Origin of the sequence: Helicobacter zhangjianzhongii (genome assembly GCF_030249855.1) — a bacterium.
Taxonomy (GTDB): domain Bacteria; phylum Campylobacterota; class Campylobacteria; order Campylobacterales; family Helicobacteraceae; genus Helicobacter_B; species Helicobacter_B zhangjianzhongii.
This window is the reverse complement of record NZ_JANURN010000001.1, coordinates 57,672-115,342: the sequence shown is the minus strand read 5'-3', so window position 1 is coordinate 115,342 and position 57,671 is coordinate 57,672. Positions and strand designations below refer to the sequence as shown.

Sequence of the window (57,671 nt, the reverse complement as noted above, 5' to 3'; positions counted from 1 at the left end):
CCCCACACAAAAGCTACTAAAAGCCACTGCCAAAGCCACCTTAGCCAAAGCTTCAAGCACACCAGCTAACCCCTCATCAAAGCCACAAGAGCCAAGCAGCAAAGCCCCAAGAGCCAAGCTAGAATCCATAAAGCTACTAAAAAGCGGGCTAAATGCACTGCCTAGCTTCCAATATAGCGGCACACAAGCTGGAATCAAATACAAAAAGCGCACCGATATGAGCCTGATTTTTAGCCCCTATCCGTGCGTGGGAGCAGGCGTTTTCACGACCAATAAAGTCCGCGCGGCGTGTATAGGGCATAATGAAGCGATACTAAAGCTCAAGCAGCCCCTACACGCTATCATCGCCAATGCCGGCAATGCCAATGCCTGCACAGGCGCACAAGGTGAAAAGGCGTGTAAAGAGAGTGCGATCACTGCTGGAGCGGTGCTAGGGGTAGAATCCACTAGCGTGCTGCTGGCTTCTACGGGCGTTATAGGCGTGCAGCTCCCACTTGATAGGATCAAAAAGGGCATAAATCTCCTAGCTCAAAGCAAGTCCAGCAGCAGAGCAAGTGCCAAAACCGCAGCACAAGGGATTATGACAACAGACTTGTTTGAAAAAGAAGCCGCAGTAGAGTTTATCGCCTCTAATGGCAGGCGCGTGCGGCTAGCGGGGATCGCCAAAGGTAGCGGTATGATCCATCCAAATATGGCGACAATGCTATGTTTTATCATCACAGATTGCGCTATCAGCCAAAAGCTCTTGCAAAAAGCTTTGCAAAAAGATGTCAAAGACTCTTTTAATATGATTAGTGTCGATGGTGATACTTCTACCAATGATATGACCCTAGTGCTTGCTAATGCAAGAGCGCACAACACGCCTATTATCACCCAAGATGATAGCGATTACGCGCTTTTTGTCAAAGCTCTCTCCCTGCTTACCACAACCCTTGCGAGAAAAATCGCGCGCGATGGCGAGGGTGCGACAAAGCTGCTTGTCTCCCACTGCCTAAATGCTGCAAGCAAAAAAGACGCACGCAAAATCGCAAAATCTGTGATCGCATCAAGCCTTGTAAAAGCAGCGATGTTTGGGAATGACGCAAATTGGGGGCGGATTTTATGCGCTATGGGGTATAGTGGGGGCAATTTTGATCCAAAAGTCGTTGATGTAAAGCTAGCAAGCAGTGCTGGGGAGATAGCGATTATGCGCAATGGCAATGCGCAGCCTATCGATGAGAAATTTGCCAAAAAGCTCTTACAAAAAGATGAGATACATATATTTATCGACTGCAAACGCGGCAAAAAAAGCGCGTGCGCGTATGGCTGTGATTTGAGCTATGACTATGTAAAAATTAACGCCGATTATCGCTCATAGCTCTTAGGAGCTAGACGCCCCCAAACGCGCTACACAATCCAAACTTTCACACCCTAGAATCCACTTTATCACCACTGGACTCCAAAACTTACGATAGAGCAAAAATATCTGTAATATCAATCTCAAAGGCTTTGGCGATTTTGTAGCAATGCTCTAGGTTGAAGTGCTTGCCATAGCGGCAGCTCTCACAATTGGAGTAGAACGCCACTGACTTAATGCCAATTTCAAGGGCTAGATCAAGCTGGGAGACTCCGCGCTTCTCACGCAAGATTCTAATATTAGCAGATACGCGTTTGTAAAACTCGCTAATCTCCTCTTGCGTGGCGTTGCCATAAAGCTTTTGTATCACTCAAAGTCCCTTGATAGCCGTGGCTAATATTTATCCTATAGGATTAAGTAGAAACTAAAATTTACAAAGATACAATCCGCTTTTATATATCCTATGGGATAAATTTTTAGAGAAAGGGGTTGAAAAATGATTTATGTAATAGCATTCTTTCTGCCATTTGTTTGTATGTTTGTAAAAGGTCTATGGATTCAAGCGTTTTTTAATCTTATTGTTTGGCTATGTGGATTTGTAACCTTTGGCGCGGGCACTGGATTTGCCATTATTTGGGCTTGGATTTCTATCGCCCAAAAAGTCAATAAAGAACGACACTCACAAATGATTGATACCGTGGCAGCGGGTAGCATAGGCGTGCAAAGAAGCTTTAGCGAGATGAAAAAGAGCATTTTACTCAATCAAACGATAGTGAAAACTAATTTTTAACAAAGGATAGAAAAATGAAAAAAGTAATCTTTGGCTTAGCGTTTTCTATAGTGTGTGCTTTTGGGCTTGGAAAAGAAAAAATGATAGTGGAGTTCTCAAATGGAATGATGCTTGGTGTGTGTCTGGCAAGAGAGCAAGCAATAGCGAATATGCGCATAAACAATGGTATGGATGCAAAAATAGCTGCAGAGCTTTCAGCAAAAGCTATCAAAGTATGCGGCGAAGCAATATCCCCATTGCAACCAACGAAAAAATCTTATAAAAACAAAAAAGAACTGCTGCGAGCTGCTGATGCCATCGTTGACGAAGGTATCAAGTTCGGTCAAGAAGAGACTACGAAAATTATTGGATATATTATGGATGGACTAGACCATATATCAAAATAACAAAAACAACTAAAGGAATCCCTATGTCTTACACTTATCTTCATCTAGCACAAGAAGTGCTACTAGATTCTGCTACACCTTTGCAGCTTGGGCAAATATGGAATCTAGCCAAGCAAAAAGGCTTAGACAAAAAGCTAGAGAGTGAAAATCCTAGAAAATCAGTCTTGGCGACTGCCTTGCACTCACCAACAAGGCGTGAAGCCTACAATATTTTTGCATTTTCAAAGTCTCCCACACTCTTTGGTATCATAGGCAAACACGAAGCTATAATCCCAGAAGCTGCAAACGACTCACAAGAAAATGAGAATGACAAAACAAGCAAAGAGCAGCTTGAACGCTCTCTCCACCCGCTATTTGTGAAATTTGCTAGAGATGAGCTTGGTCTCTTTTGTAAAACAATTTTCCACGAGAAAAGTCAAAAGCGTGAAAAGGGCATAAATGAGTGGATTCACCCTGATATTGTAGGAGTGAAATTTAATATCCAAGATTTTAAAGAAAGCAAATGCCAAAGGGAGATATTAGAGTTTATCCATACATTCAATTACCCAAAAATAGAGCTTTACTCATTTGAGCTAAAAGTAGAGATAAAATCCACTGATTTGAAAAAGATATATTTCCAAGCGGTGTCAAACTCTAGCTGGGCGAACTATGGCTATTTAGCGGTATTTAGACCCATAGAGCCTAGCATAAAAGATGAACTAAGGAAGCTTAATGCACGATTTGGCATTGGCGTTATTAACTTTGGCACAGACAATGAAGATTGGGAGATTATTTTTCAGGCTAAAAGGCGGGAAGATATTGATATTTCAATGCTTGATGAGCTAGGCAGGATAAATGATGATTTTAAAAAGCTACTAGATGATATTATAAAAGATACAAAAGGCAAGCGTGAAGAGCCTGTGCCACAGGATTATGATAAATACTTGAGTGATGAAGATAGGGAAGAATATGTCAAACAACACGATATGAAAACAAAACGCGACCAATAGGGATAACACACCTAGAATCCACTTTTAGCTCATACCACAAGCAGCCCCAAGTAAGAGCCACCCCTACTTATCAACGCCCTCTCATACCCCCTGTGCCAAGCTTATGCCAAATACTCCCTAACAAATGCCAAAAAATACCGCACGCCTAGCCGCGCCTTTATCTCGCTATTCATCGCGTGGATGGCGGATTGTATCGCCACTTTTTTTGCATACTCACTAGGATCTAGCTCGCATAAGCGCATAATGCGCGTGGCTTTCTCCACATACTCTGCCTCGCTAAACGCGCTAGTCTCTCTAGCAAATTCTAAGACACATTCCTTGTAGCTAGCAAAGTCGCTAAAAAAAGTGGATTCTAGCGCATTGTGTAATAGCATAGAATTTTCACCCCTAGAATCCACTTTTTCACCTGCTGGATCTACACGCCTGCAATCATCGATAATCGCTTCTATGATCCCCCTTGTCTCATCAAGCTGAGATACAAAAGTGGATTCTAGCTGCTTGGCTGACTCATAGTAGCGCAGACTAAGCCCACGCCCCTTTGCCACATACTCGATCCTGCTCTCGCCTTGCTCCATAGGAAAGCTATCTGCCCAAAAGTTCAAAATATGCCCATACACCGCGCTATCCACATAGCCACCAAAGAAAAAGCGCGGAAGAAGCTGTGGATTGATTTGTGAGATTTTTTGCTTGATCTCACCTTCATTACCAAGCCCACAAGCTAAAAACCTCCAATGTGGATTCTGCTCCAAAATCGCGCAAATACTGCGCAAATATGCGAGCGAGTCGATCTTCACCAATCGCCCAATCACGCCAAAAAGGCGCAAGGGCTGCTTCACACTAGAATCCACATAGCAAGCGCGCGTATCAGCAATGAGCTCTTGTGGGACTTTTGGATTATAAAAGCTTCTATCCATTTGCACCGGGATCCCATAGAAGCTAAAGCCATTGTGCGCGATAGACTTTTGATTATTACAAATATGCGTTAGGCGTGTATCAATCCCGCTAATATCATAGACAAAATTCCCGTGTGTCCAAAATACCTGCACCCTAGCACACCGACTTGCAAGCAGAAAATCACTAATCCCATAGCCATTATTGGGACTAATGAGCATAGCCACCTCATCTCTAAGCATAATCTCACGCAGTGCTAGGGCTTTTTGCAAGTGGGAATTGTAGAATCCAGCTTTATTAAAGCCAAGCCCTATATCGATGGTTTCTATACCAAGTTTCGCTAGTTTAGCGATGGCTTGTGGGTTGTTTTCGGACTTTTCTATAAGGCTCATACAATAGATTTTGATTTCGTAATGCTGTGTAAATTCTGGGCTTGCAAGGAGATTTTTTATCAAGCTGTATTCGACTTTGAAAGGCGAGTTTTCTACAATCCTATCACGCAATATGCCGATGATTTTGCGCTTGTTGGTGCTTGGGCTAGACTTAGGCAAATATGGCAAAAACTTTGCGGCAAACTCCCTATAAATAGGCACAGCATATTGAGAAATCTCGGTATTAAACTCCTGCCACTGCTCCTGCTTGCTAAAACTATTGCCACAAATATGATAGATAAAAAACTGCAAATATAGGGCTAGATCCAGCCACTGCGCGATGAGTGGCGGCACGCTTGATGAGCTTGTATCATCACGCAATGCTTGTGATACCTGCCTCAAGGCGGCATAAAATTCTTGCTTCCACACAGGATATAGACTAAGCCACTCGCGGTTGTTAAAGAGATTTTTTGCATTCCAGAGAATATGTAGCTGCCAATTACAAATATTGCGGACTAACAGTGGTGCTTGTGAGCTTAAATGGGCTTGCGTATAGGCTTGTATAATCGCTGGTCTAACACAGGACACCCCAATCTCTTGTATAGAAAAAAGCTCGAGCAAAAACTCCCCACAACGCCCAGCTGATATACCATCAATAGAAGCGCACATAATGCGCGAGAGAAAAAACATCACCCCATCATTGTCTAAATTATCTAGACTTTTTTCACATAAGTTGTCGTATTTATCGGTATTTGTATTAAAAAAACTTAGATTTTGCTGCGAGGGGTTTGCTAGAACTCTCGCAATTGCACCCAGCTCTATAAGCATAATATACTCTTCTTGGCTAGGTTGTGTTGCTAAAAGCTTTTGCACAGATTCTATAAAGGGCTTAAACCGCTCATCTGCCCCAAGAGACTTTGGCGCGATAAATGCGAGATACAAAAACCCACAATCAAGAATATCACCCTGCGTAAAAATCTGCAAAATCTTCGTGCGGAAGCTCTCAAATATTTTTTCATAAATAGCGAGATTGGCACTTAAGTTTGTGCTTATGTCTTGCGCGGAATAGGACTTTAGCAAATGCGCAACAATACTTAGTAAAAGCATACGCAAGTCTTGCTTTGTGTGAGCATTTTCCATCAAGCCTAGAAATCTAGAATGCTCTACCATCATTGACCCCTAAGGCGTTAGCAACGACTGCGGTGGTGCGCTTGCCTGCATAGAAAATGTCGTATCAATCAGCCACAAATACCCCAGCCTAGAACGCTGCGCATAGGGCTTTATCTCTGCAGAAATATAGCCAAAGTCGTGATTCACGCTTACTACTTCACCCACAGAAATCCCTTCAATGAAAATCCCATCAAGCCCACTTGTAACAACCTGATCACCAATATCAACCTTCCGCCACGAAGGGATAAAATCCGCGGTAATATATCGAGAATCCACTGCGCTAGAATGCACAATAGCAGGGATCTTCTCATCACCAATTAGGACACTATAGCTACTCTTTCGCTCGCCATTTAAAAGCCCCATTAACTTACCATCATAAATAACTGCGATACCCAAAGCTTTATTATCTTGCACAATCCCCAAAATATGGTCTTTAGCATAATTGCTCACATCAAAATCTATCCACACACGATTAGAATCCCCCATACTCACATACGAATATGCGCGAGCTGGGAAAAATCTCGCATCATTGACAAAGGCTTGCTGCGTATCAAAAACAGAGAGCGCATCAAGCTCATTGCGCGTATGCATTAGCTCTAGCTCTAACTTCTCGTAGTTTTTCAACTTTTCTTCATATAAGTGGATAGTTTTTGCTTGGGTAATGTATTTATTATAAGAAAGTGCTATGCTGTCTTTTACATCAAGGATAAAAATCTTGATACCATCCCCAACAAAGCTGATATGTCTTTGCAAAAAACTGCTAGAATCTATGGCGATAAACACTATCGCCATTATCACAACGACAATGCTTAGGGATTGATAGCGCATTATTCGTAACGACTAGTATTGTGCAATGTATCAAGCTCTTCTATAGCTTTTCCCGTGCCTTTTGCCACAGCCAAAAGTGGCTCATCACCTATAAATACAGGAAGTTTCACAGTATCAGACAAATACCTATCAAGCCCCCGTATAAGCGCACCACCACCCGTAAGCGTCAAGCCATTTTCTACCAAATCCCCTGCTAAATCCGCCGGAACTTCTTCAATAACACTTTTCACCGCACTGCTGATCTCACGCAACTGGTCTTTAATCGCTTCCCGTATGTCTTCGTTTGTTAGCTCGATAGTATTAAGCAGCCCACTCACTTGATCGCGTCCTTTAATCTGCATAGAAAGTGGTGTATCAAGAGGAGCTGCTGCACCGATTTTGATTTTTATTTCTTCGCCAGCACGCTCACCAATTAAAAGATTATAATGCTTGCGCACATGATTGACAATCGCCATATCAAGCTTATCGCCTGCCACGCGGATAGACTTTGAGATGACAAGCCCACCAAGCGAGATGACACCTATTTCTGTTGTCCCTCCACCAATATCCACAATAAGACTTCCTTGTGGCTCTTTGATAGGCAGTCCCGCACCAATAGCTGCTGCCATAGGCTCTTCTATAAGATACACTTCTCTAGCCCCAGCACTCATAGCGGACTCTTTCACAGCTTTGCGCTCCACACCTGTGAGTCCATAAGGCACACACACCATAATGCGCGGGCGGATAAGGGATTTGCGGTTATGGGCTTTTTCAATGAAATAGCGGATCATTTTTTCCGTTACATCAAAATCTGCGATTACGCCATCTTTCATCGGGCGGATAGCTTGGATACCGCTTGGGGTTTTGCCGACCATTTCCTTTGCTTCGTGTCCAACAGCTAGAATCTCTCCATCTCTATCATATCGATCCACGCGCACCGCGACAATGGAAGGCTCATTGATGATAATCCCCTGCCCTTTTAGCAAAACAATTGTGTTTGCTGTCCCTAAGTCAATCGCAATATCGTGCGAAAACATACCGATAAGCTTATTTAATAACACTTTACGCTCCTTGTGTTTTAGGTGATTCTTTTGATTTTTTCGGCTTAGTGATAATGGGTTTTTGCTTATGCTCTACGCAATCTTTGGTAATTGTAACCTTGCAATGGCGCATTGTAGGCAAATCAAACATAATATCCGTAGCAAAGCTCTCAATAATCGCACGCAAGCCTCGTGCGCCTGTTTTCCTAGCGATAGCAAGCTCGGCAATTTTTTCGATCGCATCTTGCTCAAATTCTAGCTGCACATCATCTAGCTCAAATAATTTGGTGTATTGCTTCACTAGCGAATTTTTGGGCTTGGTGAGAATATCTACCATAGCTTCTTTGGTGATGGGCTGTAATGTCGCGATAATGTGCAAACGCCCTATAAGCTCTGGTATAAGCCCATAACTCACCAAGTCATCAGGCTCTACAAGATGCAAAATATCATCTTGCTCGCTCTTAGTCTTTTGCACTTGTCCAAAGCCCAGCACATTGCTGCCCATTCTACGCTTGATAATCTCGCCTAATCCATCAAATGCCCCACCACAAATAAATAAAATATTTGTCGTATCAAGCTGTATGAACTCTTGATTTGGGTGCTTTCTGCCACCTTTTGGGGGGATATTAACCACACTACCTTCAATAATTTTTAGCAACGCCTGCTGCACACCCTCGCCAGATACATCGCGCGTGATGGAGCGATTTTCTGAAAGCCTAGAAATCTTATCAATCTCATCGATAAAGACAATCCCCATCTGTGCCTTTTTTTCATCATTTCCAGCGGCTTGGTAGAGCCTTGTAAGGATATTTTCTACATCTTCGCCCACATAGCCAGCTTCTGTAAGACTTGTTGCATCAGATATAGCGATTGGCACATCTAAAAATCGTGCTAAAGTCTGTGCCATAAGTGTTTTGCCACTACCAGTAGGTCCCACGAGCAAAATATTTGATTTTGTGATTTCCACATCACTTGTGTTTGTCATATTGCTCGCTATGCGTTTGTAGTGATTATACACCGCCACAGAAAACACCTTTTTAGCTTCTTCTTGCCCTACGACATATTCATCAAGCTTAGCTTTCATCTCCCTAGGCGTAGGAATATCAATAAAAGCTTGTGCATTATCAATCAAAGATTCTCTAGAAGTGCTTGGCATACCTGTGGTATCTACCATATCTATCCCTGATTGTCGTAGCGTTTTATATAACCCACCAATGCACGATGGACAAATTCTCCCAGATCTACTTCCTTCAAAGTATGTATTATGTATTTCTTTGCCACAAAAATCACAATATTTTTTCATTCTTTGCCTTTCCGGATAGGAATACCCCTTGATGAATCAAGCACAAATTGGCAAATATTTGCAATAGATTCTAGCTCCACACCAGAATCCAAAATCTGCTTAGCATAATCACGCATAGAAGTCGCAGCAAAAAGCTCTTTATAAAATGCACTAATAGCATCAATTTCTTCACTTGTGAATAATTTGCGCATTCTATGTTTATTGAGTCCGCGGATCACAGCTCGATTGCCCTCTGCCATACAAAATGGTGGGATATCTTGTGAAAGCGCACTTGCCCCAGCGACCATCGCCCCATCGCCAATCTTGACAAACTGATGCACAGGTGTCATACCACCGATATTGACATAATCCCCAATCACGATATGCCCACCAAGAGTAGCGTTATTGGCAAGGATACAATGATCGCCAATCACACAATCGTGAGCGATATGCACATACGCCATAAAGAGATTATTGTTTCCTATGATTGTCTTGCCTATGCCACCTTCTGTGCCGGGGTTAAACATACAATGTTCGCGGATAAGATTATCTTCACCGATGATAAGCTCCACTTTTTCCCCAGCATATTTTAAATCTTGTGGTATCGTGCCAAGCACCGCATAAGGGAAAATTGTCGTGCGTGCGCCAATGGTAGTATCCCCAAGGATAGTTACGCCATTATAGAGCTTGCAACCAGCAGCGATTTTTACAGATTCTCCAATGACACAAAAATCACCGATTTCCACATCATCGGCAATTTGCGCACCTTTATGAATAATGGCGGTTTTTGCGATATGTGCCATTCCTAGCCTTGCTCTTGATTATCTGCGACCATTGCCTTTAGCTCCGCTTCACACACAAGCTTACCATCGACAAATGCCTTACCATCAAGCGACCACACCGCGCCTTTGTGCTTCAAAACGCTTAGGTGATATTCTAAGCGATCGCCCGGTGTAACAGGCACGCGGAATTTCACCTTATCAATTGTCATAAAATATACGATTTTATTCTCCGCAGCCTTGAGATCATCGCCAAACATACTCACAAATGCCAGCACACCGCCAGCTTGTGCCATACCCTCAATAATCATAACACCGGGATACACAGGCTTGCTAGGAAAATGCCCTAAAAATATTTCTTCATTGATCGTAACATTTTTGTGTGCCTTGATGTAGCCATTAGGCGCAACATCATCGGTATTACAGACAAGCTCTGTAATCCTATCTACGAGCAACAAGGGATAACGATGTGGTAGAATCTTTTTGATTTGATTGACATCCATCATAAGCAAACCTCATAAAAGTAAAACTAAACTTGAAATAAGATCTTGGCAAACCTTGCAAAATCAACAAAAATCGCGCCGATTATACACAATATTTTCAAAAATTTTCTTTAATTTTTGATACCGATACGCGCCTAAACACTTGCTAACAGATTCAAGCAAATACCCCACACACCCTAGAATCTAGCAAGTATTTTCTCGCTCATTTTTCTCTGTGTTCAACACGATTAGCCGCCGCTAAAGAAGTGGATTTTGACTAAGCTACCAAACGACTTGACACATAAATAGCCCTCAAGCCAAAGTCCCGAGCTGATAAAATAATGCCTATTATACTCTCAAGAGTAAATTAAGATTTTATGATAAAGGTATCGGTGTAAAGAGCTTCTCTTCTTGAAAAACTGCTTTAATATCTATGTTTGTATTTTGGATTTCTTCATCGACAATGATAATGGGATTGACACTTTCACTACCACAAAGTAGTGCGCGGATCATAAGCTCTGCATCGTATGCGATAGGATTATACACTAGCTCAAGGACACTGCGATACTGCTCACCACACATCATCACAAAATCTTTCAAACACAAAAACACGCTATCGTCTTTTTTAGAAAATCCCAATCGCACGCTTTGTGCTGGGATCTGCAGTGTATTGGCTAGATATTGATGGTGGTTTGGTGTAATTTGCTCTAGTAAAAATTCTAGCGATACATTTACCCAATTGATGATGGTGTTTTTAATATGTCTAGATTCTGAATGCACTAGGATATAACTATACGGCACACAATCATTATAAAATACTCTTCCTTGTAGAAGTCGCCACACGCGTTGCTTTCTTTGTATGAGTAGGTAATTTTTATCATTAGATTCTAGTGTGTTTCTTAAAGCAAAAGACTTTTGTCGATCTTCTATGCTTCCGGGCAATGCTCTGCCACCGATCTCGCTCATCATCTCTAAGCTCAATCGATCTTGCTTGACACGCTGCTTGGATAATGCAAATTGACAGCCGCAATAATTTTGGCGATAGAGATTATCTCGCTTGGCAAGCTCATTTTGCTTCTGCACACCACCATCTTTACGGACATTGATTTTGACAAAATCTAAGCCATAGCCTTGAGCAATTATATCGCCCTGCTGATAGAGAATCTCCTGCTCTTTCATAGGGCTTGATAGCAGCGTAGTGGTAAAGGCTCGCTCTCCAAGATCCTTAGCAATCTGCGCACTTTTCTCTAAACGCACATCAAAGCAGGTGCTACATCTAGCCCCTTTTTCTGGCTCATCTTCTTGCCCCTTTACTGATGAGAGCCATTTTTCTAGCTCATAATCACCTTCAATAAGCGGGATTTTTAACATATCGCAGCTTCTGCGCACATCACTTAAGCGAAGATCGTGTTCGGCTTTTGGGTGGATGTTTGGATTGTAAAAAAACCCGACAAAGCTCTCTTGCGGATAAGCCTTTTTCAACTCACTCAAAAAATAATGACTATCCACAGAGCAACAAATATGCACTAGCATTTCTATCTCCTATTCTTTATTGTTCTTTTCATTCTTGATAAATAGTATATATCCAACAATACTGCCGATAGCAAATATCGCCAAAAATACCAACAATATCCATTCTAGTGAATCCATTGTATCTCCTTATATGATTTATGTTTCATATGAAACATTCTGCCCTTGTCCCTGCCTTGACCTTGTCTTTTCTCGTAGCTGTCCGCACGCAGCAGAAATATCAATGCCTTTGGATTCTCGTATCGTAGTGAGCAATCCCTTGTTTGTAAGAAAATCGGCAAAGACTCTAACCTTGCTCTCTTCTGGTCGCTGGAATTTCGTCCCACTATGTGGATTAAACAAAATCAAATTCACCTTAGCCTTTATCCCATTAAGAAGTTTTAATAGCTTTTTCGCGCTTGCGATGTCATCATTCACATCTTTTATCACGAGATATTCAAACATCACACGCTTGCGTGTATCGATAGGAAAGGCACGCACCGCATCAATGACACTTTGGATATTGTAAGTTTTATTCATAGGAATAAGCTTTGAGCGCAGAGTATCATCTACGGCGTGGAGCGATATGGCAAGCTGGACGCCTAGATTCTGCTTGCCTAGATCGTGGATTCTAGGGCTAATGCCGCTCGTAGAGATTGTCTGTCGCTTTGGCGAGATAGAGAGACCATCAAGTGTAGAGAGAATTTTGATCGCGTGTATGAGATTATCAAAATTATTTAGTGGCTCGCCCATACCCATATAGACGATATTCACACGCTTTTCTGGGGCGAGATTATTATACTTTTTAAGATTTAGCACCTGCTCGACTATCTCCCCACTTGTCAAATCTCGCACAAATCCGCCCTTTGCTGTGGAGCAAAAAGCACAGCCCACCTTACAGCCGATTTGACTAGAGATACAAAATGTGTATTTCTCCCCCTCGATAATCTTGCTATTTTCATCGAGCTTTTTATCGCGCATTTTTATGCACACACTCTCAAAGGTATGGTTATCTCGAGTTTGGAAAAGATATTTTCTCGTGCCATCTTGGCTCACTTCTTGCGTAAGTAGCTCTAAATTTTGCGCACTATATTCTAGCTGCAATCTCTCTCTAAAATCTTTGGGAAGATTACTCATCTTAGCAAAGTCCTTTTCATAACGAACATAAAGCCAATGATATATTTGCTTTGCCTGATAAGGTTTCTTGCAAACTTCTTGCAGCTCCGTAAGTGAAAGGCTGTAAATATTTTGTTTTGATGTATCGAGCTTCAACACACTAGAATCCACTTTTATACTCCTGCTATATTCATAATTTTTGCACTTGTAAGAAGTTTTCTAACGCTTTTTTAGCCAAGGTGTGATTAGCCATAAAATCCTTTTGTGCATTTGCATCGCAATAGTTTGTGATACAAAATACCCCATAAGCGGGGATATTAAACTCCTGTGCCACACGCAAAATCGCGAAAAATTCCATATTTTCTAGCATAATGCCAGCTCCACACATCGCAGCACAAATCCTAGAATCTGTCGTAATATAGTTAGAAGAATTTACCACGACATCGCGCAAGTAGCGATATTTTGCCCTAAATGTTTCTTGTGAAACATTGTTTTCTATACAATTATCTAGCGGCGTATAACTATCCCCAGAGACAAAACTGGATTCTATCTGTGTGGCACGAGTGCTTATACATAAAGACAACAATGGTAGCTCATAAGAATACGACCCCGCAGAGCCGACAAATACTAAACTCTCTATATACTCTTGCAAGCAGATTCTCATAAGCCCCATACTTGCCTCCACCAATCCCACACCAATAGGCGTAGCATAAGCAATGATTTCATTCCTACCAGCACACACTATCATCGAGCTTTCCTACAATGTTGCCTACAAGCGCACCGATATACCACGATCATCAAGATAGTGTTTGACATCTATGATACTGATTTCATTATTATGAAAAATACTCGCTGCCAATGCCGCATCTGCCACATCAAGAGAAAAAATCTCTTCCAAATGCTCCACTTTACCTGCCCCACCAGAAGCGATTATAGGCAAGCTTGTAGATCTTCTCATCATCTGCAACGCACCTATATCATAGCCATTTTTCGTGCCATCCGTATCCATACTTGTTAGTAGAAATTCTCCAGCACCTTTTTCTTCACAAACCTTTACCCACTCATCAAGCAATATCCCCGTGCGCTCTCTCCCTCCCTTGACATACACTTCATATCCCAAATCACTCAAACGCACATCAATCGCCACAACTACACATTGTGAGCCAAATCTTTTCGCCGCTTGTTCAATCAAGCTTGGATCAGCAATTGCAGCAGAATTGATACTAATTTTATCCGCTCCAGAATCCAAAAGCATATACATATCATTCAAAGTTTTAACCCCACCCCCTATTGTCAAAGGTATATACACTTCTTTAGCAATTTCACGAATAAGCTCAACGATAATTTGACGATGCTCAAATGATGCTGTAATGTCTAAGATCACAAGCTCATCGGCTAAAGAGTCATTGTAGAATCTTGCTAGTGAAACAGGGTCGCCGATATTTTGTAAGCCGATGAAATTCACCCCTTTCACCACTTGCCCATCTTTTATATCCAGACAGGGAATAATTCTCTTTGCAAGATGATTTGCCATCTCACACTCCTTTGCAACAAGGCGATAATAAAATGGCAAGTATATAAAAGAGATATAAAAATTTTCATAAATCCACATAAGTTCTTACATAAGTTAATAAAAACTCGATACAATGGGCTGCATTGATTGTATGTTTATTGCGAGCGGGGTATGCGAGCGAAAAAGCGTTTTGGGCAAAATTTTTTAAAAGATCCTTTTATCCTTGATCAAATTGTCCAAGTGAGTGCCGAGCTACTACAAGATCAAAAACTTATAGAAATCGGTGTTGGCTTGGGTGATTTATCAGAGCGGCTTTTATCTATTGCAAGTCTTACGACTTATGAGATTGATGCCGATCTGTGTTCTTTTGTTTTGCAGAAATTTTCATCACGCAGTTTTGCTAACACTTTTTCTCTAGTGAATTGTGATGTGCTATCTATATCTCTTGGTATAGATTCTAATCTCAATCTACCGAAGAAAACAGATGCGAAACAAGCTTTACACACAATGAGTGATGATAGCAATAGTAGAGTAGAATCCAAAAAAGGATGGCTTGCTAATGAGCCTTATATCCTTGTCTCTAATCTCCCTTATAATATCGCCACTCGCATCGTGCTAAATCTCTTGCACGATCCATTGTGTGAGGGCTTTGTAGTGATGACACAAAAAGAGGTCGCCTTGAAATTCTGCGCAGATACCTTATCAAGTGATTTTTGTGCGCTAAGTGTGATTGCACAAAGCGCAGGAGAAATGGCACTGCTTTTTGATGTGAGTAAAGAGAGCTTTGATCCTATGCCTAAAGTAACTTCATCAGTATTTAGACATAAAAAATCTACAAACTTTACCCACATTGAAAGCGGCTTTGAATCTATGTTAAAAATGGCATTTAGCTCCCCGAGAAAAAAGCTATTTAATAATCTCTTGCCATTTTTTAAACAATATGAGCAGGAGAATCTACTAGATAAAATCTTCGCACAAGAATCCATTGAGCAAAGCGCAAGACCTCATCAAATCAGCACACAAAAGTATCACCACATCTACAACACACTAAAGGACCACCTATGAATGAGCCAAACAACAAACCAAATCCACACAACACACAAGATAGCACCCAGCCAAAAAGGCGGTTTTTCAACAATCGCTTTAAAAGGGATCAAAACAGAGAGCCGCACAATCGCGAGCCGCAATCTCACCAAAAAAACCAAGGCGAGCCGCAAAGACGCCAGTGGCCCAATCGCAACCGCCAAGAGAACCAAGGCGGAGCAAGAGAAGTGCAAGGAGCGAGCGAGCGGGGGAATCTGGCATTCCACAAGGATTTGAAAAAAGGTGTAGAGACAAACACTAGAATCCAAAAAAACAGCCTAAACCCTCACAACAAGCTCAATCTCAACACAAAAGCCAGCGTGCGTATCACGCCGCTTGGTGGGCTAGGAGAAATCGGCGGCAATATGATGGTAATGGAGACAGAAAAATCTGCCATCATTATCGATGTAGGTATGAGCTTCCCAGAAGAAAATATGCACGGCGTGGATATTTTGATCCCAGATTTTACTTATCTCCACACCATAAAGGACAAAATCGCAGGTATTATCATCACCCACGCACACGAAGATCACATCGGCGCAGTGCCATATCTTTTCAAAGAGTTGCAGTTCCCTCTCTATGGCACCCCTCTAGCACTTGGAATGATAGGGGCGAAATTTGACGAACACGGACTAAAGAAATTCCGCCCTATGCTAAAGGTCATTCAAAAGCGTGAGCCTGTGCAAATCGGGGAATTTGAAATAGAGTGGATACATATCACACACTCTATCATCGACTCTTCCGCGCTTGCAATTAAAACAGAAGCAGGCATTATCTTCCACACGGGCGATTTCAAAATCGATCACACTCCCATTGACAATCTCCCCACCGATTTGCACCGCCTAGCGCATTATGGAGAGCAGGGCGTTATGCTGCTGCTTAGTGATTCTACAAACTCGCACAAAAGCGGCTGCACGCAGAGTGAAGCAGTCGTTGGACCGACATTTGACTCACTTTTCAAAAGTGCGCAAGGACGCGTGATAATGAGCACTTTTAGCTCCAATATCCACCGCGTGTATCAAGCGATCACCTATGGGATCAAATATGGGCGCAAAGTCTGTGTGATCGGTCGCTCGATGGAAAAAAACATCGACATAGCACGAGAGCTTGGCTATATCGATTTACCAAACTCCATTTTCATCGAAGCACACGAAGTAGAAAAATACCCTGAAAATGAGATCTTAATCGTTACCACAGGCTCACAAGGAGAGACAATGAGCGCGCTCTATCGTATGGCGACAGATGAGCACAGACATGTCAAAATCAAATCTAGCGATCTCATCATACTCTCTGCCAAAGCAATCCCGGGCAATGAAGGCTCTGTATCAGCCGTGCTAAATTTCTTGATGAAAGCAGGGGCAAGTGTAGCCTACCAAGACTTTAGCGAAATCCATGTAAGCGGACACGCCGCCCAAGAGGAGCAAAAGCTTATGCTGCGACTCATCAAGCCCAAATTTTTTCTCCCGGTTCACGGAGAGTATAACCATGTCGCCAAGCACAAAGATACTGCCATTAAATGCGGTGTGCTAGAGAAAAATATCTTGCTTATGGAAGATGGCGATCAAATCGAAGTCAATCCAAGCTATATGCGCAAAGTCGGCAATGTCAAATCAGGCAAAGTTTTCATCGATAATCAAGCGTGCAAAGAAGTGGATTCTAGCACGATTAAAGATCGCCAAGATCTAGCAGACGCTGGGCTTGTGAGTATGGTCGCTTTCATCACACAAAGCGAGCAGAAAATCCGCTCCCTAGAAATAGAGATGATAGGCATAGCCAATGAAAAAGAGCAAAAAGAGCTGCAAAAAGAGCTGCAAGGCGCACTTGAAATGTCTATCCGCACAATAAAGCCAGAAGTGCTTAATAACAAAAAGCTGTTAGAAGGGGAGATACGAAATCTCACAAGAAAGCTGCTCTTTAAAAAGCTCAAAAAATACCCTGCGATTATGCTCCATATCTTTACCGCATAAGAGCCACGCGATGAGCCACGCACAAAAGCAAGCAGGATCAAAACTGGATTCTACAAAATACACACAAATCGCACGCGAAGTCCTACTCCTAGAAGCAAAAGAGCTGCAAAACACAGCCGAGCGATGTGCGCAAATTGCTTGGGACTCAATTATAGAATCCATCATCAAAGCCACGGATAAAGGCGGCAAGCTCATCGTCTGCGGCGTGGGGAAGAGTGGGCATATCGGCAGCAAAATCGCCGCTACACTTGCTAGCACAGGCACGCCAAGCTTCTTTCTCCACCCCACCGAAGCTCTGCACGGCGATCTTGGAATGATAGGAGCAAATGACATAATCCTAGCGATAAGTTATAGCGGAGAGAGTAGTGAGATTTTAGCGATTATGCCGCATTTCAAACGCCTTGCAAGCGGTATTATCACAATGAGTAAAGCCCCAGATTCTGCACTAAGCAGGCTTGGGGATTATTTCTTACCCATTGCCATAGAGCAAGAAGCCTGCCCCATACAAGCTGCCCCGATGAGCTCCACCACTCTTACCCTAGCTATGGGCGATGCGCTAGCAGCCTGTCTCATACAAGCAAGGAATTTTAGCAAATACGACTTCGGCGCGTTACATCCGGGCGGAAGCTTGGGGAAAGAACTCTTTGTCAAAATCGCCGATCTTATGCAGAGAGACAATCTCCCCATAATCTCCCCACAAACACCGCTAAAAGATGCCATCATCACAATGACACAAAAACGGCTTGGAAGCGCACTCATCGCCGAAGACAACACGCTTATAGCAGTGCTAAGTGATGGAGATTTGCGACGGGCTATGATGAGAGATGATTTTGACATCAACGCTAGAGCGATCACCTATGCCACGCCAAATCCAAAAACCTGCCAGAATCCCAATCTCCTAGCCAAAGAAGCCCTAAAAATCATAGAAGCAAACAAAATCCAGCTGCTTGTCATCACAGATGATAAAAAGTGGATTCTAGGGGTTTTGCATATCCACACTCTTCTTAGCGAGGGTATCACATCATAAGGAGCAAAAATGTTTGAAAAAATCAATGAAATAATCATTAAAATCGAAGAAATCCGCGATGAAATCCAAATCCTACTTGGTATGGGGAAGATTAGCTTTGTGGATTACATAATGATCAAACGCGGCTCTATGGATATGCCAGAAGAGCTAAAAATGGCGGTGCTAGAGCAGATCAACGAGCAAGTTGATGCACTAAAGGAGCAAATTGATAAGCTTAATAAAATCAAGCGCGAAATGCTAGTGTTTTAATCCTTTCTACACAGAAGCCAAAACTACACCTACTAGGCTTTATTTATCAATTAAACGGCGCATTAAGTCCTATACCAAACTCAAGCATAAGCGCAAAGTTATTTGCTTCAGGGTGGTGGAGTGTTTGCGTATCTAAATAAGGCATAGTAAGGGCATTCATATGATAATACACTCCCTTGATTCTGGCGTAGAAATCTGGTATCTCAAAGCGTGATCTTTGTGCAAGTGCTTCGCCTATGTCTTCTACACTATCATAGGCATTGCCACGATAGAGTATCCCTAGAGATAGCTCTGCTTTGTAGCTGCCATCAAATGCACCAGCTAATTTATCAGATCTCACATTATAGCCATAGCCAGCAAGTCGGCGGGTCGCATTCCAAGCGATATTGACTCTAGGCTCTAATGCAAGCTTATCTGTAAGCATTATCCTATGAAACGCCCCCACACCTAGGAAAAGCCCAAAATCCATAAATCTCCCGCGATTTTTCTCAAAGCCTACATCATATAAATCCGTAGAAAATGACATATACAAAAATGTAGGCTTCTCTAGTGAGCCAAGATTAGTCCCAGCATTAAGCGTAACAAGAGCAAACCAATTTCTATCGCTGATACTCTCATAATTACCACTTGCACTTGCTATGCCACTCATTGATGAGCCACCAACACCAGCAGATAACTCTCCACCTAGATAAAACCATTTCCAATACGAATCTTCTTGCAAAGTGAGAAACCCACCACCATTGTGCGTGCTGACACGCGGCGAGTGTAAATGTGTATAATAACCACCAAGTCCTATACGAGAATCTTGGCAGCGAACCCCATAATGACATTTGTAAGCCAAAGTAAAATTACAAAGTAAGAAAATAAGTAAAAGTATCCGCACCATTATCAAATCCTTTGCAAAGGCAAATGAGTTAATATAGCACAATGTATGTAAAAGATAAAAATACTTATCATAAAAGGAATGAAAAATGATTAAGAAGAAGAGTGGTGGCTCGAGGCGGAATCGAACCACCGACACGGAGATTTTCAGTCTCCTGCTCTACCGACTGAGCTATCGAGCCACTAGACGAAATCAAAGTAAATTTGGATTCTGCCTTGTTTTGATTAAAAATACGCTTAAATTATAAAAACCATAAGGACTTTTATCCTATAATCCGCACATTTGACTAAAGGATTTACATTGAAACTAATTTCTTGGAATGTTAATGGACTAAGAGCGTGTATGAATAAGGGCTTTATGGAGTTTTTTAAAGCAGTTAATGCAGATGTGTTTTGTATCCAAGAATCCAAAATGTACAAAGAGCAAGCAGAATTTGACTTCAGCGGATATTATGAATACTGGAATAGCGCGGAGAAAAAGGGCTACTCTGGCGTGGCAATCTTTAGTAAGCAAGAGCCTTTAAGCGTGGGCTATGATATGGGGATCGCCCACCACGACAAAGAGGGGCGCATTATCACAGCAGAATTTAGCGATTTTTATCTTGTGAATGTCTATACTCCAAACTCTAAAAGAGAGTTAGAACGCCTAGCATACAGAATGGAGTGGGAAGATGACTTTCGCGCATTTTTAAAAGCCTTAGAATCTAAAAAGCCCGTAATTGTCTGCGGAGATCTCAATGTCGCACATAAAGAGATTGATTTAAAAAACCCTAAAACAAACCGCAGAAACGCTGGCTTCACTGATGAAGAAAGAGAGAAAATGAGTGCGCTACTAGATTCTGGCTTCACAGATACTTATCGCCACTTTTACCCTGACAAAGAGGGGGCTTACACTTGGTGGAGCTATATGGGAAAGGCTAGGGCAAACAACACGGGGTGGCGTATTGATTACTTTCTCTGCTCTAAAATTTTGGATTCTAGGTTAAAGAGTGCTAGCATTTACCCTGAGATTTTAGGAAGTGATCATTGTCCTGTGGGGTTGGAGATTTTATAGCTATCTACGCATAAAGCTCCAAATAAGAGCCATAAACCAGCCAAGCACGCTCCAACCAAAAAACACATTGATAATAAGGATTAGAAATCTATCTCGGTGATGTCGAAGTATAGCGATAAGACTTGGCAGAAAATACACCGCTATACTAGCAACAAAAATAAGGATAAAAACTCCCAAAGACCAATAATCAACCCCACGCGTGAGAATCTCTACACCATCGATGATGATTAGCTGCTCTGTTTCAAACATTTTAACTTATCATACATCAAGGTTTTTTACATCTTTTGCGTGGAGCTGGATATACTCTCTCCTAGGTTCTACTTCATCACCCATAAAAAGCGTGAAAATCCTATCAGCCTCTTCTTCATTTGGCAAAGTTACGCGTAAAAGTGTCCTATTACTTGGGATCATAGTAGTTTCTTGTAATTGATCTGGGTCCATTTCACCTAGACCTTTGTAACGCTGCATATCGTAGCTTTTTTTAGTGGATTCTTCTATTTCTTCTAAGACTTTGATGATATTTTTTCCTTCTAAAAACACAAGATCTCTTTCTTGAATCTTTGCATAAATATCACACGCTTCTTTGAAAAAATTATTGACAAAAAGGCTTTGATCAATAGTCGTCTCCACAAGTCCTGTGGGCGTTTGGACATAAAGCGTGAGAAACTCTTGTGCAATTGTTTTATTTAAAATATTGCATTCAATTGTCGGTAGAAATTTCTCAATCTCTGCAAACATCTGCGTAAAATCCACATCTCTTACCGCAGGCTTTTCTATTAAAAACCGCACAATATCAATCATCGCATAGCGTTTCTCTAGCTCTTTTAGTATCAAGCGATATTGCGAGATCTTTTTCAAGATTTCGATCAACTCTTTTTCACCGATACCTTCAAATGTGAAATTCTCAATACCATTTTCAATAAGAAATTCACTCAAGGCTTTATCATCTTTTAGGTATAGCTCTTTATTTTTATTCTTTTTTAATTGCAAGCAGTAAAGTGGTGGCTGCGCGATATAAATATGTCCATTTTGAATAAGTGGCTTTAAATAACGATAGAAAAATGTCATAAGTAGTGTTTGAATATGACTTCCATCAACATCAGCATCAGTCATAATGATGATTTTATGATAACGCAGCCGCTCAAGATTAAAATCTTCTCCAATGCCACAGCCAAAAGCAGTAATCATATTTTTAATCTCTCCGCTTTTCAAAATCTTATCAAGGCGTGATTTTTCGACATTAAGAATCTTACCTCGCAAAGGCAAAATAGCTTGATAGAGTCTATCTCTAGCTTGCTTGGCAGAGCCACCCGCAGAATCCCCCTCTACAAGATAGATTTCGGATTCTGTTGGGTCTTTACTTTGGCAGTCAGCAAGCTTCCCGGGCAATGTCCCTACGGAAAAATTCTCCTTTTTTCGTGTGAGTTCGCGCGCTTTTTTCGCTGCTTCTCGCCCTCTTGCTGCAAGCAATGCCTTTTGCATAATAGCTTTTGCATCATTTGGATTTTCTTCAAAATATTTGCTTAATCGCTCCGTTGTAAGCTTTTGTATGATTGGTTTAATGAAAGAGCTTCCTAGCTTGCCTTTTGTTTGTCCTTCAAACTGCGGATCGATAATGCGCGTAGAAATAATCGCCACAAGCCCTTCACGCACATCATCACCTGTTACTTTTATGTCCTTTTCACGAGCATTTGCGTTTGCTTCTATGTAGTTCATAATTACACGGCTAAGTCCTGCTCTAAAGCCAGCTTCGTGTGTCCCACCATCTGGAGTGCGGATATTATTTACAAAGCTTAGGACATTTTCATCAAAGCCTTCATTATAGACAAGTGCTATTTCCATTTCCGTCTCTTGATCCGCACCTTTAAAGTAAATTGTTGAAGCAATAGCAGGGCGTTTATTGACATCTTGAATAAATTGCATAAGTCCATTTTCAAAGTGATAAGACTCTCTAAAACCACTGCGTTCATCGATGAAATCAATAGTTAGATTCTGGTTTAGATATGCCATTTCTTTAAATCTGCGGGTTAAAACATCTTTGTCAAATTCAACCACTTCCATAATGCTATCATCAGGGAAAAATTCAATAATCGTGCCATTTTTCTTGGTTTCACCGATGATTTCTAATTCAGAAGTAGGGATTCCAGCAGCAAATTCTTGGTGATAGATATTGCCGTTTTTGTGGATAGTCATAATGAGCTTTTTTGATAAAGCATTAACAACAGAAACCCCAACTCCGTGCAAACCACCAGATGCTTTATATACTTCACTATCAAATTTCCCACCAGCGTGTAGCACAGTAAGCACGACCGTGGCAGTAGGGATATTTTCAGTAGGGTGAATATCTACGGGTATCCCTCTACCATTGTCTTCAATGATAGCACTGCCTTCGTGTGTAAGCCTAATGCTAATTTTATTACAAAATCCAGCCATAGCTTCATCGACAGAGTTATCCACCACTTCATATACCATATGGTGCAGACCATTGATATTTGTGCTACCGATATACATACCCGGGCGTTTTCTAACTGCCTCAAGTCCTTTTAGGACTTTGATATTTTGTCCAGTGTATGATGGTGTTTTATGATCTTCTTGCATTTTATTCCTTTACTAGCATAACACAGGCATTATAATTGTGGAGTATTTATCATCTTTTAGCATAAATGGCATATTACTATCGTTGATCAAAATTTCAAATTCATTACTTCCTACAAATCCTAAGAAATCAAGCACATAACGAGAATTCATACCAAGTGTAATTGGCTCTGCAATGTTAAGAGCAATATCAATAGGAGTTGTAGCAGATTCTGAGCTTTCGGAATTTATCGTTTCAAAGATTAAGCCACTAGAATCTAATGTGCCTTTAATATTTGTAGAGAGAGAATTTACCTTTTTTATGGCTTTTATGACATCATCTTTTGGGAGTTTAGATTGGATTTTAAACTCTTTGGGGATGATTTTTTCATAGTCTGGATATTTTCCACTTATGAGCTTCGTGGAGAAAGTATAGTTTTGTGATTTGATGAAAAGCATCGTAGGATCAGATTCTAATCTTTTATTGATATAAATCTCAAATTCATCATAAAAGAGCTTGGAAATCTCCATAATAGCGCGTCTAGGTATTATGATAGAAAATTGTGATCCAATGGATTGAGTGTTTTGGCGGATGATTGCAAGTCTTCTTGTGTCTGTGCCGACAAAATTGCAATGATAATCTTTAACATCAAGTAGGATTCCGGTTAATTCTACCCGCAGAGTATCAGCTCTTGTAGCATCTGTTGCTATGGCGACTTTCTTGATAGATTCTATAAAATCTACAGGATTTAGATTGATTTGTGTGTCTGATTCATTGATTTCTGGGAATTTTGTAGCATTATTGAACTCTGTGGCATTGAATGTTGGTAATTCAAACTTGTCTTCTTTATTGTATTTGTTTTTTTGCTTGATAAGTATTTGCCCTTCTTTTGTTTCTAGGGTGATTTCTCCATCATCTAGTGGCTTGATAATGGATAGAATCTTTTTCCCCTCGATTGTAGCTATACCATCTTCGATTTTTTGGATAATGTCTATCTTTGATTGGATAGAGATCTCATAATCTGTGGCTTTTAGGAGAAGCTTATTGTCTAAAGTCTCAAGATATATGTGTGAAGTGATTTGTGAAGAGTCTTTTTTGTCAAGGAAAGATTGGAAATTGTTTAGCACGATTTCAAAGTTGTTTTTGTTCAAAGTGATTTTCATTGCATCTCCTTTAGGTGTTTAGTAGTAATAGTAGGGGTCGTGAAAAAGTGAAAAACCATTCTTTATTCATTGTATGCGGTATTTTGGAGCATTTTAGAATGTCAGGGATTATTCACTTGTTTTGCCGTATTTTAGCAAAATCTAGTTAAATTAGAGACTTTTTTCGCTTTGGATCTTGGCTTTTAGGTTTTGTGTAAGTAGCTTTAGATCTTTGTCTTGCTCGATTTTTTTGGTGATTTGGGTGAAAGCTTTTGAGATCGCGCTGTGGTCTTTCATATTGAGTTTTTGAGCAAGCATACTCATAGAATCTATATTAGAGAGTGTTCTTGTTAGATAGATGACTAGATGTCTTGCTTGGACGATTTGGGTTTTACGGGATTTGGAGATGATTTCACTTGGTTTGATATTGCATTCTTTGGCGATGGTTTCTATGATTTTTTCTAAGCTGATTTCTTCATTTGATTCTTTTTGGATTTCTTTGATGACATTTTTTGCCATAGGGATACTGAAAGGCTGATTGGTCATTGAATGATGAAAACTTAGCTTTAATATGATGCTTTCAATCTGGCGGACATTTTCATTGATATTTTCTGCAAGGAAGTTGATAATGTCTTTTTCCATATTGATTTTATTATCGCGACATTTTTGCTCGATTATGCGGATTTTGGTCTCGATCTCAGGAGGTTGGATTTCCATCATCATACCCCCTTCAAATCTCGATCGCAAGCGGTCTTCTAAGCCTTGGATTTGTTTGGGAAGCTTATCACTAGTCATTACAATTTGTTTGTTGTTTTTATGGAGAGCTTCAAAAGTGTTGAAAAATTCTTCTTGTAAGCCACCTTTACCTCCGAGAAACTGCACATCATCGATAAGGAGATAATCACATTCTCTGTATTTATCTCTAAAGGTATCCATTGTGCGTTGTTTTAGGTGTTTTTGCCATTCGTTTAAGAACTCCTCTGTAGTCATATAAATGACATTCTTTTCGCGTTCAATAGCGGCATTTCCTATGGCGCAAAGTAAATGAGTCTTTCCAAGCCCCGTGTGTCCGTATAATAGCACTGGATTATAGGATTTAGCTTGATGCTCGGCGACAGATTTTGCGATGATTAGGGCGGATTTATTGCTATTGCCCTCGACAAAGTTGTCAAAGGTTTGTTGTGAATTAAGAAGAGTTTGGGATTGGGATTTTTGTATCTTTTGTCTATAGTTTTTCACATTTTGCTTATCTTTAGCTACAATAATTTTTATATCTGTTTTGGTTTTTGTGTGAATCTCAAAGATATGTTTGATTTTATCAGTGTATTTACTTTTAATCCATTTTTCTATATATGGATTTGGGACCATAAACACTGCTAAATTGCTTTTAGATGCGTTCTCATCGTATTTCATCAATGATATGTAGGTGCTAAACTCGTATTGAGAAATTTCATTTTTCAATGTTACGAGCACTTCATCCCAAATCATTTTTACTCCTTAAACTATCGTGATAAAGTTTTTCACAAGTGTGAAATATTATGTGAAAAATATGTGAAAAACTCTTATACGATCTTTACACATTTTCTTACAATATGCCAAAATGCCGATACACAGCGCAATAAACTAGATAAACTTCTATGACAAATGGAAGCGGATTCTAACAAATCCAATATGTGAAAAAGATAAAATGGAAAAAGATGAAGATTTTAGGTATTGATCCGGGTAGTAGAAATTGCGGCTATGCCATAGTAGAATCCACTTCTACCTTAAAGCTCGCAGAAGCTGGGTTTATAAAGATTACAAGTAGAGATTTGCAGAGTCAAATCCTAGAATTTGTTGAAGGGATAGATTTGATTTTGCAAGCGCATATAATAGATTCTGTGGCTATGGAGGGAATCTTTTATGCTCATAATCCTCAAAGTGTTTTAAAGCTAGCACAAATGCGCGGCGCGATTAGTTTAAAAATTTTGCAAGAGTTGGGGAATTTTGCAGAATACACGCCCCTACAAGTGAAAAAGACCATCACAGGTAAAGCTAAAGCCGATAAAACACAAGTTGCTTTTATGGTAAAGCAGATTCTAGGTATCAAGCAAGAGATCAAACCTCTTGACATCACAGATGCTATAGCAGTGGCTATAACACACGCGCGCACACTAAAATCTCAAGCAAAATACCCATAAACTACAAAAATGTGTGCAAGGTATTTGCCTTTTTCATCCACTCGATGAGGTCGTCCCACTTGTCTTCTTGGACAAGTTTTTCAGCATAGAGCATTTCTTTTCCAAAGTGGTCGATTGCTTCTAGAAGATTTTGTTTATTATGTGCAAAGACATCGCGCCACATTATCGGCGAGCTTTTAGCAAGACGACTCATACCCTTAAATCCCCCTCCAATAAGTGCTAGGATATTTTGTGGCTCTTCTTGCGCTAGGACAGCGTTGGCTAATGCAAAGGAGATGATATGAGGCAAATGAGAGATGAAAGCGACATGCCTATCGTGGTCAATGGCAGACATAGAAATAAGTCTCATACCAATGGCGATGAAAATCTGCTTTGCCAAAGCGACTTGGTATTCCCCACTTTGCTCAATATCTGTTAGGATTACGATTTTATTGTGGAAAAGTCCTTGTTCAGCGGCGTTTGGTCCGTAGTTTTCTGTCCCACTCATAGGATGAGCAGCGACAAAATTCTTTCTAATATTTTGGGGGATAGAATCTAAAATCTTTTTCTTTGCCCCGCCTAGATCGATAATCGTAGTCGTGGGAGAAGAAGGCTTGAGTTTTTGCAATGTAGCGATAATCCCATCAAGCGGTGTAGCGATAAAGATCACATCGCATTCTTGTATTTGCTCAAATTCTACACACTCATCGACAAGCCCGAGTGATAAAGCTTGCCTAGAATGCAAGGCATTTGTATCAAATCCCAAAATCCGCTTGAAAATCTTGCTCTCTCGCAACGCAAGACCCATACTACCGCCAATAAGTCCTAGCCCTATAATCCCAGCTTGCATACTAACCCTTAAAGATAAAATAGCCGCGATTATAGCAAAATCTACCAAGCTCTTATGTAATACTTAGGTATTAAAACGCCACGCCAGCGTTTAAACCAAGGTAGTTGTATCCTATATTTGGTCGCTCTAAATTTCCATTTGAATAATGCTTAATGATACATTCATAAAATATAGTAGTTTTATGAGTAAGCCGGTGATAAAATCCTGCAAAAACTCTCTCCCCAAAGGTAAAGGCACTGCCGATTCTCCCATCATCTCCTTCATTTGATCGTATATAAATCCCTATGCCAATGCCTGCGTATAGGGATTTATAAATCGGTAGGATAATGTCTTGTGCTGCTCCAAAGATGATTTGCCGCTTTAATGGTGGCTTAATGGGCAAAAATGCTTCTAGCTCAAGGTTGATTCTGCCATTGATACGAAAGAATGTATTAGGCTGGGCATAGTAGAATCCAAGCGCATAGACATCAGCGAAGCTCTTTTCACTAAAGTCTGCATAAATGCCCAAAGCAAGACTATTATCATAAGTGGTGAAAACAGGCTTAGTAGAATCTAATCCAAAAAGCTGATAAACAAAGAGTGCGCTAAAAGCTAAAGCTTGTAGAATCCGTTTGGGGGGGGGCAAATATATTTATATAAAAGCTCATTTACAACCTAAGTGAAGTAGAATCTAAATCCAGTGAAGTGGTGTGCTCGGAGGGATTCAAACCCCCGACCTACAGGACCGCAACCTGTTGCTCTATTCAGCTGAGCTACGAGCACATATCAAATGAAGTAAGGAGCGGATTCTAGCAAAAGTGTTTTTAAAACTAATTTAAATTGTGATAGAATACGCACGCCTTAGGGCTAAAACAAACGAAAGTAGGTGATGCATAATGCCTGGCATAAAAGTCAAAGAAGGCGAGTCTTTTGACGAAGCGTATAGAAAGTTTAAAAAGCAAACAGACCGGAATTTAGTCGTTACAGAATGTCGCGCTAGAAGGTTTTTTGAAAGCAAAACAGAACAACGCAAGAAACAAAAGATAAACGCTAAGAAAAAAATGCTTAAACGACTTTATATGTTGAGACGCTATGAGTCAAGACTATAATCCCGCTAGCCCTTTTGGGTCGGGATTAGCTTTTATCTACTATAACCGCTTTAGATTCTACTATTTGATTTTATTTGTAGCCGTATGAGTTTTGTAAAAGTATAGATTCTAGCAGCAGCGATTTACTCCGCCATTATACCGAGCTTCAAGAGCTTCTTTGAAAAATTCCTTTTGCGATTTGATCTCTCTATCTGGGTGCTTTGTGCGCATATGCTCGACATATTTATCATAGCTTGGCATTCCCACAAGCAAGTGGAAAAACCTATCGCTTCTCTTATACAAAATCCGCACCTTGCTCCACACGCGAGTAAAGGTATTTTCCTTTTTCACCAGCACAGGCGGGTAGAATCTAGCTTCGCTTAAGCCCGCTTGAGCGGGCGAAGATTTTGCAGCTGTCTTTTGCATTGAAAGATCCTTGTGCCTATACAAGCCTAATGTGCTTGTATAGAAAAGTTTTTGCTTTCTTGATAGGGCTCTTCTTTAAGTGGGAATTTTTCTCCCTTGCCAATTGCTGTAAGATAGCAGATTCTAATTGTCGCGCCAATCACCACAAGCGTTACAAAAATGAAAAACGCGCAAAGAATCGCATCTAAAGTGTGATTATGGATAAGAATATCAGCTTTGCTAACGACCTTTTGCCACTCTTCAAGAGTTTTGCCCTCAAGCATTGTGCTTGCATCAGCCCCCATTTCTTGAAGCTTAGCGATGAAGCCTAAGGCTTTTTCTCTTAAAGCAGTTTGATTTTGCGCGGTGGCGATGTGGCTTACTGCATCATGCACGCGCTCGCCATTTGCTGGGAGGAGTTTTTGTGTCGCGGCATAAAGTGTTGTTGTAAGCACCCATACTGCTGGGATAATAGTAACCCAGCTATGTTTAGCTTTCCCCATTTTGAAAAGCACGACCGTGCCAAGTAGCAGTGCGATCCCTGCTAGCATTTGATTGCTCGCACCAAAGAGTGGCCATAGTGTAAATATCCCACCTTGTGGATCAATAGCACCTTGATAGAGCAAATAGCCCCAGCCAGCCACACAAATAGCAGAAGCCACCACACCCCATAGGGCTGATTGTGTATTTGCTATAGGCTTATAGACATTGCCTAGCACATCTTGGATAAGGAAGCGTCCAGATCGAGTCCCTGCATCAACAGCTGTTAGGATAAAGAGTGCTTCAAACAAAATCGCAAAGTGATACCAAAATGCGATAGATTCTTTACCGCCAGCGACTTCGTGTAAGATTTGTGTAAGTCCTACGGCAAATGTCGGCGCACCACCTGTTTTAGCCACGAGTGTAGGCTCACCTACAGCCTTTGTAGTCTCTTCTATCATTGTAACAAAATGCCCATTTGTAAGCATTTCAGGCTGCAAGACAAAGCCACCATTTTGCAAGATAGTCTTCACGCTTTGCTCGATTGTCCCCATATCCGCGCTAAGGGCAGTTGCTGCTGCTGGATCAAGCAGAGCAAGTGGGGAGTTTATCGTAAAGTAAAGTCCCGGCTCCAAGATACAAGCGGCAATAAGAGCCATAACGCCTACAAGAGATTCCATAAGCATAGAGCCATAGCCGATAGGGCGTGTGTGGGTCTCTTTCTCCACCATTTTTGGCGTAGTGCCGCTAGAGATAAGCGCGTGGAATCCACTAATAGCCCCACACGCGATGGTGATAAACAAAAACGGAAAAATCGATCCGGCAAATACCGGTCCTGTGCCATCGATAAAGGCAGTAACCTTAGGCATTTGCAATGGAGGATTTACAATCAATATCCCCACAGCCATCGCTACAATTACACCGATTTTCAAAAATGTGCTTAAGTAGTCTCTAGGAGCAAGTAGTAGCCATACAGGCAAGATTGAAGCGATAAAGCCATAGGCGATGATGATAAGTGATAGAGTAGTTTTCTCTAGCAAAAACACATCGTGCCAAGGGTGGGCTGGATCTGTTAGGGCTTGCCCATAGTAAAGTGCAGCAAGAAGCAAGATGAAGCCAATCACGCTAGCCTCACCTACACGACCGGGGCGCAAATAGCGCATATAGATCCCCATAAAGATAGCGATAGGGATTGTCATAGCAATTGTGAAAAGCCCCCAAGGAGAATCAGCCAGCGCATTGACAACGACCATTGCCAAAATCGCCACGATAATAAGCATAATGAAAAATATCCCGATCATCGCGATAGAGCCGGTTGTCTTGCCCATTTCATCTTTGATGATTTCACCTAGTGAGCGACCATTTCTGCGCATAGAGATAAAAAGCACTGTGAAGTCATGCACCGCACCTGCTAGCACCACCCCGACAAGCAGCCAAATCATACTAGGCAGATAGCCCATTTGCGCCGCTAGGATAGGACCTACAAGCGGACCAGCCCCAGCAATAGCGGCAAAATGATGTCCAAAAAGCACGACTTTATTTGTAGGGACGAAGTCCTTGCCATCATTATTGATGACCGCAGGGGTGGCGCGATTGTCATCGAGCTCAAAGACCTTTTCTGCGATATATTTACTATAAAAGCGATAGCCAATCATATAAATACACACAGATGCGATCACAAGCCAAGTCGCGCTCACTTCTTCACCGGTGTTAAGTGCTAGCATACCGAAGTAAAATGCACCTACCACGGCGACAAGTAGCCAAACTAGATTTTTAATTATCTGGTTCATCGTTGCTCCTTTGAGTAGATTTCTAGGCATTATAATAGGCAGTGCGCTGTAAAGTTGGCATTTTTCACTAAAAATTACACGCAAAAGTAACAAAACACCTAAAAAGTAACAAAATCACCACCATAAGCATAGCAATTTGTAACACTAATAGAATCTCAATGTGTGGATATTCTGTAGCTTGGCATTTGCTGTGAGACTTAGTGTGTTGATACTTATGCTAGGCAGTTACTAGATTCTACTCTAGTCCCATTTTCCATTGCAATTTTTCCGTCCCAATCCCCTAAAACACATACCTTACTCCTAGGTTTGCTGTAAGGTTAATGTCTTTATAGCTTAGTCCTATCTTTGACCCTAGAGCAAAGTTGATGAAAGTTTGCTTGCCTAGTAGCACCTCTCCACCTGCTGTGCCTAGTAAATGTGTGTTTAGTCCATCATTGCTACGATAGCTTAGAGAGTTATTCCCTACAAATCGCACATTCTCTCTATTGCCATTAGAGATATAGAGATCTTTTTGCGCTCCAATGTTGATAAACCAATAGCTTGATTGAGAGAAATACTGCCTTGTCTCTAGGGCTAGATTTAGGGCTAGGAGATGTCTTTGTGTATCTGGGCTTTGTATAGCGATATTGCTAGAATCTGGTGTGATATTTGACTCTGGATTAGCAGTGATAAATTTATTGCCACCATTAAGCTCTCCTACACTGATATAGTAGTAGCTAAGCCCACCCATAGGCTTAAAGACAAGCGATTTGTTATTCGTGCCAAAGATATAGCCATAGTTGGCATTGATATTGATAGCGTGAGTATTGTAGGCATAGCCTTGCTCTAATGATCGTAAAAATGGATTCTCTCTTGTTTTAATATCTTCAGTATTGATCCCTAGGGTGTAGTTTGCAGTGAAGTCTATCTCGTGATTAGCGATAAATGCCCTAGAGTAGAATCCTGCATTGACATTGTGGCTGTGATTTGTAAGTAAATCAGCATTATAAGTCCCATAGCCATAAGAAGTAGAAGCCCCAAGGATTAGCCCACTCTCTCCTAGGGGGATAAATCTATCATAGCCAGCATTTAGCCCATAAAGTGTGCCGTGCCCATTTTTGACAAAGGTGGTGCTACCAATCCCTGTCGCCCAGATATTATTCATAAAGTCGTGGCGATTGCTAAACTTATACAAAAAGGCAGGATTCTTCCTAGGAGTAGCATCGCTTGCTATGGTGCTAGACTCTGCATAGTGGGGGAGCTTTGCTAGGGCTTTGGCTTTTAGAGCTGCAAAGGCATTGTTTGTAGAATTAGGACTAAAGTTTGAGAGCTTGACTAGGCGATTTGATCTAGCAATATCTGCTGCAAGTCTTGTAGAAGATGAAGTAGAAGTCTTCCTATCAATAGAAGCAAGTTGGTCTAGGGTGTTATTAAGCTGGTTGGCAGTTTGCAAGAAAAAGTCTAAATCATAGTTTAAGACATTTGCCCCTGTCCAAGTGATACCTTTATCATAGATAGAGAGAAAGTTTAGCCAATCATACACATCAGATTCTACCTGTGTGGCATTGGATTGGGTTAGGGTAATGCTGCCATTGTTGTCTTCAATCTTATTGTCTTTTTTACACTGCTCTGTGTCGTTAGAATTACAAAAGATTTTATTAAGCTTGCCACTAGAATCTGTGTATTCATACACATAGATTTCCTTGCCATCACCACTAAGCTGTGTTTGCACTCCTTGGGTTATAGTAGCGGTATTAGAGATAGAGCCTATTTGCTCTATGCATTCTTGCCCACATTTTTCATAGAGGTAGTAGCGTATATCGCCTATTTGATAAGGGTTGTTTGCATTATCGGAGCTAATCTTTAGCCCTATGTAGTTATAAGTGAGCACTTTTTCATACTTTAGCCCTATGGCTTTAAGATCAAAGCGATCTTTTGTATAGTCTGGGTTATTAGGATCTTGTGTAGGCATATTGCCTGCATAGATTCCTATAAGGTTTTTGATACTCTCGCATTTTTCTTTCTCACTGCCATCACAATGGATTAGAGAAGCCTGCCCACTAGAATCCACAAAGTTATACTTAATCTCCCCTGCATCAATGAGCCTTTTTACTTCGCCTGCTTTAAAGTGGATATTCTCTAGATTTGCTCCAGCATTAGTGATAGCTAGGATTGGCTTGCCATAGCCATTGTGCAAATTAGAATCCTTGATCGATACGCCTAGCTCTAGCACGCCTGCTTCATTTTTACCATTGATAAATTGATTATCTAGCACAAGCTGGGTGTTGGTAGCGTCCATTATGATCTGCCCACCGGGAGTTAGGGTGAGATTGTGAAAGTGCGCGACAGAATTACTGCCTAGCGTGATAGTATCGACCTTGGTCTGTGTGATAGCACCGCCGTGGAAAGCAGCCCCAGATTTTAGCGTTAAGCTCTTGCTTGTTAGCTTTGCTATGCCCCCACTATGGAAAGCAGAATTAACCCCTAGCGTGATATTCTCGCTCGTTAGGCTAGAGCCTGTCCCACCATAGACATAGAGCCACGCTCGAGAGCTTGCTTGATCATCGTGTAGGGTGAGATTTTTGATCGTATAGGTGCCATTGTCTTTTAGAAATAGCCTAGATTCTGGGCTTATATCGTGTCCTGTTGCTCCTTGTGCGGATTGGAGGATTTCTAGCGTATCGATAGACATATTGCTATTGGCGATGATATGCCCCTTGCGCGATTTGATTGTGCCAAAGCTTGCTTTGCCCTTGATGTCTTCTACATAGATTTTCGCGCCATTTAGCGCAGAATCTAGCCACGCATCATCTCCACTCTCTCTACCTAGCACAATCGTGCCTGCAAAGTTTAGATTCTCCCCCTTAAATCGCGCTTCCGCTCCGCCAAATCCAGCTGTCCCAGCATAGAGATTCATATAAGAGCCACTGCCCTTTATATCTATGTCTTTATTTGATTCAAACTTCAGCGTATGTCCGCCAGCTTGTAAATGAAACTTCGCATTTTCCATAGAAATAGAATCTGCCTTGAAGTTTGCGTGAGAGTTTGTGGAGTTCATCACAAATGTTAAAGTAAAGTCTTTTGCTTCTATGGAGTTGCTAGCATTGATGTTTATTGTCGCTCCACCGCCTGTGGCTGAAGGCTGCACTTCATTGCCCGCTATTAGATTGCCTGTGAGAAAGGCTTCTTTGACATTGAAGTTTGCTTCTATATGTCCTTGCCAGCCCCCTTGACCAAAGCGGATAGTGCCTGTCCCGCTTTCTTTTTTATCATTGCCAAGCACAAGCGTGCCATTGCTATAAGTAGCGGTGAAAACTTGTGTATCCCATACCGCGCCTTGAGAATATGTGCGTGTATCTTTTACATAAAATATTTTTGCTTCATCGTCATTTGGTTTTGGAGTGTATTGACTAGACCCACAAAAATTTAGCCAGCCTTGAATGGTGTAGAGACAATAAACATCTTTAGAAATATCCTTGTTTGCTTGCGCAAATACAGGTAGCCATAGAGCCAGCACAAGTGGGGCGAGTATCAGCGCACGCATATCGCCCCCCCCCCCCCCCCACAGAAATACCACTACCACGCGACTTATGAGCGAGAATAGTTATCATACATCGCACTAGCTTCACATCACTCCCCTTGCTTACTCTCTTTTATAAAATCGCGCGTGATTATAGCTGGTTTGAGCAATATCGCCAAACTAGCTTAAATCTCAAGCCCTAGCATTTGCTGGCAGAATGTAGCAAAATGACCCAATGCAGCGCACCACTAGAATCCACGCGCCAGAATCCCACGCGCTTTGCGCTACAATATCCACTACCCAATTTATCTCAAAGGACTTACAATGCGATCTTTAGGACTTCACAAAGTGCTAGCACTTCTAGCCATAGCTTCTCTCTCAATGCTTTCTGCCAAGAGCATTGACACAGCCAATGCCAAGGCGGGATTCACCGCCTATAAGTCGCCCAAAAAGCTTGCCGTTGGCGGGACATTTAATAATATCGTCTTTAAATTCAAAAAGGGCGATAGCATAGCTGCCCAGCTAGAGGGTGCTAGTGCCACTATGGAGGCAAATGCCGTAAATCTCGGCGATGCAGCCAAAGATGCAAGCCTAAAGGCAAACTTCTTCTCCCAATTTAAGCAGGACAAAAAGGGCAAGCAGCTTATCCGCGTGGTCTTTAGAGAGGTCGTAGCGGGCGAGAATCTAGGCACAATGCTAGCAAGCGTATCGATGAATGGCAAAAGCCAAAAAGTCCCTATGCAATACACTATCCAAAATGGCACGCTCACAGCAAAGGGCGTGATTGATGTGCTGGATTTTGGGCTTAGTGAGGCGTTTGCCAAGCTTGCTAAAGCGTGCGAGACACTGCATGAAGGCAGAAGCTGGACGCAAGTAGAGATCTACTTCAGCGCACCGGTGAAGTAGGGCGAGCTAGATCTGCTTCTACACATTTCTTAAAAGTGGATTCTAGCAATCAAGCTAGATCCACTAGGATCCACTTTTGAAACTTCGGCATTTCTGTCATTGCGAGCCGCTGTGGTAGTAGCGGCGTGGCAATCCATAAACTCCATAAACAAGGTAAAGCAAGCCAAAGCCGCAGCTTCTTTAAGTAATCCACACCGCGCAAGCCTTAGAATCCACTTTTGCAAAAGTGGATTCTAGCAAATCCAAACCACAAGCCGACTCCCTGTCATCGCGAGCCGACACTGCCCAATTTCTGTCATCGCGAGCGGCGTGAGCCGCGTGGCGATCCATAGCCTAGAATCCATTTTTCAAATGTGGATTCTAGTCATACCAACCTAGACCCTTGTCATAGCAGCGAAGTATCTCATCAAGTGGATTCTATGGATCGCCACGCGGCTCACGCCGCTCGCGATGACGGGAAAAAAGTGGATTCTAACAACAACGCCCAAAAGTGCCTAGAATCCACTTTTTGAATCCACACAAATTGTTAAAATCGTATGGCTTAGAGCCGATCTAGGCTTGCTCTAGCTCTTTGACTTTATCGCCATACTGCTTGAAAATATCTTGCGTGATTTTGTAGCTGCAAAACTTTGGACCACACATCGAGCAAAACTCCGCTTCTTTAAACACTTCTTGCGGCAGGGCTTCATCGTGGTATTCCCTAGCTCTATCTGGGTCTAGGGCTAGCTCGAATTGCTTGTTCCAGTTAAAGGCATAGCGCGCATCGCTCATCGCGTCATCTCGCTCCCTTGCTTTGATCCTGCCGCGTGCGATGTCTGCGGCGTGGGCGGCGATTTTGTAGGCTAGGATCCCCTCTCGCACATCTTTGGCATTGGGCAGCCCTAAATGCTCCTTTGGCGTTACATAGCAGAGCATAGCCACGCCTTTCCACGCCGCTACGCAAGCCCCGATCGCACTGGCGATATGGTCATAGCCCGCGGCGATGTCTGTTACAAGCGGTCCTAGCACATAAAAGGGAGCTTCGTTGCAATACTCCTTTTGCAGCTTGACATTGCGCTCGATTTGATTAAGCGGGACATGTCCGGGTCCTTCTATCATCACTTGCACATCAGCTTCATAGGCGCGTTTAGCCAGCTCGCCTAGCACCTTTAGCTCGGCGAACTGCGCCTCATCGCTGGCATCTGCCAAGCAGCCCGGGCGCAGAGAGTCGCCTAGACTTAGGCTGACATCGTATTTTTGACAGATTTTTAGGATCTCATCAAAGGCTTCATAGAATGGATTTTCCCTATGATAATGCAGCATATAGCTTGCCATAAGGCTCCCACCGCGCGATACCACGCCCATTTTGCGCCTAGAAACTGCTGGCATATGTGCGAGCAAAAATCCGCAATGGATAGTGAAGTAGCTCACCCCTTGGCGCGCTTGCTTCTCTAAGGTAGCGAGCATTGTGGGAATATCTAGCTTTAGCACATCATTTTGCACATCGTGCAGGATTTGATACATCGGCACTGTGCCGATAGGCACGCTAGAAGCCTCTATGATAGCGGTGCGGATTTTATCAAGATCGCCGCCGGTGCTTAGGTCCATAACCGTATCCGCGCCGTATTTGATAGAGACTTTGAGCTTTTCTACTTCTTCATCTGCGGAGTTGCAGATCTGGCTTGAGCCGATGTTGGAGTTGATTTTGGTGCGCAGTGCCACGCCTATGCCCATAGGGACAAGGTTTGTGTGATTGATATTTGCTGGGATTATCAGCCGCCCTTTGGCGACTTCCTTGCGCACAAGCTCTGGGTCTAAATGCTCAATATTAGCGATATAGCGCATTTCTTGCGTGATGATACCGCGCTTGGCGTAGTGGAGCTGGGTTTTTATAGGGTCATTTTGACGCTCTTGTATCCATTGTGTTCTCATTAGATTCTCGCTTATATTAAAGTAAAGGCTTGCATTATAGCAGAGTTTGCCAATACGCGCTCTTACACTAATACCCTAGAATCATCAGTCAGCTGGATTGTCAAAGTCAAAATGAATCTAGGGGAGAGAATCTAGGCTAATGACTATGAGGTAGCTTCCCCAGCCGCCTTTGCCTTGTATATATTGCGCGTTAGAATCTAGGCGCGAGAGAGTCGCGCGCAAGTCTTGTAGCCACTCTTCTTCATAGTGGGAGATGAGCAGATATACGCGCTTAGATTTTGTTTGGCGCAAGGTTTGCTCAAGCTGTGTCAAGTCTTTGTCAAAGGTGGTGAATCGCACGCCGGTGTAGGGGGCTTGCGCGCCTTTTGGACTCTGCGTATCTGCTATGCCATAGCCATCTAAAAAGCTGTAATACATAAACGCTGGCTTTGAAGCGCGATAAATAGCCACCAAATCATCGCTATTTGCTTGATTTTGCAGGGTGGTGGTAAGGGCGTGGGTTTGCTGGATATAGTGCCAATGAGGGTAGATTTTGCCATAGCGCAGCAGAGTGGCTGCCAAGATCCCCACCACAAGCGCGACCGCAGCCCGCTTCCAGCGAGCAAAAAGCGCGACCAAAAAGTAGCAGCACAGCAGATTGAAAATAGGTGTCATATACAGCGATAATCGCCCGCCTATCACGCCACTATGCCCAAAGGGGTAGATTCTACATAAAGACAGAGCGACCCACACCAAAAGCGCGCATATACACAGGGTGAAAATAAAGCGCGCTTGCTTATAGGCGACCACCAATCCAAGCAGCCCCATACACATATACACAGGCACGGCTTGAGACTTGATAAAAGGCGTGAAGCCTTCAAGCACGCCAAGCAAGGTGTCTTTGATAAAGGCTGGATACGCGCTAAGTGAATGCGGGAGAAAGAAGCTCTGCCAGTAAGTGTAGAATCCATCGACCCTTTGATAGCGGATATAGAGCAGATAATACAGCGCGACAAATCCGCCCAAAAGCAAGAAAGGCACAATATGCGATCGCAAAAAGCCTAGAGTCTCGCGCCTATGCTGGACTAGCAATGCCAAATACATCGCCGCGCCAAGAAATAACGCCGTGTAAGCAAAAAGCGAGCAAGCAATAATGCTTAGGCTAAGATAGAGCGGCTTGCTCCTTTGCTCCAAACGCGAATATATATATATATATCATTAGAAAGCTACAAAATGCCTCTATCCCATACTGCTTAAATTCTGTGGTGTAGTGCAAAAGCCCCATATTCCCCACAGCAAGCAGGATAAAGACAAAGCAGCCAAAGGGAGAGAAGAGCCTTTTGCCAATCATATATGCCAAGATAAGCGTGCCTAGCCCGCATACAAAAGGCAGGAAGTAAAGCACCCACTCGCTATACCCAAACACAGCACCCAAAGTCTTAGAGACAAGCAAGAAGCCAAGCGGTGCGGCTTGCGTGAAGGGAAGTGGCGCGAAAAACAGCTCCCTAAAAGAGATTCCATACATACTAAAAGCTAGCATTGCTTCATCAAGCCATAAATCCTTGTGCCATATATAGCAGTAGATTCTAGCTAGCACGCCAAGAGCTAGCACCATAATGGCTAGATATGTCCAAAGCGCGCTATTTGCGCTTATGTTATGTAGAGAGTTTTTCATACTGCATTGTGTTTGCATAGATTCTCGCTTGTGTTGAAGTAAGGGTTTGCATTATAGCAGAGTTTGGATCTCAAAGTGGATTCTAGGGGGATTCAGCTTGTGGGCTAGAATCGTGGATCCTGCGGCGGAGGCTTGCTCATTATCGCCTAGATAAATCCCTTCGCCTTGAAAGCCACAATTCTAGCACCACAATCTTAGAATCCTAAAACGACAATAAAAAGTGGATTCTAGGGGGTTTAGGCTTGTTTCATCACCGCTTTGGGATTCTAGGGGCTACACGCGCAAGAGCAATTTCATTGATGTTTATCGATGATAAATAGGCTAAATCCAGAATCCAAATGGATAGCGTGCGGATAAGTATCTTTGATCTCTTGAATGTATTGCCGATCGTTGTTTTGCAAGATGGCAAACACTCTATCGTGCTTGGATTCTTGTATGAGTGGGAGTAGCGAGCCTGCCCACGCATTTGTGGCGATATATGTATGATCTGGGTAGAAATTATGCCGATATTGATAATACTCTGCGACAGATTGTGTAGCGTGCTGCATAAGCAGGACATCATCTGGCTTGATGTTGTTTTGTGTATGGAGGATAAGTGCGCTCATATCGCCCTTGGGGAAAGAGTGTGTGAGGATTTGGTGATTGTTTTTTATAGATATGCTAGCGATGTAGAGTAATATCGCTGCAAAGAGATAGATATTTGCGCCCCCCCCCCAACCGCGATTTAGCAAGCTTCTCATAGAGCCACGCGATACCGCAAGCTGCGCAAAGCACAAATAATGGCTGCCAAAAAAGTGCGAGCCTAGCACCTAGGATATTATAAGGCACGGCAAAGCCATAGAGCTTCATAAACCCTGCCAGCCAATATATCGCTACAAAGCACACAAGCCCAGCCACAAGGGCACGCTGGATTCTAGCGATATACAACACCCCAAGAAGTGTGAGCAGCACAAAAAGCCATAATGCTCTTATATTACCACCAAGGGCAAAATCCCTAATAGCTGGCAAAAACTGCGCAGAAAGCCACCGCACAAGCTCTATGGGATTGATCGGTGGGAATCCAGCCAGAGCACCCCACCACTGCTTAAATCCCGGCACGGCTTGAGGGGCGATATAGTAGAAATACAGCAGCGCGAAATACACGCTAAACGACAGGGCTGCAAGCACATTGTGCTTGATAAAATGCGGCAAATTCTGTCTGTGGCGGTAGATATAGCCAGCACCTAATCCACAGATCAAAAACACCCCACCATAAGAAAACAACACAACCACCGCGCTTAGAAGCAAAAATCTAAGGAAGCTAGCCCCTCTTATAAAAGCCAGCAGCAAAATGGCACTACACAGGGCTTCGATCTCGTATTGCTTAAACTCTGCGGCGTAATATACAAGCGTTTTGCTACCGACAAAGATCATCATCGCCACAAGCTGCCATTTAGGTGTAAGCAGCTCTTTTGTAATCGCCCAAAATACAAAAAGCAACGCCACAGAAGCGCAAAATGGCAAAAACCGCAGCACCATTTCTCCGTGCCCAAACATCTCGCCAAGCCCTTTGGTGATAAGCAAAAATCCCAGCGGAGTTGCTTGATCCCACTCAAGTGGCTTGCCTAGAATCTGCCCCCAAGGCGTGTGGTAAATACTTTTTGCCAAAAATGCTTCATCTAGCCATAAATTTTGGCAATCAAGATAGACAAAGAGCCTAGAGACCACACCAAGCAGCAAAAAGCCCCAAATAGCCAAAAGCCAAAGATCAAGGGAGAAAAATACTTGATAAGGATTGTTCTTTAAATGCGATAGCTTTGTAGATATGTGCATAGATCTCCTTGTATATCTCACACAAGCGCGAGCGAGATTTGCGGGATATAAGTAACAAGCAAAAGCCCCACAAGCATCACGGCAAACCAAGGCAGCACAGATAGCACGACATCTTTAAGTCCAAGCCCTGTGAGCGAGCTTGCGACAAAGAGATTAAGCCCCACGGGCGGGGTGATCATACCAAGCTCCATATTCAGCACCATAATGATCCCAAAGTGTATAGGGTCAATCCCAAGTGAAACAGCTATGGGGAGCAACAGTGGGGTCATAATCATCACCACAGAGCTAGGCTCCATAAACTGCCCCATCACAAAGAGCACGATATTTACCACGATCAAAAACACCCACCAGCTCATATTCTGCTCGATGAGAAATGCCGCTATGGCGTGTGGTATCCGCTCGCTTGTGAGAAAATGCGCAAATACCACCGCACAGCCGATGATAAGAAAAATCATCGCCGTAGTAATTGCTGCATCAAGGCACACAGCATAGAGATCTTTAAGCCGCAAGTCTTTATAGACAAATACAGAGATGATAAAGGCATAGACCACTGCTATCCCAGCGGCTTCTGTGGCGGTAAAGATCCCGCCATAGATCCCGCCAATGACCACAGCGATGATAAGCAACGCCCAAAATGCCCTCCCAAAGGCTCTTAAGCGTGCTTTTAGACTCTCTTTTTTCCCTCGTTCAAAGCCAAGCCTTTTCGCCCCAAAGTATGTATAGAGCATCATAAGTCCCCCCACGAGTAGCCCCGGTAGCACGCCAGCTTTGAAAAGAGCTTCGATAGAGACGGCGATTTCCCTGCCGTGTAGATCGCTTAGCCCACTTGCTGTAACCCCATAGACAATCATCACCACAGAAGGCGGGATCAAAATCCCAAGACTCCCAGCAGTAGTGATCGCCCCCACGGAGTAGGATTTAGGATAGCCTGCTTGAGAGAGGGCGACAAACATCACTGAGCCTATGGCGACAACCGTGGCAGGAGAGCTGCCACTCACTGCGGCAAAGATAATACACGCTAGAATCGCGCTCATAGGTAGCCCACCGGGCAAATGCCCCACAAGCGATTTGGCAAAATCCACAATCCGCCCCGCCGCACTGCCTTTACTAAGCAAAGAGCCTGCTAGGATAAACATAGGTATCGCCATAAGTGTGGGCTTAAATGCCGCGATAAATATATCTGGGATTCCAGTGATGTCGTGACTTGTGAAAAGCAGCAAGCAGATAAGAGAGCTAATGCCTAGCGCGATTGCCACAGGCACGCCCAAAAGCAGCAGCACAAAAAGTAGGATAAACAGCACCGCAAGGCTCATAATCACTCCTAGTTGAGAAAGTTGTAGTAGCTATTCTTTGATCGCTGTATCGTGGATAATTTCATCTTGCGTTTTTTTGGCGACAAGCTCTGCTGGTGTGAAAGAGACTTCATAGATCTTTTCACATACGCGATAAGTCGCCCCGATAAATGCTAAAGGCAAGCAGAGCAGGAATATCCACAAAGGCACTTCGTGCAAGGCTTCAGAATATCGCCCAAGATCATAGTAAAGCTCACAAGTTACAATCCCTGCCCACGCCATAAACGCCAAAAACAACGCACTAAGAATATGGGAGAAAATTATGCTAGCTTTTGCCCATTGTGGCGGGAATTTTTCTACAAGCACCATCACAGAGATATGCACGCCCTTGCGGAAGCCATACGCCGAGCCAAAAAGCGCACTCCAAATAAAGCAGTAGCTTGAGACTTCTTCACCCCAAGGAAGTGAATGGATACTAGGATAAAAGCTTGAGACAAAGCGCAAGCAGACATTGATAGCTACAATCACCACCCCAGCTACAAGCCCAAGCACGGCGATGTTTTTGTTGATTTGTGCGATGATTGTATCAAGGACTTTGAAAAATTTTTGCACGCTAGGGTTTAGGTGCGCCCAGATAAAAGGCGCAGCTAAAAATCGCAACACTCTTTTCACGCGCGATTCTTTAGTTTGTCTCTAGGGTTTTTTGGATTAGCTCTTCTCCCACGATGTCATAGAGCTTAGGATAAATAGCTTTCATCACGCTCTCCCACTTTGCTTTTTGCTCATTAGAAAGTGTGTAGATTTCAAGCTTGCCACTTTGCTTGGCATAGTTGTTCAAGTTTGCTAGCAGCTGGGCTTCATCTTTGGCACTCTCTTCTCGCTCAAAATCTGTGGCTTCTTTGATCGCTTGCTTGACTATATCTTGCAAATCGCTTGGCAGATCGTTCCAAAACTTTTCACTCATCACGACAAGATAGCCTAAATAGCCGTGGCTAGAGAGTGTGAGAGATTTTTGCACTTCGTAGAATTTGGAGTTGTAGAAGTTTGAGAGTGGGTTTTCTGTCCCATCGACTACGCCTGTTTGCAGCGCGGAATACACTTCACCAAAGTTTATGACCTGCGGATTTGCGCCGATGGCTTTCATCTGCTCTTCTAGCACTTTTGAAGTTTGGATTCTAAGCTTCTGTCCTTTAGCATCTTCTGGTAGGACAATGGGCTTTTTATTAGAGCTAAAGTGCTTAAATCCAGCGTCCCAATAATCTAGAGCGATAAAGCCTTTTTGTGCGATTTTTTCTTTCAAAATATCGCCCACTTCGCCGTCCATCACCTTGTGTAAATGCTCATTATCGCGGAAGATAAATGGCACATCCCAGAGATTAAATTCTTTCACAATGGGCGTGAATTTGGAGAAGCTTGGGGCTGCCATTTGGACATTGTTGCGCTTAAGCTCTTGGAAGACTTTGTCATCATCGACAAGCTGCGTAGAGGGGAAGACTTCGACCTTGATTTTGCCATTACTTAGCTCTTCCACACGCTTGGCAAAGAGATCTGCCGCCTTGCCTTTAGGCGTGCCAGAGCTAACGACATGGGAGAATTTGATCGTATAGACTTCTTGCTCTTTAGGTGTATCGCCACAGCCTAGAAGCCCCACACTAAGCACGCTTGCGACAACCGCACCGCTGCATAATTTCATAAGATTTGTGAGCTTTGAACTTGTTTTCATCTGCACTCCTTTTTGTAGTAAGTAGTAAAGCACTTTATTCTAGCGCAAAATTTGGGTGTTTTGCAGGCTTTATGTGTGGCTTAGAGATAGGATTCTAGCTTTTGTAACGCTTTTTGCAGCTCTTTGGGGCAGACATACGCGCTCTCTTGCTGGGGGTGCGGGGTGGTATCTGTGGTTTGCGCTACCATATAGAAATACCTGCACCCCATAAGCAGTGCGCAAAACTGCGGGCAAGAGTAGTGATAATACTGCGGGAAGATTTCAAACACCACCGCGCCTTCTTGCATAAAAAAGGCATTGCTAAGCCCTGCACCATGCATACTTGCGATAATGCTACTCTCCCTAGCCATACAAGCTTGCTCTACTAGGCTTAAATCATCTGGCAGGATAATTTCATAGCCAAAGGCGGTGAAGATAGATTCTACTTCTTTGGTGTTTTCTAAGTGGCGATTAGAGCCGCTTGGGCGAGTTAGGAAGATTTTGCGCTTTTTAGGGGATTCTTGTGGGGGCAGGAGCTTGGCGAAGTTTTTGTAAAACTGCTGCAAGAGCATTGGCAGTGCGAGTGTGCGGGAGAGTAGAATCCCATCGCGCCACTCCACACTCTCAAAGTTTGCTATAAGCGTTGGGACGATTAGGGATTTAGCTTGTATGAGTCGGCTTGGACTTAGGGGGAGGATTTTAGATTCTGGGATTTGTAGAATCTGCCACATCTGTCTTTGATATGGCATATCTTGGGCTAGGAGATAGTAGTCTGGCTCTAGCCCGCTGCGGCGGATTTGCTCTAGGGCGGCTATGCTTTCGCTTAGGAAGTGGTAGTAGTTGGTGGCTTGGTGGAGCAGAGCTAGAGAGCCATTGACCCTATGGAGCTTAAAGAGCCTTTGGTAGTAGAATCTAGCCCATAGCTTGCACTGCTTTATGGACTCTAGAATCTTGCGAGCAAGTGATGCACCTTTAGGCAGGGCAAAGGCGTGGGTGGGGTAGGAAGTTTGTGAAATGATAGCTTTATGCGATTTGGTGATGACTATCTCGCTATCATCGCTATAGCAATAGCCTTGTGGATAGACTCGCACAAAAAGTGCGCGGAAGCGGTAAGTATAAGGGCGGAAAAAGCGATGAAAATTGCCAAAAATATCTTGGAAATGGAAGTTGCTGTAGGGCTTGGGCGTTTGGGATTCTAAGATTGTGGAGCTAGAGCTGTGGCTTTGTGAAAAAGTGGATTCTAGGGAAATTTGCTCGCAGTTGGGTTTGTGGTTTTCATTACTGCTTTTGGATTCTAGGATTGTAGATGAGAAAGGCTTGTTTTCTAAAGAAACATCGCCTAGCGGCGAGCGGTATCCCTTGTTTTGCGAACGCTCGCAAGGGCGCATACTTGGCGTATGTAACTGCAGCGAGCGTGAAGCAATCAAGCCTTTATCACTACAAGCCGAATCCTTACTTAATCCCCCCCCCTAACTGCGATTTTACAAGCCCTTGCAAGCTCTCATCATCAGTGTAGGGGAAAATGCCATTACCACAGATGAGTAGGCTAGACTCTGGCTCTATGGGGATCTCGCGTGCTAAATCGCCATTATGTAATGCCTGCTCAAAGCTTGCTCGCTTGCCCTCTAAAATGCGGAAAAGTAGCTGCAACATTATGCCTCCTTGAAAGTGGATTTTAGAATACAAATGCGCAAATTGTGCCTACTTGGAGCTAAGGGCTTGATAAATACTTTTGGTATAAAGCAACGACGCTATAAGCCCCACACAAGCAATAATCCCAAGCGGCAGCACAGGCGACATATAGCGCGTCTCTGTTACAGGGGTAAAAGCTACGATAAAAAGCGCGCTAAAAAACCCAGCAAAAGAAGCACTAAAGCTAAAGACCAGCAGAGAGCTACGCATTTTGGGCTTAAATCTCCATAGCACAAGGGAAGTAAGCAGGACAAAAAGGCTTAGCAAAACGCCATAAATGTGATTGAGCGTGAGCTTGTGCGTGTATAGAAAGTCATAGATTTTAGTTTGCAATGGGCTTAGGGTGATACTTTGCTCATTTTGGGGGAAGTCTTTGCTCGCTTCAATGTGCCAAGGGTGCGTGGGCTTTTCTTGTAGCTTTGTGCTATCAAAGATCCACCCCGGGCTCTGCCACCACATCGCTTTTAAAAAGCGCATTTCGTGGGCTAGGAAGTTTATGGGGTGCTTTACAATAGCTAGAATCCACTGCCTTTTTAGCCCCTCTATCTTGCCGTAGGGGATTGGGCGTAATTCATCATACGCCCAAGGGACATTGAGAGGATCGGCATTGAGTAGATTGCTTGTGTAGAGAGCTTTGACATCTTCCCAGCCTTTATTGGGGAGATACCATTCTTGCTTGAAGCAGCTAGAGTCATCAGCTGGCACGCACGCGCCGGCGATTTGGTGCAGGAGTGTGGCGTTTGTGGGGTAGGCTACACCTTTTGTAAGCAGCTTTGGGACTATGGTAGCGATACCAAGGCAGATGATCGCCGCTAGGGCAATGCCCTTGCCAAAGCTGCGCACAAAGCTCCTAGAATCTAGCCCCCTATCTTGTAGCCACACATACGCTAGCACAAAGCTTATGGGAAAGACACTAAATATCGCATTATGCCGCCACAGCAGCGCGAAAAATAGCACCACAAAAATCGCCCCCCACAAAAGCCTAGGATGCCGCACAGGCACGAGCAGGGCAAAAAGCACCATACTATATGCGCAAAATAGCAGCATAGGCAGCGCGAAGCTGTGGTATTGCACGAAATTTTGGAAGTAGATATTGCCGATAAAGATGGGAAAGAGCAGTAGCAGTGCCCAGAGTGAGCGAAAGCGCAGGTAAAATCCCCATACCAAAAACAAAAGTCCCGCATAAAAAGGCATAAGATTCCATAGATAGAGATAGTAAAGATGCTTGCCAAAAATTGCATAAAGCAGCTCTAGCACATAGGGGATAAACACAGGGTGCCAGTTGTCTTTGATCAAAGCAATGGAGCCATAAGTATCGCCGATAATGTGAAAGCCCGGGAAGCCTAGCCAAAATTGAAAGATGAAAAGCCCCACAATAAGCCCAAAGCTAGCACACAAAAACGCCCAATCTCTGCGAGTAAGCGGAGCTAGACTTGTATGCCCCCCCCCCCAAAGAGATTTATTAGTAGAATCTAGCAGGCTGTGGCTAACGATAGGCGCGCGCTTTGGGTGGGCAGCGTCAAACTTGCGCGCCATCTTTTTGCCAAATACAAGCACAAGCCACACCACAAGCGCGAAAGTAAGGCATTGTAGCGTGCTCTGCAGGGGAGTGGCTAGAATCTTAGCACTATAAAAAAGCGTGCCAATGTGGCTTCCAAGCTCTAGGGGGGATTGTGAGATAAGCTCTAGGCGGTTGCTATCTGGGCTTGGATGTGTGAAGCTTGGGGCTTGGGCTAGGTCCCAGTCTATGCTGCGGATTGTGATTGCCACTGCGTCTTTGTGTGCGCGAAAGATTGGGCTTGAAAAGATGAGCTTAGCAGTGTAGTGGTGGGCTTGATCGCTAGATTCTAGCGTATCGACTACGCGTATATCTGCTTGTAGCAGCTTATCTGTGCTAGCAAGCCGTAAGCCCCCAAATATGCAAAGCGTGAGTGCGACACAGAGAAAGTAGGTGATTAGGGCGATTTGTATCCTAGAATCTAGCTTCATTATAGTCCTTGTGGTGTAGGGGTAAAGGTGGATTCTAGCATTTTTGGGCTTGTGGAGAGCTTGCAGCAGTAGCCAAAGTGCCAAAGGATACTAAGGATACTAAAAGCCACACTTTGCTCGAGGCGCAAGCACCGCTTGCAATGATAGAAAATGAGCGTTGTCCCTAGAATCCACTTTTTCAAAAGTGGATTCTAGGGTTTGTGTTTTTTGAGCGTTATTTGTATAGATTGCCACGAAATCCTTGCGGATTTCTCGCAATGACAACCCATTCCTTTCACTCGCGAGCCTTGCGCTACGCTACCTTTCTATCATCGCGAGCGAGTGAAACGAGCGTGGCGATCCATAATTTTGCGCTAGCAAAATAACCTTTACTAGAATCCACTTTTTGAAAATGGATTGCTAAAGAAGTTACACTTTGCCACGCGGCGCAAACACCGCTTGCAATGATAGAAAATGAGCGTTGTCCCTAGAATCCACTTTTGAAAAAAGTGGATTCTAGGATTGAAGTTAGTTTTGTAGTAAAACGATTCTAAGCATTGCGGTGTTGCTGGTGGGGCTTTTTAAGGATTTTAGGGGAGAGCTAGACTAGAGGTCTGCGGTTCTCCTAAAACAAGCGAAGCGCAGTTTCTTTAGAAAAATAGCGCAATCGTTTCGCTTACCCACAAGGACTCCCAAGCCACGCTGCTGGATTCTAGGATTTTCATTCAAACCGCCCAAAGTCTAAGCAACTCGCAGGCGGCAGGATTTTTGATGAAAAAGCGGGGTTGTGCAGTGGCGAGCAAGGAGATAAGACTTGCGGTCTATCGACGCTAGCCAAGCCGCAAACTCCCCGCTTTTTCGCAAAAAGCCAACGCCAAAACCAAGCAAAGCCGAATCCTTTATTGTTACCATAAGCACCGCCCGCTTTCACACTGATTCACCCCCTCCACCCCAAACGCACCCCCACTTCCGCGCCGATTTGCTCCATCGCCACTGCAATCCCCCACTGACACTACGCTAGCAAAGGGCAGTGTGTGATACGCGCTTGCTTGCAGAGCAGCGAGCCGCTCTAAAGTATAGCCCCCTTCAACCAAACGCGCCAAAAAATCCTGCCTTGTATAAACAGGGATCGTATAGGCGGCAAACTCTTCTTGACTCATCAAAATATTTGTAGGGATAATGCGCGTGCCATCATTGGTGCGGATCGCCACCATAGCGTGCGAGCCTCTGCGTCCATCAGGCGTGATTAGATCCATTAGCAAGATAAACACGCTCCCGCCCGGTGAGCGCAGGATATGCTCGGCTACTTGGTTGTTTTGCGTGGGATTTAGCCCGAGGATTGGGATATTCCAATCATATTGGGGCAGCAGGGAAATCGCGCTTGCCACGGCGGTGTTATTGCTACTTAGGGAGATGAACTCTGGGGTAACAAACTCGCGCCGCACATACAGGCGAAACCACCCTAAAATATCGTGCAAGCTCTCATACAAAAGCGAGTGCCTAAGCCCAAAGGAGACAAAAGGATTTGTGCCATATTGTGTGTCAAAAAAGTAGCCCCCACTGCGCCTAGGGCTGCTAGGATTCTCTAAAATCTCTGCGACAATTTGAAAAGACTGCAAAAGACACACCCCGCAAATCCCAGCCGCGCTCATCGAGCTATCAGTTGTAGTAATAATGGCTAAAAAGCGGTCGCGCCACTCACTGCTAAAGCGGAAGTTTGAGGGCAGGGGCGTGGGCTTGGGAGAGCGTTTGTGGCGGGCTTTGGCAGCGGTAGCAGAGCTAGGCTCATAGCTTGGGGCGGGGCAGGTGCTTAGATTTTCCCCGGCATTAGCGTTGATAAACCGCAGCCACTCTAGCGCGTCATTGCTTAGGGCAAAGCTAGAGATGGCAGAATTGCCTATATCACTTTGCATATATTCTGGGGTAACGATATAAGGCGCACCCCACGAAGCCCCATAGCGCGTAAGGCGCAAGGGGTTGTTTTGAAAATTGAGCAAGGCTACTTCATTTGCTTTGGTGGGGATAAGCTTCCAATGCGCCTTATTGAGCTTAGGCGGAGTCTCATCGCTGCATTTTGCCCACCATATCCACTCCCACTGCGCGCCATTATCATCAGCATACGCGCAATCAAGCCTAGCATTTGGGGCGTTAAAAAGAGCGATATGTCCATTTTGGAGATTGTAGTAAATGGGCGTAGTGTTTTTGCTGGAGTGATTGCCTGCTAGGAAGTAGCGTTCATTGCCAAATTTGGAGGGCAAATCCCACGCGATAAAGGTCTCTATGCTAAGGCTGCCCGGCTGGGCTATGGTATCTATCCAGCTTTGCATATCGCTGCTAAGTGTGTGGCGCGGCAGTGAGGAATCGCGTAATTTAGCAGCATAAATGTAGCTGCCATCATCTTTTAGCATATAGGTTTGCTTGGCGTTGTAGAAGTGCATATCTTTGAGTATCCACTGCTGCTCAGGGCTATTGATAGCACAAGGTGTGAGCAGGGCATAGTCCTTTGCCGCTCTGCCTTTGCTCACAGAATCAGGCGCGGTGATACAAAACCAGCTGCCATTAAGCTTATACGCAAGACGCGAGAAGACATCATAGCGTGCTTTTTGGGAGGCGTCATTGCCACAGAGGTTTAGCTGCAAGTAGATCCCGCTGCTAGTGGGCTTGGGCGTGTAGCAGAAGGTATCTACACTTGTATGCACCTTTATGGGGGTGTCTTTGGGGGCGTGAGCTTTCTTTGTCTCTGGCGTTGGCTTTTGTTTGGTGGATTCGGCTTTTCTAAAGAAACCTGCTGCGGCTCCGCCTTGCACCGCTGTCGCTGGTTTTGGTCTAGAATCGTGGATTTCATCGCCGCGCTGCGTCAATAGACCTCTAGTCTTATTATCCTTGCGCGGCTCGAAAAACCCCGATTCTAGCTCCAAAATCCTAGAATCCTTTGCTGGCTTGCTTAGAGTTGTTGCGTGGCTAGAATCCACTTGTGCGGATTCTTTGTGGATTGCTTTGGTCGCTTCGCTCCCTCGCAATGACAGAGTGGGGGCGTTCTCCCTAGAATCCACTTGTTGTGCTAAAGTGGATTCTAGGGCGGCGTGTAGTGTGAGTGTATAGAGCAGGGGCAATAGGAGCAAAAAACAATATCGCTTCATTAGAAACCTTTTGAACGGGCGGAGTAAAGCGGATATTGTAGCACTTTAGCAAGTGGGGCGGCAGAGCCTGCGGTATAAGCAGTAAATAGGCACATAGATGATACTCGCCCAAAAGCCCAAATACCACAGCACAAAGCAAAAATGTCTGTGGATATAGCTATGCGACTTGCCAAGCACAAACCAGCTTAACGCAGGCAGGGCAAAGCACACAAGCAAGGCGATATATAGGCTTTTGTAGGATTTGCTGGATTCTACTAGGCACGCTAGCATACTAGCCCCAAGCAAAAGAAGCATAAAGGGCTTGCTAAGATAGATGCTAATAACTTCTAGGGCATTGGCATTAAGCGAGGCGGCATAAACGGGGTCAAAGTCTTTCGCGCTGCCCCCTAGCATTCTGCGTAAAAAGTCATTGTGATAAATATCCATAAGCCCAGCCCATAGATCCCCACCACCGCGGATATAAGTATGGATCATAAAGGTAAGCAAAAAGCCTATACAAGCAAGGACAAACAGCCCTAAGCCATAGCTGAAAGACTGCTTTGCTGAAAGGCTAAGAAAGGGGCTTTGAGAGTCTGTAAGCACTCCATAGATAAAGCTAACGATAAATGGACTAAGAGAAAAGAGAATAATGCTAGTAAGAAACTCATAGCTCATACTTGCCCGTAGGGCTATGGCAAAGGTAAAGCACAGGCAAAAAGCGATGATTGTATATTTATTCCCCCCCCCCCCCCGTGAATAAATAGCAATATGTCTATACAGACTCAAAGCAAAAATCGCAGGGAGAATCCAAAAGCCAAAGCTAAAGTAAAGACTCCCGCTAAAATTTGCCACCCAGCTACTTGTAAAAAGCGAGAGAAAAAAGATGATCCCAAATGCCCTGCCAAAGATTTTGCCTAGCAGAAACGCACATATAATCAACGCCAGCGCATTGCAAAAGGCAGTAAGCTTGTATAAAGGCTTTAGATTCTCTAGTCCTAAGCTTTGATAGAGCCACGCATAGAAAAAGCCCTGCACTCCTATGGCAGATTGATAATGGCTAAAGGAGAGTGTGCCTAGCTCATCGCTTTTGACAAAGCTTAGTCCATAGCCCTCTAAATCATAGCCGTGGCTCTGGGCTAGGATAGTCGCTGGGATATGGTAATCCACATCGCTAAAGTGATTGGCGTGCTGGTAAAATAGCGCGCTTGTGGCAAGTAGCACAAGCAGCATAAAGCTAGCGATATATACGCGTTTTTGCGCGATAGAATCTGCAACTTGCAGAAATCGTGTAAAAAGATTGTGTAACATTGTTTGCTCCTTTGCTTGGTTTGGCGTTGGCTTTTTGCGAAAAAGCGGGGAGTTTGCCTTTTGTTTGTGCGATAGCCACTCAAGGCTTATCTCCGCACAAAAGGCTGCACAGCCCCGCTTTTTCATCAAAAATCCTGCCGCCTAGTTGCTTGGCTCAAAACACATTTGCAGCTTGGTTATTTTCTCTGGGATTCTAGGAATTGCGGTGTTGCTAGTGGGGCTTTTAGCAAATTTTGGGGTGGAGCTAGACATAAGGTCTGCGGTTACCCCAAAATTTGCTAAATCGCCACTATGATTACCCAAAGCCGAATCCTAAGCCTTACCATTCTCTTGATAGTCATAATCTGTGTTAATATGCCACAAATCACACTCCCTGCCTAGAATTTTATCCGCACACATAAGCCCCATAAGAATGCTATGGTCTTGGTTGTTATACTTAAAGCTGCCATTTCGCCCGATGAAATACAAGTCTTTAAAGCTATCTAGGGCTTTGTAGATTTTATGCAAGTTATCTTTGTAGCCCCGCTCATACACAGGGTAGCTTTTGTGGATTTTTAGCACGCTGGTGTTTTTGATAAGGCTAGAGTCTGCTACAAGCTTAGATTCTAGCAAATCCCTTTTTGCTATCTCGCTTAGTGCATTATCATCGAGATTCCACAAAGGCTCATCATCATTTGCCCAATACTCAAGGCATAAAATCGCAGAATCTTGCCCGCATTGCAAATCTTTGGTCCAATTAGCAAAATTGGTGATTCTGCCGGTTTGGGTATCCTTGCTATGCACATAAATCCAATTATCTTTAAATAGCGTTGGTTTTTGCGCGCTTTTGGCGGATTCTGCGGCAGCGACTGCGGTCACTACCGATAAGGTAGCTCCCTTGTTGCTGCCTTGACAACCCACAAAATCATCGCAAAATCCTGCCGCCAACGAGTCGCTTACATTTTGTGTGTTTTGGACAAAAGTCCTAGAATCCTTTGCGGAGTCGTTTAAATTTTGGACTTCATTACTGGAATCCAAATTTCTGTCATTGCGAGACACTGCGGAAGCAGTGGCGTGGCAATCCACACTAGAATCCCCTACTTCTACATAAACTAAAATCGTGTTTCTAAATTTTAGCCCTCTAGCCAAATCTTTCACACCACAATCTAGCTCATCTAAAGACAGCACCATATCCCTAAAAGGTGCGGTAGAGATCACAATATCCCCGCTAAACTCGCCCTTATTGGTAGTAATGCCCACTGCCTTTTTGCCCTGCGTTGTAATGCCTAGCACCTCCACACCGCAATGCACCACGCCGCCGCGTTTGATAATCTCTTGCTTCATATTTTCATACACCACGCCACAGCCCTTTTTGGGGTAGCTAAACTCATCGACCAAAGTCTTATGCTTTTTGCCCCCACCGCCAAAGAATGCGGACTTTATCGCTTCATAGAGATTAAGCCCTTTAATGCGCTGCGCGGCGAAATCCGCATCTAGCTCACTGCATTTAATCCCCCAGAGCTTTTCTGTGTAGCTTTTAAAAAATATGCTATACAAGCGATAGCCAAAGGCATTTGCCACCCACGATTCAAAGCTATCGCCTTTGAAGGGGCTAATTTTTGCTCTTATGTAGCTTAGGACGCATAAAGTGGATTCTAGGAAGCCCAGCTTAAAAAGCGCGTCAAACCCACGCAAAGGGTAGTAGAAAAACTTGCGGTTATAAAAGATTCTAGTCAATCGTGAGACTTTTTCATACTCGCCATTTGTGTGGGAGTGCCAGAAGTCATTCAAGCGTTTATCCTTGCTAAAGAAGCGATGCGGTCCAATATCCACAATCTGTGAAAATAGCTCTATGCTTTTACTCATTCCCCCCACTTGTGAATCTAGCTCAAAAATCTCTACGCTAAAGCCATTTTCACTTAGCACTCTAGCCGCGCTAAGCCCAGCGGGTCCTGCACCGATGATTAAGATCTTTTTTTGTGTCATTTATGCTCCTTAGTAGCGTGGATTGCGATGCCAGTTGAGTGCTGAAGAAAGAATTGTCTCAATATCTGCAAAAAGTGGATTCCAGCCTAGAATCTGCTGTGCCTTAGAGCTATCGCCAATGAGTGTGGCAGGGTCGCCCTCTCGTCTAGATTCTATGGTGTAGGGGATTTTTTTATTGCAAAGATTACTAGCACATTCTAATAATTCAAAGATAGAGAAGCCCGATCCATTGCCAAGATTAAAGGCTTCGCTTTTGCCGCCATTTAGCAGATGCTTTAGGGCTAGGATATGCGCGCTTGCTAAGTCATCGATATGGATATAGTCTCTCACGCAGGAGCCATCTTTTGTAGGGTAGTCATCGCCATAAATGCTAAGAACTTCTCTCTGCCCCAAAGCAGTTTGCAAAAGAAGTGGGATTAAATGCGTCTCAGGGCTATGAGACTCACCGATATTAAAAAGCATACTCGCCCCAGCGGCGTTAAAATAACGCAAGATGACATAGTTTATCCCATAAGCGTGGCTAAAGTCTTTTAGCATATTTTCTACCACAAGCTTTGAGTAGCCATAGGGGTTTATGGGATTTTGCGGGTGGGACTCTGTGATAGGGAGGTGCAGGGGATCGCCATAGGTAGCACAAGTGGAGCTAAAGATGATGTTTTTGACATTTGCTTTACGCATAGATTCTAGGAGATTTAGCGAGTTTGCGACATTGTTGTAATAATACTTGCTAGGGTCTTTGACACTTTCACCCACATAGGCAAAGGCAGCAAAGTGCATAACTGCTTGTATTTGATATGTGCTAAAGATAGAATCTAGAGTGGCTTTATCGCTTAAGTCAGCGTGGATAAAAGTGGTGCGTGTGTGGGCGGTCTCTAGGCTTTGACCTAAACTTTTATGCCCCCCCCCCAAAGAAATATTAGTAGTATTAGCCATATTAGAAGCTACAAGAGACTCTAGCAAGGAAGTGTTGGGATTTGGCAGTGGGGCGTAGTGCAGAGCCTGCTTATGTCCATAGACTAAACTATCTAGCACGATAGTATCAAAGCCAAGTGCGTTTAGCAGGGCATTGGCGTGCGAGCCGATGTAGCCAGCTCCGCCGGTTATGAGAATGGGATTTGTCATAGCTGTGTCCTTAGGTGAGCGCGCATTATAGCACAATCATTGTAGGTTATAGAGCGTGAAATGCTCGCTTGCATATACGATAGGCAAATGCGCTAGCTGCTTTTCATCAAAGAGTGGGGCAAAGCTAGATTCTAGCAAATACTGCGCTTTATCGAGCCGCTCTAGCTTGCTTGTGGAGTAGCTTAGACGATTAGTCGCTAGGTAAAGCACGCGCGGCTTGAAAAACACGATTGTATCGCTTGGGCTTGTATGCGTGGTGATAAAGGCATACACCTGCTTAGATTCTAGGTCAAAGGCTTGGGGATAGGGGTTTGGGGGCTTTATGGCTAGGATTGCTCTTGGTAGGGTGTTATGCTTGCTTGCTAGGTGGTAGCTATCTTTTAGCACAAAGTAGCCAAGCAGTAGCGCGCACATTACGATGATAAGCTTAGGGTGCTTGGCATAAACCCTTAGCACTCCGCTAGCAATCCATATCGCAAAAAATGGCAGCACGCAAAACACAAAGCGAATGCCCTGCAAAGCGGGCCAGATAATCAAAATCCCTAGAGAAATACCCACAAATAAAGCCGCAAACATATCGCGCTTATAGCACTCCCTAAGCCCTAAAAAGAGGAAATACACACACACGCCCCACGCAAGCAGCCCTAAAGGATTGGGCAGTAAAAAGGCGTATTTGGATTCTAAAAGGCTAGGTGCAAGCAGAGCGAGCGGATTTGGCAGGGCGAAAAAATCGCAAAAGACCCCAGCGTAGTAGAGGGCGTTGCGCACGATAGTTTTTAGCGAAATGCTCTCTAGCAGCACAGCGATATGTCCCTCTCCTCCACTAGAGTCTAAAGTGTATCGCACAAGCAAAATCCCTAGCACAAACACCACATAAGGCAGCGCATTCAAGGCTACAAGGCGGATTGGCAAAATGCGGATTCTAGGGATTGTGTGGATTCTAGCAATAAAGTAGAGATGCAAGGCACATAGGGTTGCAAGGACTGCTATGCCATTGCTACGGATAAGGTAGGCAGCTAGTGCTAAAATCCCCCCAAGGATCCCTAGCACAAAGATACCTAGATCACTTCGCCCCCCCCCCAAAGAAATATTAGACATATTAAAAGTATTAGTAGCCATAGGAGAAGCAGCAAGCTTGCTTGCCTGCTCTAGTGGTGCTACAAATGCTCGCAGCCCCACCACCGCGACAAAGCTTATACACATATACGAAATATCGCTTAAGATATTATTGCTAGCAAAGTTTAGAAGCATAGGATTAAGCGCGAAAGCCAAGCTTAGGGCAATGCTTGCTTGTGTAGAAAATCGCCTAGCTACATACGCGTAAAAGCAAAAAATAAAGAGCATAAAAAACGCGATATTCACACATTTAAGCGCGAGCAGATTCTCCCCAAAGAGCGCGAGCACTGGCGCAAGTAGCAGTGGATAGCCCCACGGATAGACATTTGGACCATAGACTCCATCGCTATAATGCATCATTAGCGTGTTATTAGCGATTTGCGTGGGGATTGTGCCATTGATTAGGGCTTGTGCTTGGGCGATGTATTGCGAGAAATCCCCGCCCCAATTGTGATTGCTATCCATTAAGGCTAGCATAAAAGCACCGCTGATACTAGCAAGCACGCAGGCGATGAAAAAAGTATAGATATGCATTGTGTTCCTTGATTCTGGCATTTGGGGCGTTATTCTAGCAGGGCGATTTCGCGATAGTCAATATACGCGAGCTTTTGCAGGGCATCATCTTTTAGCGTGGGGAGATTACTAGCGACAAGAGCTTTGCGCAGCCGCAGCCGCCAATCAGTTTGCGTGCTATTGTCATCGTCCCAAAAGAGCGCGCGCAATGAGTCATTGATATGGAGGGCTTGGGCGATGACTAATCGCCCCTTGATCCCGCTACCATTGCAGGCATCACAGCCTCTAGCGATGTAGCCTTGCGGAGTTTTATGCTTGCAAGTATCACAGAGCCTGCCCACAAGCCTTTGGGCTAGGATACACAGCAAGCTTGTAGCAAGCACACTACGCGCCGCGCCCATTTCAAAGAGCCGCTCAAGGCTTGAGATACAATCAGGGCTATGCAAGCTTGCTAGCACCAAATGCCCGGTGAGAGAGGCATTTAGGGCAAGCTCTAGGGTCTGCTTGTCGCGGATCTCGCCTACTAGGATAATATCTGGGTCTTGGCGCAAAGTGGATTTTAGTGCTTGATAAAAGGAGAATCCTAAGTCTTCATTAAGCTGGATTTGCGTGGCGGCTTGGATTTGATACTCTATGGGGTCTTCTATGGTGATGATCTTTTTCTCTAAGGTTTGTAGCTCTTCTATAAGCGCGTAGAGTGTGGTGGATTTGCCGCTGCCTGTTGGTCCTACGACTAGGATTAAGCCCGATTTTTTGTCAATGGCATTTTGCAAAGTGGCTTTGGCATTATGAGATAGCCCAAGTGTATCAAGGCTAATGCACGCGCTATGCTTATGCAAGATCCGCAGGACAATGGACTCTCCATATAAAAGCGGCATACAAGATATACGGAAGTCATAGT

General features: G+C 43.6%; 56 protein-coding genes and 2 tRNA genes (2 of these 58 cut by a window edge). 13 read left to right on the top strand and 45 right to left on the bottom strand.

Annotation, left to right across the window (positions count from 1 at the left end; all coding sequences use genetic code 11):
- Window positions 1-1,357, top strand: partial view of a bifunctional glutamate N-acetyltransferase/amino-acid acetyltransferase ArgJ gene (gene argJ, locus NYG90_RS00535; protein WP_285264537.1) — the 3' portion only. 20 nt of this gene lie to the left of the window's left edge; the window shows 1,357 of its 1,377 coding nt (coding positions 21-1,377); the start codon falls outside the window, past its left edge; the stop codon is at window positions 1,355-1,357.
- 88 nt (window positions 1,358-1,445) lie between these two features.
- Here argJ and NYG90_RS00530 read toward each other — a convergent pair whose 3' ends face one another.
- Window positions 1,446-1,703 carry a helix-turn-helix transcriptional regulator gene (locus NYG90_RS00530; RefSeq protein ID WP_115012274.1) on the bottom strand — a complete coding sequence of 86 codons (258 nt, stop codon included), beginning with the start codon at window positions 1,701-1,703 and terminating at the stop codon, window positions 1,446-1,448.
- Window positions 1,704-1,832: 129 nt separating this feature from the next.
- On the opposite strand from NYG90_RS00530, the gene NYG90_RS00525 reads away from it, so the two are divergent.
- From NYG90_RS00525 to NYG90_RS00515, 3 genes are read left to right on the top strand one after another with little or no spacing between them, the layout of a single operon-like run.
- The gene (locus NYG90_RS00525) at window positions 1,833-2,126 is read left to right on the top strand and encodes a hypothetical protein (RefSeq protein WP_285264536.1); all 294 of its coding nucleotides are present in this window, start codon (window positions 1,833-1,835) and stop codon (window positions 2,124-2,126) included.
- Window positions 2,127-2,140: 14 nt separating this feature from the next.
- Window positions 2,141-2,512, top strand: coding sequence for a hypothetical protein (locus tag NYG90_RS00520; protein ID WP_285264535.1), 372 nt, complete (start codon window positions 2,141-2,143; stop codon window positions 2,510-2,512).
- Between the two features lie 23 nt (window positions 2,513-2,535).
- Window positions 2,536-3,501 carry an HrgA protein gene (locus tag NYG90_RS00515; RefSeq protein ID WP_285264534.1) on the top strand — a complete coding sequence of 322 codons (966 nt, stop codon included), beginning with the start codon at window positions 2,536-2,538 and terminating at the stop codon, window positions 3,499-3,501.
- A 101-nt stretch (window positions 3,502-3,602) separates the two neighbouring features.
- Here NYG90_RS00515 and NYG90_RS00510 read toward each other — a convergent pair whose 3' ends face one another.
- The 10 genes from NYG90_RS00510 to hisF all read right to left on the bottom strand — a co-directional run bounded on the left by NYG90_RS00510 (window position 3,603) and on the right by hisF (window position 14,482).
- Window positions 3,603-5,903, bottom strand: coding sequence for a glycosyltransferase family protein (locus NYG90_RS00510; protein ID WP_285264533.1), 2,301 nt, complete (start codon window positions 5,901-5,903; stop codon window positions 3,603-3,605).
- A 39-nt stretch (window positions 5,904-5,942) separates the two neighbouring features.
- A complete protein-coding gene (gene mreC / locus NYG90_RS00505; RefSeq protein ID WP_115010994.1) occupies window positions 5,943-6,761 on the bottom strand; it encodes a rod shape-determining protein MreC in 819 nt (272 codons plus the stop codon).
- On the bottom strand, window positions 6,761-7,801 hold the full coding sequence (locus NYG90_RS00500) for a rod shape-determining protein (protein ID WP_115010993.1): 1,041 nt from the start codon (window positions 7,799-7,801) through the stop codon (window positions 6,761-6,763). The genes mreC and NYG90_RS00500 overlap by 1 nt, the downstream gene beginning before the upstream one ends.
- A gap of 1 nt (window position 7,802) precedes the next feature.
- Window positions 7,803-9,083, bottom strand: coding sequence for an ATP-dependent protease ATP-binding subunit ClpX (clpX, locus tag NYG90_RS00495; protein WP_285256231.1), 1,281 nt, complete (start codon window positions 9,081-9,083; stop codon window positions 7,803-7,805).
- Window positions 9,080-9,865, bottom strand: a complete 786-nt coding sequence (gene lpxA / locus NYG90_RS00490; RefSeq protein ID WP_115010991.1) for an acyl-ACP--UDP-N-acetylglucosamine O-acyltransferase — start codon at window positions 9,863-9,865, stop codon at window positions 9,080-9,082. The genes clpX and lpxA overlap by 4 nt, the downstream gene beginning before the upstream one ends.
- A gap of 2 nt (window positions 9,866-9,867) precedes the next feature.
- A complete protein-coding gene (fabZ, locus tag NYG90_RS00485; protein WP_285256230.1) occupies window positions 9,868-10,347 on the bottom strand; it encodes a 3-hydroxyacyl-ACP dehydratase FabZ in 480 nt (159 codons plus the stop codon).
- Between the two features lie 351 nt (window positions 10,348-10,698).
- Window positions 10,699-11,856, bottom strand: a complete 1,158-nt coding sequence (locus tag NYG90_RS00480; protein ID WP_285256229.1) for an epoxyqueuosine reductase QueH — start codon at window positions 11,854-11,856, stop codon at window positions 10,699-10,701.
- Window positions 11,857-11,991: 135 nt separating this feature from the next.
- Complete coding sequence (gene rlmN, locus NYG90_RS00475; protein WP_285256228.1) at window positions 11,992-13,119, bottom strand: dual-specificity RNA methyltransferase RlmN; 1,128 nt, start codon at window positions 13,117-13,119, stop codon at window positions 11,992-11,994.
- 19 nt (window positions 13,120-13,138) lie between these two features.
- On the bottom strand, window positions 13,139-13,696 hold the full coding sequence (locus NYG90_RS00470) for a phosphorylase family protein (protein WP_285256227.1): 558 nt from the start codon (window positions 13,694-13,696) through the stop codon (window positions 13,139-13,141).
- A 21-nt stretch (window positions 13,697-13,717) separates the two neighbouring features.
- Window positions 13,718-14,482 (bottom strand): imidazole glycerol phosphate synthase subunit HisF, encoded by a 765-nt coding sequence (hisF, locus tag NYG90_RS00465; RefSeq protein ID WP_115010987.1) that lies wholly within the window; start codon window positions 14,480-14,482, stop codon window positions 13,718-13,720.
- Between the two features lie 150 nt (window positions 14,483-14,632).
- Between hisF and rsmA the strand changes: the two genes are divergently transcribed.
- From rsmA to NYG90_RS00445, 4 genes are read left to right on the top strand one after another with little or no spacing between them, the layout of a single operon-like run.
- Window positions 14,633-15,526 (top strand): 16S rRNA (adenine(1518)-N(6)/adenine(1519)-N(6))-dimethyltransferase RsmA, encoded by an 894-nt coding sequence (gene rsmA, locus NYG90_RS00460; RefSeq protein ID WP_285256226.1) that lies wholly within the window; start codon window positions 14,633-14,635, stop codon window positions 15,524-15,526.
- Window positions 15,523-17,511: a ribonuclease J gene (locus tag NYG90_RS00455; RefSeq protein ID WP_285256225.1), complete on the top strand. Its 1,989-nt coding sequence runs from the start codon at window positions 15,523-15,525 to the stop codon at window positions 17,509-17,511. Before rsmA ends, NYG90_RS00455 begins: the two co-directional genes overlap by 4 nt.
- 10 nt (window positions 17,512-17,521) lie before the next feature.
- On the top strand, window positions 17,522-18,538 hold the full coding sequence (locus tag NYG90_RS00450; RefSeq protein ID WP_285256224.1) for a KpsF/GutQ family sugar-phosphate isomerase: 1,017 nt from the start codon (window positions 17,522-17,524) through the stop codon (window positions 18,536-18,538).
- A 9-nt stretch (window positions 18,539-18,547) separates the two neighbouring features.
- A complete protein-coding gene (locus NYG90_RS00445) occupies window positions 18,548-18,787 on the top strand; it encodes a DUF2443 family protein (RefSeq protein ID WP_285264532.1) in 240 nt (79 codons plus the stop codon).
- A 46-nt stretch (window positions 18,788-18,833) separates the two neighbouring features.
- Here NYG90_RS00445 and NYG90_RS00440 read toward each other — a convergent pair whose 3' ends face one another.
- Window positions 18,834-19,673 (bottom strand): hypothetical protein, encoded by an 840-nt coding sequence (locus NYG90_RS00440; RefSeq protein WP_285256223.1) that lies wholly within the window; start codon window positions 19,671-19,673, stop codon window positions 18,834-18,836.
- A gap of 102 nt (window positions 19,674-19,775) precedes the next feature.
- Window positions 19,776-19,851: transfer RNA gene (locus NYG90_RS00435), tRNA-Phe, on the bottom strand.
- Between the two features lie 119 nt (window positions 19,852-19,970).
- Here NYG90_RS00435 and NYG90_RS00430 point away from each other — a divergent pair.
- A complete protein-coding gene (locus NYG90_RS00430; RefSeq protein ID WP_285256222.1) occupies window positions 19,971-20,723 on the top strand; it encodes an exodeoxyribonuclease III in 753 nt (250 codons plus the stop codon).
- Here NYG90_RS00430 and NYG90_RS00425 read toward each other — a convergent pair whose 3' ends face one another.
- The 4 genes from NYG90_RS00425 to dnaA form a co-directional block, all read right to left on the bottom strand.
- Window positions 20,724-20,972: a superinfection immunity protein gene (locus NYG90_RS00425; protein WP_115010981.1), complete on the bottom strand. Its 249-nt coding sequence runs from the start codon at window positions 20,970-20,972 to the stop codon at window positions 20,724-20,726. It abuts the gene before it with no gap.
- A gap of 9 nt (window positions 20,973-20,981) precedes the next feature.
- Entirely contained in the window at window positions 20,982-23,321 is a 2,340-nt protein-coding gene (gene gyrB, locus NYG90_RS00420; RefSeq protein WP_285264531.1) for a DNA topoisomerase (ATP-hydrolyzing) subunit B, read from the bottom strand.
- A gap of 12 nt (window positions 23,322-23,333) precedes the next feature.
- Window positions 23,334-24,461, bottom strand: a complete 1,128-nt coding sequence (gene dnaN, locus NYG90_RS00415; RefSeq protein ID WP_285256220.1) for a DNA polymerase III subunit beta — start codon at window positions 24,459-24,461, stop codon at window positions 23,334-23,336.
- 150 nt (window positions 24,462-24,611) lie between these two features.
- A complete protein-coding gene (gene dnaA, locus NYG90_RS00410; RefSeq protein ID WP_115010978.1) occupies window positions 24,612-25,928 on the bottom strand; it encodes a chromosomal replication initiator protein DnaA in 1,317 nt (438 codons plus the stop codon).
- Between the two features lie 209 nt (window positions 25,929-26,137).
- Between dnaA and ruvC the strand changes: the two genes are divergently transcribed.
- On the top strand, window positions 26,138-26,620 hold the full coding sequence (gene ruvC, locus NYG90_RS00405) for a crossover junction endodeoxyribonuclease RuvC (protein WP_285256219.1): 483 nt from the start codon (window positions 26,138-26,140) through the stop codon (window positions 26,618-26,620).
- Window position 26,621: 1 nt separating this feature from the next.
- Here the strand turns inward: ruvC and NYG90_RS00400 are convergent, their stop codons facing one another.
- The 3 genes from NYG90_RS00400 to NYG90_RS00390 form a co-directional block, all read right to left on the bottom strand.
- A complete protein-coding gene (locus tag NYG90_RS00400; protein ID WP_285256218.1) occupies window positions 26,622-27,449 on the bottom strand; it encodes a prephenate dehydrogenase in 828 nt (275 codons plus the stop codon).
- A gap of 70 nt (window positions 27,450-27,519) precedes the next feature.
- The gene (locus NYG90_RS00395; protein ID WP_285264530.1) at window positions 27,520-28,074 is read right to left on the bottom strand and encodes an acyloxyacyl hydrolase; all 555 of its coding nucleotides are present in this window, start codon (window positions 28,072-28,074) and stop codon (window positions 27,520-27,522) included.
- Window positions 28,075-28,134: 60 nt separating this feature from the next.
- Window positions 28,135-28,211, bottom strand: a tRNA-Arg gene (locus NYG90_RS00390).
- 113 nt (window positions 28,212-28,324) lie between these two features.
- Here NYG90_RS00390 and rpsU point away from each other — a divergent pair.
- Window positions 28,325-28,537, top strand: coding sequence for a 30S ribosomal protein S21 (gene rpsU, locus NYG90_RS00385; RefSeq protein WP_285256216.1), 213 nt, complete (start codon window positions 28,325-28,327; stop codon window positions 28,535-28,537).
- A 108-nt stretch (window positions 28,538-28,645) separates the two neighbouring features.
- Here the strand turns inward: rpsU and kcuS are convergent, their stop codons facing one another.
- From kcuS to NYG90_RS00370, 3 genes are all read right to left on the bottom strand, one after another.
- On the bottom strand, window positions 28,646-28,867 hold the full coding sequence (gene kcuS, locus NYG90_RS00380; RefSeq protein ID WP_407925328.1) for a KCU-star family selenoprotein: 222 nt from the start codon (window positions 28,865-28,867) through the stop codon (window positions 28,646-28,648).
- A gap of 101 nt (window positions 28,868-28,968) precedes the next feature.
- Window positions 28,969-31,191 carry a carbon starvation CstA family protein gene (locus NYG90_RS00375; RefSeq protein ID WP_285256215.1) on the bottom strand — a complete coding sequence of 741 codons (2,223 nt, stop codon included), beginning with the start codon at window positions 31,189-31,191 and terminating at the stop codon, window positions 28,969-28,971.
- A 280-nt stretch (window positions 31,192-31,471) separates the two neighbouring features.
- The gene (locus tag NYG90_RS00370) at window positions 31,472-34,753 is read right to left on the bottom strand and encodes an autotransporter outer membrane beta-barrel domain-containing protein (protein ID WP_285264529.1); all 3,282 of its coding nucleotides are present in this window, start codon (window positions 34,751-34,753) and stop codon (window positions 31,472-31,474) included.
- Window positions 34,754-35,014: 261 nt separating this feature from the next.
- On the opposite strand from NYG90_RS00370, the gene NYG90_RS00365 reads away from it, so the two are divergent.
- Window positions 35,015-35,596, top strand: a complete 582-nt coding sequence (locus tag NYG90_RS00365; RefSeq protein WP_285264528.1) for a YceI family protein — start codon at window positions 35,015-35,017, stop codon at window positions 35,594-35,596.
- 29 nt (window positions 35,597-35,625) lie between these two features.
- On the opposite strand, the gene NYG90_RS00360 is transcribed toward NYG90_RS00365, so the two are convergent.
- Window positions 35,626-35,763 (bottom strand): hypothetical protein, encoded by a 138-nt coding sequence (locus tag NYG90_RS00360; RefSeq protein ID WP_285256212.1) that lies wholly within the window; start codon window positions 35,761-35,763, stop codon window positions 35,626-35,628.
- A gap of 13 nt (window positions 35,764-35,776) precedes the next feature.
- Window positions 35,777-35,926, bottom strand: a complete 150-nt coding sequence (locus NYG90_RS00355) for a hypothetical protein (protein WP_285264527.1) — start codon at window positions 35,924-35,926, stop codon at window positions 35,777-35,779.
- A 23-nt stretch (window positions 35,927-35,949) separates the two neighbouring features.
- Between NYG90_RS00355 and NYG90_RS00350 the strand changes: the two genes are divergently transcribed.
- On the top strand, window positions 35,950-36,108 hold the full coding sequence (locus NYG90_RS00350) for a hypothetical protein (RefSeq protein WP_285256210.1): 159 nt from the start codon (window positions 35,950-35,952) through the stop codon (window positions 36,106-36,108).
- A 40-nt stretch (window positions 36,109-36,148) separates the two neighbouring features.
- On the opposite strand, the gene thiC is transcribed toward NYG90_RS00350, so the two are convergent.
- The 20 genes from thiC to NYG90_RS00250 form a co-directional block, all read right to left on the bottom strand.
- Complete coding sequence (thiC, locus tag NYG90_RS00345) at window positions 36,149-37,507, bottom strand: phosphomethylpyrimidine synthase ThiC (protein ID WP_285256209.1); 1,359 nt, start codon at window positions 37,505-37,507, stop codon at window positions 36,149-36,151.
- 117 nt (window positions 37,508-37,624) lie between these two features.
- Window positions 37,625-38,680, bottom strand: coding sequence for a hypothetical protein (locus tag NYG90_RS00340; RefSeq protein WP_285264526.1), 1,056 nt, complete (start codon window positions 38,678-38,680; stop codon window positions 37,625-37,627).
- Complete coding sequence (locus NYG90_RS00335; RefSeq protein ID WP_285264525.1) at window positions 38,649-39,179, bottom strand: glycosyltransferase family protein; 531 nt, start codon at window positions 39,177-39,179, stop codon at window positions 38,649-38,651. The genes NYG90_RS00340 and NYG90_RS00335 overlap by 32 nt, the downstream gene beginning before the upstream one ends.
- A 275-nt stretch (window positions 39,180-39,454) precedes the next feature.
- A complete protein-coding gene (locus NYG90_RS00330) occupies window positions 39,455-39,766 on the bottom strand; it encodes a DcrB/PsbP domain-containing protein (protein ID WP_285264524.1) in 312 nt (103 codons plus the stop codon).
- Between the two features lie 55 nt (window positions 39,767-39,821).
- Complete coding sequence (locus NYG90_RS00325; RefSeq protein ID WP_285264523.1) at window positions 39,822-40,973, bottom strand: hypothetical protein; 1,152 nt, start codon at window positions 40,971-40,973, stop codon at window positions 39,822-39,824.
- Window positions 40,974-40,990: 17 nt separating this feature from the next.
- Entirely contained in the window at window positions 40,991-42,286 is a 1,296-nt protein-coding gene (locus tag NYG90_RS00320; protein WP_285256206.1) for a TRAP transporter large permease, read from the bottom strand.
- A gap of 30 nt (window positions 42,287-42,316) precedes the next feature.
- Window positions 42,317-42,937, bottom strand: coding sequence for a TRAP transporter small permease (locus NYG90_RS00315; protein WP_309473185.1), 621 nt, complete (start codon window positions 42,935-42,937; stop codon window positions 42,317-42,319).
- Window positions 42,938-42,947: 10 nt separating this feature from the next.
- Window positions 42,948-43,958, bottom strand: coding sequence for a DctP family TRAP transporter solute-binding subunit (locus NYG90_RS00310; protein ID WP_285264611.1), 1,011 nt, complete (start codon window positions 43,956-43,958; stop codon window positions 42,948-42,950).
- Window positions 43,959-44,068: 110 nt separating this feature from the next.
- Window positions 44,069-45,394, bottom strand: coding sequence for a glycosyltransferase family 61 protein (locus NYG90_RS00305; protein WP_285264522.1), 1,326 nt, complete (start codon window positions 45,392-45,394; stop codon window positions 44,069-44,071).
- Window positions 45,395-45,419: 25 nt separating this feature from the next.
- Window positions 45,420-45,620, bottom strand: coding sequence for a hypothetical protein (locus NYG90_RS00300; RefSeq protein WP_285264521.1), 201 nt, complete (start codon window positions 45,618-45,620; stop codon window positions 45,420-45,422).
- 48 nt (window positions 45,621-45,668) lie between these two features.
- On the bottom strand, window positions 45,669-47,732 hold the full coding sequence (locus NYG90_RS00295) for a hypothetical protein (RefSeq protein ID WP_285264520.1): 2,064 nt from the start codon (window positions 47,730-47,732) through the stop codon (window positions 45,669-45,671).
- Between the two features lie 15 nt (window positions 47,733-47,747).
- Window positions 47,748-47,912: a hypothetical protein gene (locus NYG90_RS00290; RefSeq protein WP_285256201.1), complete on the bottom strand. Its 165-nt coding sequence runs from the start codon at window positions 47,910-47,912 to the stop codon at window positions 47,748-47,750.
- Between the two features lie 456 nt (window positions 47,913-48,368).
- Window positions 48,369-48,539 (bottom strand): hypothetical protein, encoded by a 171-nt coding sequence (locus NYG90_RS00285; protein ID WP_285256200.1) that lies wholly within the window; start codon window positions 48,537-48,539, stop codon window positions 48,369-48,371.
- Complete coding sequence (locus tag NYG90_RS00280; RefSeq protein ID WP_285256199.1) at window positions 48,533-50,767, bottom strand: DUF1561 family protein; 2,235 nt, start codon at window positions 50,765-50,767, stop codon at window positions 48,533-48,535. Before NYG90_RS00280 ends, NYG90_RS00285 begins: the two co-directional genes overlap by 7 nt.
- A gap of 45 nt (window positions 50,768-50,812) precedes the next feature.
- On the bottom strand, window positions 50,813-52,180 hold the full coding sequence (locus NYG90_RS00275; protein ID WP_285264519.1) for a hypothetical protein: 1,368 nt from the start codon (window positions 52,178-52,180) through the stop codon (window positions 50,813-50,815).
- A 15-nt stretch (window positions 52,181-52,195) separates the two neighbouring features.
- On the bottom strand, window positions 52,196-52,357 hold the full coding sequence (locus tag NYG90_RS00270; RefSeq protein WP_170235157.1) for a hypothetical protein: 162 nt from the start codon (window positions 52,355-52,357) through the stop codon (window positions 52,196-52,198).
- Window positions 52,358-52,366: 9 nt separating this feature from the next.
- Window positions 52,367-54,019, bottom strand: coding sequence for an FAD-dependent oxidoreductase (locus NYG90_RS00265; protein WP_285264518.1), 1,653 nt, complete (start codon window positions 54,017-54,019; stop codon window positions 52,367-52,369).
- A gap of 9 nt (window positions 54,020-54,028) precedes the next feature.
- A complete protein-coding gene (galE, locus tag NYG90_RS00260; RefSeq protein WP_285264517.1) occupies window positions 54,029-55,141 on the bottom strand; it encodes a UDP-glucose 4-epimerase GalE in 1,113 nt (370 codons plus the stop codon).
- 36 nt (window positions 55,142-55,177) lie between these two features.
- The gene (locus NYG90_RS00255) at window positions 55,178-56,791 is read right to left on the bottom strand and encodes a hypothetical protein (RefSeq protein ID WP_285264516.1); all 1,614 of its coding nucleotides are present in this window, start codon (window positions 56,789-56,791) and stop codon (window positions 55,178-55,180) included.
- Window positions 56,792-56,820: 29 nt separating this feature from the next.
- A protein-coding gene (locus NYG90_RS00250) for a GspE/PulE family protein (RefSeq protein WP_285256193.1) crosses the window boundary here: on the bottom strand, window positions 56,821-57,671 show its 3' portion. The gene runs 625 nt beyond the window's last position; 851 of the gene's 1,476 nt are visible here — the last part of the coding sequence; its start codon lies off the right edge, out of view — the gene reads right to left on this strand; the stop codon is at window positions 56,821-56,823.

Coding starts and splice junctions, on each gene's coding strand:
- NYG90_RS00525 (WP_285264536.1), top strand. CDS start 1,833: ATGATTTATGTAATAGCATTCTTTCTGCCATTTGTTTGTATGTTTGTA.
- NYG90_RS00520 (WP_285264535.1), top strand. CDS start 2,141: ATGAAAAAAGTAATCTTTGGCTTAGCGTTTTCTATAGTGTGTGCTTTT.
- NYG90_RS00515 (WP_285264534.1), top strand. CDS start 2,536: ATGTCTTACACTTATCTTCATCTAGCACAAGAAGTGCTACTAGATTCT.
- NYG90_RS00510 (WP_285264533.1), bottom strand. CDS start 5,903: ATGGAAAATGCTCACACAAAGCAAGACTTGCGTATGCTTTTACTAAGT.
- mreC (WP_115010994.1), bottom strand. CDS start 6,761: ATGCGCTATCAATCCCTAAGCATTGTCGTTGTGATAATGGCGATAGTG.
- clpX (WP_285256231.1), bottom strand. CDS start 9,083: ATGAAAAAATATTGTGATTTTTGTGGCAAAGAAATACATAATACATAC.
- lpxA (WP_115010991.1), bottom strand. CDS start 9,865: ATGGCACATATCGCAAAAACCGCCATTATTCATAAAGGTGCGCAAATT.
- fabZ (WP_285256230.1), bottom strand. CDS start 10,347: ATGATGGATGTCAATCAAATCAAAAAGATTCTACCACATCGTTATCCC.
- NYG90_RS00480 (WP_285256229.1), bottom strand. CDS start 11,856: ATGCTAGTGCATATTTGTTGCTCTGTGGATAGTCATTATTTTTTGAGT.
- NYG90_RS00470 (WP_285256227.1), bottom strand. CDS start 13,696: ATGATAGTGTGTGCTGGTAGGAATGAAATCATTGCTTATGCTACGCCT.
- hisF (WP_115010987.1), bottom strand. CDS start 14,482: ATGGCAAATCATCTTGCAAAGAGAATTATTCCCTGTCTGGATATAAAA.
- rsmA (WP_285256226.1), top strand. CDS start 14,633: ATGCGAGCGAAAAAGCGTTTTGGGCAAAATTTTTTAAAAGATCCTTTT.
- NYG90_RS00455 (WP_285256225.1), top strand. CDS start 15,523: ATGAATGAGCCAAACAACAAACCAAATCCACACAACACACAAGATAGC.
- NYG90_RS00450 (WP_285256224.1), top strand. CDS start 17,522: ATGAGCCACGCACAAAAGCAAGCAGGATCAAAACTGGATTCTACAAAA.
- NYG90_RS00445 (WP_285264532.1), top strand. CDS start 18,548: ATGTTTGAAAAAATCAATGAAATAATCATTAAAATCGAAGAAATCCGC.
- NYG90_RS00440 (WP_285256223.1), bottom strand. CDS start 19,673: ATGGTGCGGATACTTTTACTTATTTTCTTACTTTGTAATTTTACTTTG.
- NYG90_RS00425 (WP_115010981.1), bottom strand. CDS start 20,972: ATGTTTGAAACAGAGCAGCTAATCATCATCGATGGTGTAGAGATTCTC.
- gyrB (WP_285264531.1), bottom strand. CDS start 23,321: ATGCAAGAAGATCATAAAACACCATCATACACTGGACAAAATATCAAA.
- dnaN (WP_285256220.1), bottom strand. CDS start 24,461: ATGAAAATCACTTTGAACAAAAACAACTTTGAAATCGTGCTAAACAAT.
- dnaA (WP_115010978.1), bottom strand. CDS start 25,928: ATGATTTGGGATGAAGTGCTCGTAACATTGAAAAATGAAATTTCTCAA.
- ruvC (WP_285256219.1), top strand. CDS start 26,138: ATGAAGATTTTAGGTATTGATCCGGGTAGTAGAAATTGCGGCTATGCC.
- NYG90_RS00400 (WP_285256218.1), bottom strand. CDS start 27,449: ATGCAAGCTGGGATTATAGGGCTAGGACTTATTGGCGGTAGTATGGGT.
- rpsU (WP_285256216.1), top strand. CDS start 28,325: ATGCCTGGCATAAAAGTCAAAGAAGGCGAGTCTTTTGACGAAGCGTAT.
- NYG90_RS00375 (WP_285256215.1), bottom strand. CDS start 31,191: ATGAACCAGATAATTAAAAATCTAGTTTGGCTACTTGTCGCCGTGGTA.
- NYG90_RS00365 (WP_285264528.1), top strand. CDS start 35,015: ATGCGATCTTTAGGACTTCACAAAGTGCTAGCACTTCTAGCCATAGCT.
- NYG90_RS00355 (WP_285264527.1), bottom strand. CDS start 35,926: ATGGATCGCCACGCGGCTCACGCCGCTCGCGATGACAGAAATTGGGCA.
- thiC (WP_285256209.1), bottom strand. CDS start 37,507: ATGAGAACACAATGGATACAAGAGCGTCAAAATGACCCTATAAAAACC.
- NYG90_RS00335 (WP_285264525.1), bottom strand. CDS start 39,179: ATGCAAACACAATGCAGTATGAAAAACTCTCTACATAACATAAGCGCA.
- NYG90_RS00330 (WP_285264524.1), bottom strand. CDS start 39,766: ATGAGCGCACTTATCCTCCATACACAAAACAACATCAAGCCAGATGAT.
- NYG90_RS00325 (WP_285264523.1), bottom strand. CDS start 40,973: ATGCACATATCTACAAAGCTATCGCATTTAAAGAACAATCCTTATCAA.
- NYG90_RS00320 (WP_285256206.1), bottom strand. CDS start 42,286: ATGAGCCTTGCGGTGCTGTTTATCCTACTTTTTGTGCTGCTGCTTTTG.
- NYG90_RS00310 (WP_285264611.1), bottom strand. CDS start 43,958: ATGAAATTATGCAGCGGTGCGGTTGTCGCAAGCGTGCTTAGTGTGGGG.
- NYG90_RS00300 (WP_285264521.1), bottom strand. CDS start 45,620: ATGTTGCAGCTACTTTTCCGCATTTTAGAGGGCAAGCGAGCAAGCTTT.
- NYG90_RS00285 (WP_285256200.1), bottom strand. CDS start 48,539: ATGGTAACAATAAAGGATTCGGCTTTGCTTGGTTTTGGCGTTGGCTTT.
- NYG90_RS00280 (WP_285256199.1), bottom strand. CDS start 50,767: ATGAAGCGATATTGTTTTTTGCTCCTATTGCCCCTGCTCTATACACTC.
- NYG90_RS00275 (WP_285264519.1), bottom strand. CDS start 52,180: ATGAAAAAGCGGGGCTGTGCAGCCTTTTGTGCGGAGATAAGCCTTGAG.
- NYG90_RS00265 (WP_285264518.1), bottom strand. CDS start 54,019: ATGACACAAAAAAAGATCTTAATCATCGGTGCAGGACCCGCTGGGCTT.
- galE (WP_285264517.1), bottom strand. CDS start 55,141: ATGACAAATCCCATTCTCATAACCGGCGGAGCTGGCTACATCGGCTCG.
- NYG90_RS00255 (WP_285264516.1), bottom strand. CDS start 56,791: ATGCATATCTATACTTTTTTCATCGCCTGCGTGCTTGCTAGTATCAGC.